The following is a 52077-nucleotide window of genomic DNA, read 5'->3' on the forward strand; positions in this document are numbered from 1 at the left end:
TCGCGCGCGGCATGGCGGTGCGCGAGCGTTCCGATCAGGATCGGCGTCAGACCAATGTGGTCATCACCGAGGCCGGGCGCGGCGCGCTGCAAGAGGCGCCGGACGCGCTTCAGCAGCGCTATGTGCGCGCTTTCGAAAAGCTGGCCGATTGGGAGCAGGCGCAAATTCTCGCTTCGCTCGAACGGATCGCGGCGATGCTCGACGCCGAGGGGTTCGACGCCTCGCCGGTGCTGACGACGGGCGAAATCAAGGCGGGCGACCGGCCGGGCTAGGCTCTTGGCGGGGGCTTTGTCTCTGACGCGATGTCAAGGCTTGCACCTAGCGTGTCGTGGGGTAGTGTCATGGCAGTTTTACTGATGGGTCAAAAACGACTCACGGTAGTTCGGGCTGCGCGATCCGGGAGAGGTCGAAAGCCGCAACCAATGACAGAGAGGAAACGTCTATGAACGCATTTTCCCGCGGCCTTCTCGCCGCCTCCGTCCTCGCACTGGGCGCTGCCGCCCCGGCGATGGCAAAGACCTTCGTCTATTGCTCCGAAGGCTCGCCCGAAGGGTTTGACCCGGTGCCCTATACCGCCGGCACCACCTTCGACGCCTCGGCGCACCCGATCTACAACCGCCTCGTCGAGTTCAAGAAAGGCACGACCGAGGTCGAGCCGGGCCTCGCCGAAAGCTGGGAAGTGTCGGAAGACGGGCTGGAATACACCTTCCATCTGCGCAAGGGCGTCAAGTTCCATTCGAATGAGAAGTTCACCCCGACCCGCGATTTCAATGCGGACGACGTGATCTTCAGCTATGACCGTCAGGGCAATGCCGAGAACCCGTGGCACCAGTATCTCGCCGGGATCAGCTATGAGTATTACTCGGCGATGGAGATGGCCTCGCTGATCTCCTCGATGGAGAAGATCGACGACTACACCGTCAAGTTCACGCTGAGCCGCCCCGAGGCGCCCTTCATGGCCAATATCGCCATGCCCTTCGCCTCGATCGTGTCCAAGGAATATGCCGATACGCTGGAAGCCGCTGGCACCCGCGAGGACCTGAACAACCTGCCGATCGGCACCGGCCCCTTCAAATTCGTGGCCTATCAGAAGGACGCGGTCATCCGGTATCAGAAGAACGCCGACTATTGGGGCACCGCGCCGATGATCGACGATCTGGTCTTTGCGATCACGCCCGATGCGGCGGTGCGTCTGCAAAAGCTGAAGGCGGGCGAGTGCCACCTGATGCCCTATCCGGCGCCCGCAGACCTTGAGGCGATCAAGGCCGATCCGAACCTCAAGCTCGACGAGCAGGCGGGTCTGAACGTCGGTTATCTCGCCTATAACACCACGGTCGCGCCCTTTGACAATCCGAAGGTCCGCAAGGCGCTCAACATGGCGATCAACAAGGGTGCCATCGTCGACGCGGTGTTCCAGGGCGCGGCGGTCGCCGCCAAGAACCCGATCCCGCCGACCATGTGGTCCTACAATGACGCGATCCAGGACGACCCCTACGATCCGGAAGCGGCCAAGGCGATGCTCGAAGCCGAAGGCGTGAGCGATCTGTCGATGAAGATCTGGGCGATGCCGGTGCAGCGTCCCTACATGCCGAACGCGCGGCGCACGGCCGAGCTGATGCAGGAAGACTTCGCCAAGGTCGGCGTCAATGTCGAGATCGTCAGCTACGAATGGGGCGAATACCTCAAGAAGTCGACCGAGGTGAACCGCGATGGCGCTGTGATCCTTGGCTGGACCGGCGACAATGGCGACCCGGACAACTTCCTTGCGGTGTTGCTGTCCTGTGCGGCGGCGGGCGAGGGCGGTTCGAACCGCGCGCAATGGTGCAACGAGGACTTCTCGGCACTGATTTCGCAGGCCAAGCAGACCTCCGACCCGGCAGAGCGCACCCGGCTCTATGAAGAGGCGCAAGTGATCTTCAAGGATCAAGCGCCTTGGGCTACCATTGCACACTCGACGCAATACGTGCCGATGGCCAAGAATGTCGAAGGCTTCATGATGAGCCCGCTGGGCGACTTCACCTTCGAAACGGTCGATCTGGTCGAATAAGCCGCGACCCGTTCAATCAGCGGACGCGCGGGGCTGTGTGCTCCGCGCGTCTGTCACAGGAAAGACGCCATGCTCAGATTCATCCTCAGCAAGCTGCTTTATCTGATCCCGACTTTTCTGGGGATCACGATGATCGCTTTCGGCTTTGTCCGCGTCCTGCCCGGCGATCCGGTGCTTCTCATGGCGGGGGAGCGGGGGATCACCCCCGAACGCCACGCCGAACTGTCGCATCAGCTCGGCTTCGACCGTCCGATCTGGGAGCAGTATCTCGATTTTCTCGGGCGCTTGCTGCAGGGCGATCTGGGCAATTCGCTGGTCACCAAAAAGCCCGTGCTGACCGAGTTCCTCGCGCTGTTCCCGGCGACGATCGAACTTGGCCTCGTGGCGATCGTGATTGCCACGATGGTCGGCATCCCGGTCGGGGTGATCGCGGCGATCAAGCGCGGCTCGTGGTTCGATCAGGTGTCGATGACTGCCGCGCTGGTCGGATTTTCGATGCCGATCTTCTGGTGGGGTCTTTTGCTGATCATCCTGTTCTCTGGGATCCTGCAATGGACGCCGGTTTCCGGACGGATCAGCCTTCTCTATTATTTCCCGCAGGTCACCGGCTTCATGCTGATCGACAGCCTGCTGTCTGGCCAGAAGGGTGCGTTCCTTTCGGCGCTGAGCCACCTGATCCTGCCCTCGGTCGTGCTTGCGACGATCCCCTTGGCGGTGATCGCGCGCCAGACCCGTTCAGCCATGCTTGAGGTGATGGGCGAGGATTACGTCCGCACCGCGCGGGCCAAGGGCCTGCCATCCTCGCGCGTCGTGGGGGTGCATGCGCTGCGCAATGCTATGATCCCGGTGGTGACCACGATCGGTCTTCAGATCGGGGTGCTGATGGCGGGCGCGATCCTGACCGAGACGATCTTTTCCTGGCCGGGGATCGGTAAGTGGATGATCGACTCGATCTCGCGCCGAGACTACCCGGTGGTGCAATCGGGGCTTTTGCTGATCGCGGGGGTGGTCATGCTTGTGAACTTGGCCGTGGACCTGACCTACGGGCTCATCAATCCGAGGATCCGCCACAAATGACCGATGCGACTGTCAAACTCAGCGATGCTCAGATCCGGCGGCGGATGCTTGCGGATTTCTGGTATGATTTCCGGCGTAACAAGGGGGCTGTGGCGGGGCTGATCGTGTTTGCGATCCTTGTGCTGGTCGCGATTTTCGCGCCGCTTGTCGCGCCCCATTCGCCAACCCTGCAATATCGCGACGCGCTTCTGGTGCCGCCGGTCTGGAGCGAGGGTGGTCAGAGCGCCTACCTGCTTGGCACCGATGCGGTCGGGCGCGATATCTTCTCGCGGCTGGTCTTTGGCGCGCGCTATTCGCTCTTTATCGGCGTGGTCGTGGTGATGATCGCTCTGACAGGCGGCATCATCCTCGGTCTTGTCGCGGGCTATTTCGGCGGCTGGGTCGATACGATCATCATGCGGGTGATGGATATCGTGCTCGCTTTTCCGTCACTCCTGCTCGCGCTGGTGCTGGTGGCCATTCTGGGGCCGGGGCTGACCAATGCGATGATCGCCATCGCCATCGTCTATCAGCCGCATTTCGCGCGGCTCACACGCGCCGCCGTCATGGGCGAGAAACAACGCGAATATGTCACTGCCGCGCGGCTGGCGGGGGCGGGGAACCTGCGGCTGATGGTTCGCACGATCCTGCCGAACTGTCTGGCGCCGCTGATCGTGCAGGCGACGCTGTCGTTTTCCTCTGCGGTGCTCGATGCGGCCGCGCTGGGCTTTCTGGGCATGGGCGCGCAGCCGCCCGCGCCGGAATGGGGCACGATGCTGGCCGAGGCGCGCGAGTTCATCCTGCGCGCGTGGTGGGTGGTGACCTTCCCCGGCCTTGCGATCCTGATCTCGGTGCTGGCGATCAACCTGATGGGCGACGGTCTGCGCGACGCGCTCGATCCGAAACTGAAGCGGAGCTGAGCCATGGCCCTGTTGAAAATCCGCAATCTGACCGTCAGCTTCGCGACCTCCACGGGGCCTTTCAAGGCGGTGGACGGGATCGACGTCGATATCGAACCAAGCGAGGTTCTGGCCATCGTCGGCGAGAGCGGCTCGGGTAAATCGGTGTCGATGCTGGCGGTGATGGGGCTCTTGCCCGACACCGCCACCGTGACCGCCGATGTGATGGAGTTCGACGGGCGGGACATGCTGAGCATGAGCGGGGCCGAGCGGCGCCGCATCATCGGGCGTGAGATCACCATGATCTTTCAGGAGCCGATCGCGTCGCTCAACCCGTCCTTCACCGTGGGCTTCCAGATCGAAGAGGTGCTGCGCATCAATGCGGGCATGTCCAAGGCGGCGGCCCGCGCGCGGGCCATTGAACTCTTTGATGCCGTCGGAATCCCCGAGCCTGCCGAGAAGATGCGCTCTTATCCGCATCAGCTTTCGGGCGGGCAGTGCCAGCGGGTGATGATCGCCATTGCGATTGCCACCAACCCGCGGCTCCTGATCGCGGACGAGCCGACCACGGCGCTCGACGTGACGATCCAGAAGCAGATCCTCGATCTGCTCCTCGATCTTCAGGAAACGCATGGGATGGGGTTGATCCTGATCACGCATGACATGGGCGTGGTGGCCGAGACCGCCGACCGGGTGGTCGTGCAGTTCAAGGGCCAGAAGATGGAAGAGGCCGATGTGCTGAGCCTTTTTGAGGCGCCGCAGCACCCCTATACCCGCGCGCTTCTTTCGGCGCTGCCAGAACTGGCCACGGGTGACCGTCTGCCCACGGTTTCGGACTATTTCGCGGAGGCTGGCCAATGAGCATCGTTGTCGAAGGCAAGGGCCTCACGCAGGATTACCACGTCGCGGGCGGGTTGTTTCGCCCGTCGAAAACCGTGCGCGCCGTGAAAGGCGTCGATTTCGCGGTGGAGCGCGGCAAGACGCTCGCCATCGTCGGCGAGAGCGGCTCGGGCAAATCCACGCTTGCCCGCATCGTCGCGCTGATCGACCGGCAATCGGGCGGCACGCTCAGGATCGAGGGCGAGGATGTCGATATCGGCACCGGCAAACCCACGCGCGCGTTGCGGTCTAAGGTGCAGATGGTGTTCCAGAACCCCTATGGCTCGCTCAATCCGCGCCAGAAGGTGGGCGAGGCGCTGACCGAGCCGCTGTTGCTCAACTCCGATCTCGACGGGCCGACGCGGCGCGAAAAGGCCGAGGCGATGCTCGAAAAGGTCGGGCTGCAACGGGCGCATTTCAACCGCTACCCGCATATGTTCTCGGGCGGCCAGCGCCAGCGGATCGCAATTGCGCGGGCGCTGATGCTGAACCCGGCGCTTCTGGTGCTCGATGAGGCGGTCTCGGCGCTCGACCTGTCTGTGCAGGCGCAGGTTCTGAACCTGCTCGCGGACCTTCAGGAAGAGTTCAACCTGACCTATGTCTTCATCAGCCATGATCTCTCGGTCGTGCGCTATATCGCCGATGAGGTGATGGTGATGAACAAGGGCGAGGCGGTCGAGCAGGGCAGCCGGGACGCGGTGTTCACCGACCCGCAGCACCCCTATACGCGCCAGCTTTTCGCCGCGACCCCGATCACCGATATCGAGGCGATCCGCGCCCGTGTCGCGCGCCGCAAGGCGGCGCGTGCGGCGGCGCTGGCCTGAACCACGACGCTGTTGCGGCATCAAAAAAGGGGGGCTCGCGCCCCCCTTTATTTTTGATCGCGTCCGGCTCAGCCGATGATCGCGTTCAGCGTCGCCGAGGGGCGCATGATCGCGTCGATCTTGGCCGGGTCCGAGTGGTAGTAACCGCCCATATCGGCGGGCTTGCCCTCATCGGCCTTGAGTTCAGCGAGGATGGTCGTCTCTTTCTCGGCCAGCGCCTTGGCGATCGGCGCGAAATGTGCGGCCAGATCGGCGTCGTCCCCTTGTGCGGCCAGCGCCTCGGCCCAGTAGCGGGCGAACCAGTAATGCGACGAGCGGTTGTCGTTCTGGCCGACCTTGCGCTCGGGCGAGTTGCCGTTCTCGAGGATCTTCTGGGTCGCGGCATCGACAGCGGCGCCGAGCACGGCGGCCTTGGTCTTGCCCTTGGCTTCGGCGAGGAAGTTGAAGCTTTCGCCGAGAGCGCAGAACTCGCCAAGGCTGTCCCAACGCAGGTGGTTTTCCTTGACCAGCTGCTCGACGTGCTTGGGGGCCGAGCCGCCCGCGCCGGTTTCGAACATGCCGCCGCCATTCATCAGCTTGACGATCGAGAGCATCTTGGCCGAGGTGCCCAGTTCGAGGATCGGGAACAGGTCGGTCAGGTAGTCGCGCAGAACGTTGCCGGTGATGGTGACGACATCGTTGCCCTTGACCATTTCTTCGAGCGTGAAGCGGGTGGCCTCACGCGGGGCGAGGATCGGGATTTCGATGCCGGCCTCTTTCAGCGCCGGTTCGACATATTTGATGATCTCGGCGTCATGGGCGCGGGTCGCGTCGAGCCAGAAGGCCGCCTTACCGGTTGCCTTGGTGCGCGCGATGCCCAGCTGAATCCAGTCGAGGATTGGGGCTTTCTTGGCGGTGGCCGAACGCCAGATGTCGCCGGTTTCGACCGCATGCTCATGCAGCACTTCGCCCGAGGCGAGGACGATGCGCACGGTGCCTTTCGAGGGGATCTCGAAGGTGGTTGGGTGCGAGCCGTATTCCTCGGCCTTCTGCGCCATCAGGCCCACGTTCGACACGGCCCCACAGGAGGTCACGTCGAGTTTGCCGTTCTCTTTGAAGTAGTTGATGGTCTCGTCATAGACCGTCGCGTAGCAGTTGTCCGGGATGCAGCACTTGGTGTCGGCCGGCTTGCCGTCCGGGCCCCAGCCGATGCCGCCCGCGCGGATCACGGCGGGCATCGAAGCGTCGATGATCACGTCCGAGGGCACATGCAGGTTGGTGATGCCCTTGTCGGAGTTCACCATATACATCGGCGGTTTCGCGGCGAGCGCGGCTGCCAGATCGGCTTCGAGGTCTGCGTTGCCTTTGATCTTGGCTTCCAGATCGCCGATGCCCGCGTTCGGGTTGAAGCCGAGCGCTTTGACCGTGTCGCCGTGCTTGGCGAGGAAGTCCTCCAGGTAGACCGAGACGAAATGGCCGAAGATGATCGGGTCGGAGACCTTCATCATCGTCGCCTTCAGGTGAACCGAGAACAGAACGCCCGGCTCCATCGAGGCGACTTCGGCCTTGATGAACGCACGCAGCGCCGAGGCCGACATGAAGGTTGCGTCGACGACTTCGCCTTCGAGATATTTCAGGCCGTCCTTGAGCACGGTCTCATTGCCGGCGGCGTCGGTGAAGGTGATCTTGGCGACACCGGCCTGCGCGGCGGTGATGGTCGCGGATTTTTCGTTCGCGAAGAAGTCGTTGCCCGGCATCGAGGCGACGCAGGTTTTCGACGCGGCGGTCCACTCGCCCATCGAATGCGGGTTCTTCTTGGCGTATTCCTTGACGGCCTTGGCCGAGCGGCGGTCCGAGTTGCCTTCGCGCAGGACCGGGTTCACGGCCGAGCCCTTGATCGCGTCATAGCGCGCGCGAACTTTCTTTTCCTCGTCGGTGGCGGGCTCTGCCGGGTAATCCGGAACCGCGTAGCCCTGGCCCTGAAGTTCCTTGATCGCGGCGACGAGCTGGGGCACCGAGGCCGAGATGTTCGGCAGCTTGATGACGTTGGCCTCGGGCGTTTTCACCAGTTCGCCAAGCGCGGCGAGGTCGTCCGAGATGCGCTGATCTTCCTGAAGGTAGTCGGGGAAGGTTGCGAGGATGCGCCCGGCGAGCGAGATGTCGCGGGTTTCGACGTCGATATCAGCGGCGCTGGCGAAGGCGCGGATGATCGGCAGGAGCGAGCCGCGCGCCAGTTCGGGCGCTTCGTCGACGATGGTGTAGATGATGTCGGGGGTCTGCGATTGGGCCATGATGTCATCCTCATTGCGATATCGGAGCCGCGGCGGAACGCTCCGCCTGCGGCCACGCGCGAGAGGGACAGCAGGGCATCCGCGGCCCCCGTTCCGCGCCATTGGCCAATCGCGTAATGGAGCGGGGGCCTCAAGTCAATGTGTGCCATTGTATACCGCGCGAAAAACTCTGCTTTTGGAGCCGCAGATGGGCACCGGAGCGCCCATGCCGGCGTTTGCGGCGCGCGGTGGGCGCGCTCGATTCGTGGCGGTCTCGGGGTGCGGGCTTACCAGCGCAGCAGGCGCGGCGCGATCAGGGCGCCGATCAGCGCGGTGATCAGCATGCCAAGGCTATACCAGCTCCCGTAAAAGAGCGGGCTGTCCTCGGTGCAATGGGTCGCGTAGATCAGTGTGCCGAGCCCGCCCGCGAAAAGCCCCGCCATCGCGCCTGTGAGTGCCGGGCGCAGGACCGCGCCGGAGCGCAGCGCCCAAAGCGTGGCCGCGAGGATCGCAAGCGAGAGCGTCGGGATCGAGACGAGGCAGGGCCAGAGCGTCTTGCCCGCCCAGGCCATCTGCCGACCGCCCTCGGGGGTGAGCACATAGCCCGCGACCAGCAGGAGCAGGACGAAGCCCGCAGGCAGTGCCAAGAGGCTGAAACGCGTGGCGGCGGCCGGGCGGCCGAGCCGCAGCACCAGCGGCAGCGCCGCCCCGGCCACCAGCGCGGGCAGGACGAACTTGCCCCAGATCATCGGGTCGCGCAGCGCCTCGCCCAGATCGGAGCGCAGGCCCAAGAGCGCAAGCATCAGCACCCCGGCAACCAGAAACGCCGGGCCGATCGCGCGGGCCAGCCGCCCCTCGGGGCGGGGGCGGGGCGCGGTATCTTGCGCGAGTGCGGCAATCAGGTCCTCGGTTTTCATATCTCGATCAGCCTCTCTCTGAGTTCAGCGAGCTTTTTCAAACCCCGGTGGAGCATGACGCGCACCGCGCCCTCGGTCATTTCCATCGCCTCTCCCGTCTCGCGGATCGAGCGTCCCTCGACCCCGATCGAACGGACCACGGCGGCGGCACGCGGCTCCAGCCGGTCGATCATCCGCTCGATATCGCGCGCCTCGGTCGGGTCGCGCTCGGGCGGGGCGGGCAGGGTCTCGGCGAAATCCTCGACCGGAACCGTCACCCGCCGACCGCGCTTGCGAAACGCATCCACCACCTTGTGACGCGCGATCGCATAGGCCCAGGGCGCGACCGGTTGATCCTCATGCCATGTCTGGCGGCGGGTATGGATCGCGAGGAGCACCTCTTGCAGGATGTCCTCGGTTTCCTCGCCGCCACCCCGGCGCGAGATCACGGCGCGCAGGACAGGGGTAACGGCTGCCAGAAACCGCGCATAGGCGCGCTGGTCCCCCGCATTCGCCGCCCGCAAGAGCGCGCTCCAATCCGCCGTGGTGTCGTGCATCATGACCTCTCTTCGTCAGGCGCGCGGGCATTGTTACAGGCGAACGCAAATTTTTCGCAAGCAAAGCCATTTCGTTCACGGATGCGTGAGCGGCGTAACGGATCGGTGGTGGGGCGCGAAGGGTATTCCGAGGGCACGGGACGGACCCGAGCGCCCCATTCCATCAGGGAGACCCAAGATGACCAAGACCGATCTGAGCCTGTCGCTCGCCGCTGCACTGACCTGTGCCTTCGCCGCTGCCTCGCCCGCGCTGGCTGCCGGTGAAATGGAGAAATGCTATGGCGTTTCGATGGCCGGGCAGAACGATTGCGCCGCAGGCCCCGGCACGACCTGCGCCGGCACCGCGACCAAGGACTATCAGGGCAATGCGTGGAAATATGTCCCCGCCGGCACCTGCACCGAGATCGAGACCCCGCATGGCATGGGCTCGCTCGAAGCCAAGGACATGATGTGATCCCTGCCGGTCCGGGGGCCTTCCCCGGACCGGACCCTTTTCCCGAACGGAGGTTCCGATGACCCTGCCAGCGCAAGCCGGGCTTGGCTTCAAGCCGCAGCATTTTGACGCGATCCGCGAGACGCGCCCGGATCTTGGGTTCTTCGAGATCCATGCCGAGAATTACATGGGGGCGGGGGGCGCACCGCATGCGATGCTTGCCTCCTTGCGCGCCGATTATGCGCTCTCGTTTCACGGGGTGGGGCTGTCGATCGGTGGCGCGGGGCCGCTCGATGCGGACCATCTGCGCCGCTTGCGGGTGCTCTGTGACCGCTACGAGCCCGACAGTTTTTCCGAGCATCTGGCATGGGCCAGCCATGGCGAGGCCTATCTGAACGACCTTCTGCCCTTGCCCTATACGCCCGAGACCCTGGACCTCGTCTGCGATCATATCGACCAGCTCCAAGACGCGCTGGGGCGGCGGATGCTGCTGGAAAACCCAGCGACCTATGTGACATTCTCCGAGTCCACGATCCCCGAAACCACGTTTCTGGCCGAGATCGTCAAGCGCACTGGCTGCGGGCTGTTGCTCGACGTGAACAATGTTTTTGTCAGTTGCTCGAACCACGGTGCCGATCCGCGCGCCTATCTCGCGGCGTTTCCGGTTGCGGCGGTGGGGGAGTTGCATCTGGGCGGGCATGAGGCCGAGGAGCTTCCCGAGGGCACGGTGCTGATCGACGCGCATGGCGCGCCGGTCGCCGACCCGGTCTGGGCGCTTTATGCCGAGCTGATCGGGCGGATCGGGCCGCAGCCCACACTGATCGAATGGGACAATGATGTCCCCGATTTTCTAACGCTTTGGGCCGATGCCCAACAGGCGCAGGCGATCCTCGACCGGGGGCTGACCCATGCCCGCGCATCCTGAGCGGCTGGACCACTGGCGCGCGGCGCTGGCGGGGGGCGCAATGCCGCCCGGCCTCACCACCTCCGAGGCGCGGTTCGCGATCTATCGCAACAATGTCCACCACTCTCTGCACGAGGCGTTGCGGGCGCGGTTCCCGGCGCTGGAGCGGCTCTTGGGGGCGGAGTGTTTCCGCGCGCTGAGTGCCGATTTCATCGCCGCCCATCCGCCGCGCAGCCCGGTGCTGCACGAATGGGGCGACGCGATGCCGGGCTTTGTGGCGACGCTCGCGCCGCTCGCCCATTTGCCCTATCTGGCCGATGTCGCGCGGATCGAACTGGCGCGCGGGCGGGCCTATCACGCGGCGGATGCGCGACCGATGCCGCCGGAGGCGCTCTTGGCGCTCGCTGGCGATATGGCGCGCTTGCAACTCGTGCTCGTGCCAGCGGCAGAGGTCCTGCGGCTCGACACCCCCGGTTATCAGGTCTGGCGCCGTCAGCAGCCCGAGCCACCGCCAAGCCCCGTTACGTGGCAGGGCGATGCGGTGTTTGTCTCGCGCCGGGGCGTGGATCAGGTGCTGACGCGAGCGCTCGATCCTGCGGAGGCCGTTTTCATCGAGGCGCTGCGCGCGGGCGAGACCTGTCTGGCCGCTTCGCGCCAAGCCGCGCGACTGGGCGCGGGCTTTGACCCGATCACCGTCTTTTCCAACCTCATCCGCGACGGCCAGATCGTCGCGGCCCGCCTGACAGGAGACACACCATGACCCCGACCGCCATCCTGCGCCCGCTGAATGCGGTTTTTGATCGTCTGCCCGAGGACATCGCCTTGACCGCCGCGCGGCTGTTTCCGGCGGCGGTGTTCTGGTTCTCGGGCCGGACCAAGGTTGACGGGCTGTCGATCAAACCCTCGACCTGGGCGCTGTTCGAGGACCTTTACGCGCTGCCGGTCATCCCGCCGAATGTCGCGGCTGTCATGGCGACGGTGGCCGAGCATGTCTTTCCGGTGCTGCTTGTGCTGGGGCTCGCCACGCGGCTCTCGGCGCTGGCGCTTTTGGGGATGACGGCGGTGATCCAGACCTTCGTCTTCCCCGAGGCCTGGGTCACGCATGGGCTTTGGGCGGCGTGTTTCCTGACGGTGATCCTGCGCGGGCCGGGGCGGCTCTCGCTCGATCACTGGCTGGGGTTTGACCGGCGCTAAGGCGTGAGGCGGCGCATCGCTAGCCAGCTTGCGCCCGCCATCGCCGCCGAGGTCACAAGACACAGAGGCAAGCCGCCGATCTGATAGCTCAGCCCCGAAAGGAGCGTGCCAAGCAGCCGCCCCGCCGCGTTGGCCATATAGTAGAACCCCACATCCATCGTGACCCGCTCATGCGCACTGAGTGCAAGGATCAGGTAGGAATGGAGCGCTGAGTTCAGCGCGAAAACGAAGCCAAAGGCAAGGAGGCCAAGGACCAGCGTCACGGTGAGCCATGTCTCCGCTCCGCCTGCAATCAGTGCGGCCAGCGCCAGAAGCGCCGGGATCGGCGCCAGGATCGCCGCCGCCCAGGTCGCCTGCCGGGCAGCGGGGGCGGGGTCATCGCTTCGGGCGCGCAGGAGGCGCGGGGCCGTGCCCTGCACCGCGCCGTAAAGCATGATCCAGACCGCCATGAAGCCGCCCACGAGGAAGAACGCCATACGATCCCCGGCGGCGGTTCCATCCGAGAGGATCGCCTTGAAATAGATCGGCAAGCCCACGACGAACCACACATCGCGCGCGCCGAACAAAAACATCCGGGCCAGAGACAGCTGATTGATGCGGGCGTCTTTGGACCAGACATGGGTGAGTTTCGCGGATTTGCGCCCGGTGGGCAGCCCCTTGGGCAAGAACAGCACGACGCCCAGCAGGATCGCGCCAAGGATCGCGGCCATGGCCCAGAGGCTCGCCTCGAACCCGGCCAGCGCGAGTAGGGCCGCGCCAAGGAAGAAGCCCAAGCCTTTGACCGCGTTCTTCGACCCGGTCAGCACGGCGACCCAGCGAAACAGCGCGCCATCGCCCTTGGGAGCCAGCAGTTTGACCGCCGATTTCGAGGACATCTTGGCCAGGTCCTTGGCCACCCCCGAGGCGCCTTGCACGGCCATCACATAGACGACGGAAAGCCCGACCGACCACGCCGGATCAAGTTGCGCCAGCGCGGTCAGCGCCACGATCTGGAGCCCCAGCCCCGCATAGAGTGTCGAGGCCAGTCCGAACCGCGCGGCCAGCCAGCCCGCCGTCAGGTTGGTCACGATCCCCGCGATCTCATAAAGCAGGAAAAGCCACGCCAGTTGCAGCGCCGAAAAGCCAAGCCCGTGGAAATGCAGCAGCACCAGCATCCGCAGCGCGCCATCGGACAGCATGAAGGCCCAATAGGCGGCGGTCACCGCCATATAGGCGCGCAGCGGATTGGCGGAGGGCGTGGTGGGCGTCATTCCGGGGTCCTTGGTCGTCTCAACTCTTCTGCCAGCCCGCGCGGGAGGCCGCCAGAGTGGAAATCTCTCTTGGCGCGGTCCTGTAACAGGCGGATGACTGTTTTGCCGCACAGGCTTATAGAGAGGCAAAGAGGAGGACAGGCGATGAAACTTTTGCGTCACGGGCCGAAAGGGGCCGAGAAGCCGGGGCTGATGCATGAGGATGGCACGATCCGCGACCTGAGCGGTCTGGTGCCCGATATCGGGGGCGAGGTGCTGTCCGATCCGGGGATGGGGATGCTGCGCGCGCTTGATCCCGCCACGCTGCCCGAGGTCGCGCCTGACACGCGGATCGGCGCTTGTGTCGCGGGTGTCGGCAAGCTGATCTGCATCGGGCTGAACTATGCCGACCACGCCGCCGAGGCGGGCATGGAGGTGCCGCCCGAACCGGTGATCTTCATGAAGGCCACCTCGGCGATCTGCGGGCCGAACGATCCGATCCTGATCCCGCGCGGCTCTGAGAAGACCGACTGGGAGGTTGAACTGGCCTTCGTCATCGGTAAGCGCGCGAAATATGTCTCCGAGGCGGAGGCGATTGATCACGTCGCGGGCTATTGCATCTGTAACGATGTCTCCGAGCGCGCCTTTCAGACGGAACATTCCGGGCAATGGACCAAGGGCAAGAGCCATGACCATTTCGGCCCGTTGGGTCCGTGGCTCGTGACCCGCGACGCGGTGGCCGATCCGCAGGCGCTTGACATGTGGCTGACCGTGAATGGCGAGGTTATGCAGAAGGGCTCGACCCGGACGATGGTCTACAACGTACCGTTCCTCGTCTCGTATCTGTCGCGCTTCATGACGCTGGAGCCGGGGGATGTGATTTCGACCGGCACGCCGCCCGGTGTGGGTATGGGGATGAAGCCGCCGCGCTATCTGCGTGCGGGCGACCGCGTGGAATTGGGCGTCGAGGGCTTGGGCGTGCAGCGTCAGGCGGTGCTGGCCGAATAGGCCGGGTCTGTCACCGTCATCTCCATCCGGTGACGGTAGATCTCGCCGGGGCGCAGGAGCGCGCTGGGAAAGCCCGAGTGGTTCGGCGCATCGGGCCAGTTCTGGGTTTCCAGCGCGATCCCCCCAAAGCGCCCGATCCGTCGCCCGAGGCCGGGCTGGGCCGGATCCAAATGCGCGCCCGTATAGACCTGAAGGCCGGGCGCATCGGTCCGGATCGAGAGCGTTCGCCCCGTTTCGGGCGCGCGCAGCGTCGCGGCCAGCCGAAGACCGTCTGGTCCGGGCGGCTCGCTCAGGCAGAAATTATGGTCGAACCCGTCCGGCCCCGGCATCGCAGCGCCAATCGCGCGCCCGTGGCGAAAATCTAACGCGCTGCCCGCGACCGGACGGATTTCGCCGGTCGGGATCTGATCGGCGCGGGTGGGGGTGTAGTGTTCGGCACCGATCTGCATCTCGTGATCGAGGATCGTCTCGGCGCCCGAGAGGTTGAAGTAGCTGTGATGGGCGAGGTTCATCACCGTGGCCTGCGTGGTCTCGGCCTCCATGGTGATCGTCAGCGCGTTCTCGGGCGTGAACGCGTAGGTGACGCTGATGCGGGCGGTGCCGGGAAAGCCCATGTCCTCATCCTTGGAGATCAGTTCGAGCCGCGCTGAGGCGCTATCCCACTGTGTGAAGCGCCAGACCCGGCTGTCAAACCCGCCCGCGCCACCGTGAAGCGTGTTCGCCCCATCGTTGCGGTCAAGGTGCCAGACCTTCCCGTCGATCGTCACCCGCCCGCCGTCGATCCGGTTGGCAAAGCGCCCGCAGGTAGCGCCCATGAAGGCCGTGCAGGCGCGGTAGCCCGCGAGGTCGGGCCGGGAGAGTGTCACCGGGCGTATTGCGCCGCGTGGATCGGGGCAGAGCCACTCCACGAGCCGCGCGCCGTAGCTGATGATCCGGGCCCGCGCACCGTTCGGAGCCGTGATTTCATGGAGATGCACTGGGCTGGCCTCAATCATGCCATAGATATCGGGTGACATAGGCTATCCTTTGCGGGGCGCGTGTCGCGGCGTTTCGCGTTTCGAAACAGATTTGTGGCGCAATGCTCCGGGCTTGCCAAGCGGGGATGGGTGCGGAAAAAATGGGCAATGGTTTTAGGAGATTGATCCGGTATGGCGCGTGACGAGGATGACATGATGGCGGCGGTGTCCCGCACGATCAACGAGGCGAACGGCCCCGAAGCCGTCGCATCGGAGGCGGCGCAACAGGCTGCCGCGCCCGTCGCCCCCCCGGCAAGCGTCGCCGATACACCCGCCGCGCTTATCTCGGAGCGCTTTGCCGCGATGACCGCCGGCGCGCAGGAGCGGCGCACCGGGTTCGACCTTGAGCGTCGGCGTCTCGCGCTGAAAACGCTCGCCAAGACCGTGCGCAGCCATGAGCGCGAGATCATCGCCGCGCTGGCCGCCGATCTTGGCAAACCCGAACCCGAAGTGCGCCTGACCGAAATCCTGCCCGTGCAGGCCGAGATCAGCCACACGCTCAAGCATCTCAAGGGTTGGATGAAGGTGCGCAAGGTCAAGGGGACGCTGGCCACCGTGGGCACCAAGGGGCTGATCCGGCCCGAACCCAAGGGGACGGTGCTGATTATCGCGCCATGGAACTATCCTCTGGGTCTTGCGCTGGGTCCGCTGGTCTCGGCGCTGGGCGCGGGCAATGCCGCGATCATAAAGCCGTCGGAATTCACGCCCGCGACCTCGGCGCTTCTGGCGAAGATGATGGAGACGGCCTTTGCCCCGGATCTGGTCTGGGTGGCCGAGGGGGGGGCGGGCGTTGCGCAGACGTTGCTCGACAAGCCCTTCGATCATGTCTTTTTCACCGGCTCGCCCGCCGTCGGCCGCAAGGTCATGGCGCAGGCGGCGCAGCACCTGACGCCGGTCACGCTCGAACTCGGGGGTAAATCGCCGGTGATCGTCGGCCCCGATGCCGATATTCCGGCGGCGGCCCGCGCGATCGTCTGGGGCAAGTTCGCCAATGCCGGCCAGACCTGTATCGCGCCCGATCACGTCTATGTCGCCACCTCGCGGATGGACAAGTTCCTCAAGGCGGTCCGGGCCGAGATCGCGCGGATGTATGGCAAAGACCCGGAGGCGCAGATGGCCTCGGGCGATCTGGCCAAGATCGTGAGTGCGCGTCACTATCAGCGGCTCGTGGACATGATCAATCAGGCCGAAAGCATCGGCGCGACCATCGCGCTTGGCGGCGCGGGCGATGCCGAAAGCCGCTTTGTTGCGCCGACCGTGCTGACCGGGGTGCGGCCCGACATGACGGTGATGCGCGAGGAAATCTTCGGCCCGATCCTGCCGCTGATCCCCTTCGAGGATATCGACGCGGTCATCGCCCGGATCAACAAGGGGCCAAAGCCGCTCGCGCTTTATGTGTTCGAGAAGGACAAGGCGTTCATCGACCGGGTGAGTACCGCCACCAGCTCTGGCGCGGTGGGGGTGAATGTGACGCTGGCGCATTACATGCATCTCAACCTGCCCTTCGGGGGGATCGGCAATTCCGGCATCGGGGCGGCACATGGCGAATGGGGGTTCCGGGCCTTCAGCCACGAAAAGCCGGTGCTCGTGAACCGCCGCGCGCCGCTGGCCAGTTTCATGCCGCCCTACAAAGGACTGAAGCGGCGAAAGATCCGCATGATGGCGCGGCTTCTGGGGCGCTAGGGGCGGGCAGGGATTTCTTCCTTGCATCGCGGGGCAATGCCGGTATAACGCGCCATCTTCCGCAATCGTATGAACCGGCGGAGCCTCTCGTGGTGGGACGCGGAAGTCTGAACCCCACCTATGAAGCCGCCCGAGACAAACAGGAGCCCGCATGCCCCTTTACGAGCATGTCCTCATTTCGCGTCAGGACCTGTCCAACGCGCAAGCCGAAGGCCTCATCGAACACTTCTCGACCGTCCTCGCGGATAACGGCGGCAAAGTCGTCGAAACCGAGTACTGGGGCGTGAAGACCATGGCCTACAAGATCAACAAGAACCGCAAAGGCCACTACGCCTTCCTGAAGACCGACGCGCCCTCGGCCGCCGTTCAGGAAATGGAACGCCTGTGCCGCCTGCATGACGACGTGATGCGCGTGCTGACCATCAAGGTCGACGCACATGAAGAAGGTCCGTCCGTGCAGATGCAAAAACGCGACGAGCGCTCCGAGCGCCGTGAGCGCCGTTGATCGAGAGGAGCTAAACCATGGCAGCTAAACCGTTTTTCCGTCGCCGCAAGGTTTGCCCGTTCTCGGGTGAGAATGCGCCGAAGATCGACTACAAAGACACCCGTCTTCTGCAGCGCTACATCTCTGAGCGCGGCAAGATTGTCCCCGCCCGTATCACCGCCGTTTCGGCGAAAAAGCAGCGTGAACTCGCGCGCGCCATCAAACGCGCCCGCTTCCTCGCCCTGCTGCCCTACGCTGTGAAGTAAGGAGCCAGGCACATGCAAGTCATCCTTCTCGAACGTGTGGCCAAGCTCGGCCAAATGGGCGATGTCGTGACCGTCAAGGACGGCTACGGCCGCAACTTCCTGCTGCCGCAAGGCAAGGCGCTGCGCGCCTCGGAAGCCAACATCAAGTCCTTCGAGGACCGCAAGGCGCAGCTCGAAGCGCGCAACCTCGAAACCAAGAAAGAGGCCGAAGATCTGGCCGCGAAACTCAACGGGCAACAGTTCGTTGTGATTCGCTCGGCATCGGATGCCGGCGCTCTCTACGGCTCGGTCACCACCCGTGACGCGGCTGACGCAGCGACCGCTTCGGGCTTCTCGCTCGACAAGAAGCAAGTCGCGCTGAAAGCCCCGATCAAGGATCTGGGCCTGCACGAAGTGCACGTGGTTCTGCACCCCGAAGTCGACGCGACCATCGTTCTGAACGTGGCCCGCTCGACCGAAGAGGCCGAACTGCAAGCCTCGGGCAAGTCGATCCAGGAACTCGCAGCCGAGGCGGAAGCCGAAGCTGAATTCGAGATCGCGGAACTCTTCGACGATATCGGCGGCGCGACCGGCGACGACGAAGGCGAAGAAGCCTGAGCCTCAAGACAAGGCGCCGCACTACGGTGATGGCCTGAAACCGCGTCCCGCAAGGGGCGCGGTTTTTTCATCGGCGCTTGTCGTTTGGCGGGCGCTGTCCTAGGACAAAGGCTCTAGGCCGGAGGATGCCATGCTGCAAAGCTATCTCGACAAGCTGCAACCCTGGATCGAGATCGCCCGCGACTGGGCGGTGACGCCTGCCGCATGGGGGCAGATCGTGGCGCTGGCGGTGGCGTGGCTGCTGGGGCGGCTGATCGGCGGCAAGCTCAAGGCGCTCTTCGTGCGCCTGCTGACGCCCGCTGAAGGGGCCCGAGGGCTCATGGTCTTTGCCCGCAACGAGGCGCGGCGCTTTGCCCCGATCATCGTGCCGCTCACCTGTGCGGCGATCGCCGCCGGGGCCGAAGAGGGCTTGCGCGCGGCCTTTGGCACGGCGGGGGTTGTCGGGCTGGGCAAGCGGATCTTCCTGTTCCTCGCACTGCGGGTCTTTGTGCGCGACGTGCTGCGCGACCCGTTCCTGCGCGCCTATGGACGGTTTGTCGTGCTGCCCATCGGCCCGGTCTATGTGCTGGGCCTGCTGCCCGTCGTGAGCGAGGCGCTCGCCGCGATGCGCGTGCCGCTTGGGAACCTGTCCTTCGACATGCTCTGGGTGGTCAAATTCGCGCTGTTCGGCGGGTTGATCTTCTGGCTCGGCCGGTTCTCGAACGACCGCTCGCATCTCTATCTCGAGGCGCAGGACGGGTTGCGCCCGGCGACGCGCCAACTGGCAATCAAGGCCGCGGAAGTCGTGATCTTCGGCGCGGCCTTCCTGATCCTGATGAACGTGATGGGCGTCAATCTGACCTCGCTCGCGGTGATCGGGGGGGCGATCGGTGTCGGGATCGGTTTTGGCCTGCAACAGATCGCTTCGAACTTCATCTCGGGGATCATCCTGCTGCTCGAAGGGCAGGCCACGGTCGGCGATTATGTCGAACTCGACGGTGGCGAGCAGGGCACGATCGTCAAGATGACGATGCGCTCGATCATCCTCGAGACCTTCGATGGCAAGTGGATCGTGGTGCCGAACGAGCATTTCATCACGACGCGTGTGGTGAACTACTCGGATCAGGGTTCGGCCAACCGGATCGAGGTGCCGTTCTCCGTGAGCTATGACACGGATATCAATCGGGTGCCCGAGATCATCGAGGCGGCGGTTTCGGCCTATCCCAAGGCGCTGACCGCCCCGGAGCCGCCCGATTGCGAGCTGCGCGGTTTCGGGGATAGCGGGATCGATTTCGCGGTCGAGTTCTGGGTGAACGGGATCGACGACGGCAAGAACAAATATGCCTCGGACGTGCTCTTCATCATTTGGAATGCGCTGAAGGAGAACGGGATCACGATCCCCTATCCGCATCGCGTCATCGAGATCAAAGGGCAGGGGGGCGCCGCCCCCGAGGCCTGACGGCCTCTCCCCCGGGATATTTCGGGCAGACTGACAGGGCTGTGTTTGAGCAGGGCCGTGTTGTTCTGCGCCCAGCAAAAAGGCCGCCCCGAGGGGCGGCCTTTCACATCCCGAATGGGTGGGATTACAGTTCGTCGAGCGCTTCGATGGCCTTTTGCAGGTCCTCTTTCGAGACCTCTTTCTCGGTCACTTCGGCCCCTTCGACGATGAAGTCGACGACTTTGTCCTCGAAGATCGGCGCGCGCAGTTGCTGTTGCATCTGCGGGTTTTGCTGCACGAATTCGAAGAAGGCGCGTTCCTGGCCCGGGTATTGGCGTGCCTGGTTCAGCACGGCCTGGGTCATTTCGGCGTCGGTCACTTCGATTTCCTGCTTGCGGCCGAGTTCGGCGAGCAGCAGGCCAAGGCGCACGCGGCGTTCGGCGAGGGTCTTGTGCTCGTCGGTCGCTTCGATTTCGCCGTGGTTATGGCCGTGCTCTTCCGGGTGCTCTTCGTGCCAGAGCTGGTGTGCGATCTGACCGGCTTCGGCTTCGACGAGCGAGGGCGGCAGTTCGAATTTCACCTTGGCGTCGAGCTGATCGAGCAGGCCGCGCTTGAGAACCGCGCGCGAGGCGCCTTTGTACTCGGCTTCCAGACGCTCTGCGATCTGCGACTTGAGCGCGGCGAGGTCTTCTGCGCCGAACTTCTTGGCCAGTTCGTCGTCGATCTGGGCTTCAGCCGCGCCGCGGACTTCCTTGACGGTGCACTTGAAGAGCGCGTCCTTGCCGGCGAGGTGGGCTGCGCCGTATTGCTCGGGGAACTTGACGTTGACCTCGACGGCCTCGCCTTCTTTCGAGCCCATCAGCTGGTCTTCAAAGCCCGGAATGAACGAGCCCGAGCCGAGCACGAGCGGGTAGTCCTCGCCCTTGCCGCCTTCGAATGCTTCACCATCGACGAAGCCTTCGAAGTCGATCACGACCTGATCGCCATCAGCGGCTTTGCTGCCTTTTTTCTTCTTCTCGAAGTTCTGCGCGGTCTTGGCGAGATTTTCCAGCGCCTCGGTCACGGCGGCGTCCTCGGCCTTCACGACCAGACGCTCGAGCTTGAGGCCCTTGAGGTCCACTTCCGGGATATCCGGCAGGTTTTCATAGGTCACGTTCACGACCACGTCGTCACCCGGCTTCCATGCGTCGCCGCCGTCCATTTCCATTTTCGGCTGCATCGCGGGGCGGTCGCCGGTTTTCTCGAAATGCTCGGACATCGCGCCATCGACAGCTTCCTGCATCGCATCGCCGAGCACGCGCTCGCCGAATTGCTTGCGCAGCATGGCCAGCGGAACCTTGCCCTTGCGGAAGCCTTTGATCTCGATTTCCGGCTGCGCTTCGAGCAGTTTCTCGGTGACTTTCTCGTCGAGCTCGGCGGCGGAGATGGTGATCTGGTAGCCGCGCTTGAGGCCTTCGTTGAGGGTCTCGGTGACCTGCATGGGATGTCCTTTATCCTTTGGGCCGCGCGTCAGGCGGCCAATCCGTCGAATTTCAGCCGCCCTTCTAGTGTTCACGCGCCTTGGAGGCAAGGTGAAAACGGGGGATTTCGGGGGCGCGCACGCGCGATTTCGCGCATCTTGCGCGAGGGGCTGCGGATGCCGCGGCGCGGCGTCGTGGGGGCAGGGCGGTTCAGGCCGAAACCGGCGCCAGCAAGAGGCAGCTTTCGCTGTTGAGAACACCGGGAACTTCGCGGATTTCACGCAGCACCCGGTCGAAATTCGCAAGGCTGTCGGTGCGTATTTCCACCACGAGATCCCACGCCCCATTGGTGGCGTAGACGGTGGCGACCTCGGGAATGCGGGTAAGGGTGCGAATGACCGCGCGCGACATCTTGCCTTGAAGCTCGACCAGCGTGATCGCCTTCACCTCGCCTTCGACATCGACATCGGTTTCGACCGTGAAGCGGCGGATACGTCCTTCGGCCACGAGCGCGTCGAGGCGGCTGCGCGCCGTGGTGCGCGAGATGCCCGTGGCTTGCGCGAGTTCCGTGATTGACATGCGCGCATTGGCGCGCAGTGCGGCGATGATGGCGCGGTCGGTCTCGGAAAGGCGGGGGTTGGTCATTGTGGCGATCCGATTATTCAATTTGCATAATACTGGATGCGAAATGCGCAAAATTAAAGTGCGATTTGCGATCTCTTTCAGCCATGATGGGGGTTAGCGAACAGGAGATCACATGGGAAAATCTTGCTTCATTCTGGGGGCGCCGATCGAAACGGGCGCCTCGCAACCGGGGTGCCTGATGGGGCCGGCGGCGCTGCGCACGGCGGGTCTGATCGCAAGCCTGCGCGGGCTTGGCTGGGACGTGCGCGATCTGGGAGATGTGACGATCCCCGAAGTCGCGCCGGTTGCGCATCCGAACCCGGTGCTGCGCAATCTTGCGCAGACGATTGCGTGGATCGAGGCACTGGAGCCGCGCGCCTATGAGGCCGCGAAGGGCTGTGATCTGCCGATCTTCATGGGCGGCGATCATTCGATCTCGGCGGGCACGGTGCCGGGGGTGGCGCGCGCCGCTGCCGAGGCTGGACGGCCGCTTTTCGTGCTCTGGCTCGACGCGCATCCCGATCTGCACACGCTCGACACCACCGAAAGCGGCAATCTGCACGGCACACCGGTCGCCTATTTCACGGGTCAGCCGGGCTGCGAGGCCTATCCGCCGCTGGCCGCGCCCGTGCCGCCCGAGAACCTGTGCCTGATGGGGATTCGTTCGGTCGATGGGGCGGAGCACACCCGCATCCATGATCTGGGCGTCGAGGTGCATGATATGCGCGTGATCGACGAGTTTGGCGTGCTCAAACCCCTGCGCGAGTTTCTTGAGCGGGTGGAGGCAGCGAACGGGCTTTTGCATGTGAGCCTCGATGTCGACTTCCTTGAGCCGGGCATCGCGCCTGCGGTCGGCACGACCGTGCCGGGCGGAGCGACCTTCCGCGAGGCGCATCTCATCATGGAGACGCTGTGCGATAGCGGGCTGGTGAGTTCCCTCGATCTGGTCGAGCTGAACCCATTCCTCGACGAGCGCGGGCGCACCGCCACGCTCATGTGCGATCTGGCCGCGTCTCTGATGGGGCGGCGGGTGCTGGATCGTCCGACGCGGAGGTTCTTCTGATGGGGGTTACACCTTCCGATCTGGCCTTTGTGCCCTTCGTTTCGGTCGAGAACATGATGCGGCTTGTCAATGCGACCGGGCCGGAACGCTTCATGGCCGAACTGGCCACCTATATCGAAGAGGATTTCCGCCGCTGGCCGGAATTCGACAAGACCCCGCGCGTGGCGTCCCATTCCCGCGAGGGGGTAATCGAGCTGATGCCCACGGCGGACAGTGCGCTCTACGGGTTCAAATATGTGAACGGCCATCCGAAGAACATGCGCGAGGGCTATCAAACGGTCACCGCCTTTGGTGTGCTGTCGTCGGTGGCGAACGGCTATCCGATCCTGATGAGCGAAATGACGGTGCTGACAGCGCTGCGCACGGCGTCGACCTCGGCGCTGGTCGGGCGCTATCTGGCACCCAAAGGCGCTCAGGTCATGGCGATGATCGGCAATGGCGCGCAATGCGAGTTTCAGGCGCTGGCCTTCCGGGCGCTCTGCGGGATCGAGCGTCTGCGGCTTTACGATATTGACGGGTCCGCGACCGAAAAGGCCGCGCGCAACCTGCGTGCGCAGGGGTTTGAGATCGTCGAGTGTCACTCTGCGCAAGAGGCGGTTGAGGGCGCGCAAGTCATCACCACCTGCACCGCCGACAAGCAATATGCGACGATCCTGACCGACAACATGGTCGGCGCGGGCGTGCATATCAACGCGATTGGCGGCGATTGCCCCGGCAAGACAGAGCTTCACCGCGACATCCTGCTGCGCTCTTCGATCTTTGTGGAATATCCCGAGCAGACCCGGATCGAGGGCGAAATCCAGCAACTTGCCGAGGACCATCCGGTCACCGAACTGTGGCAGGTGATGCGCGGCGAGGCGGAAGGGCGGCGGGACCCGCGCGAGATCACGCTTTTCGACAGCGTGGGTTTCGCGGTCGAGGATTTCTCGGCGCTGCGCTATGTGCATGACCGCGTGGCGGGCACGGATTTCGTGACGCCGCTCGACATGCTCGCGGACCCGGACGATCCGCGTGATCTCTTTGGGATGGTGATGCGTGCGCGCTGAACGCTGCGGCCCCCGAAGAGGGGGCCGCGCCATCGGTCAGGCGATACCGCCGAAGACCATGTTCTTGATCTCGAGGAAATCGTCGCAGCCGTATTTGGAGCCTTCGCGCCCCAGACCCGATTGCTTGATACCCCCGAACGGGCCCATCTCGCTTGAGATCAGGCCGGTATTGATGCCGACCATGCCGGTCTCCATTGCCTCACCGACGCGCCATGCACGGGCGAGGTCGCGGGTGTAGAAATAGCCCGCGAGACCGAACTCCGAGGCATTCGCATGGGCGATGGCTTCGTCCTCGGTGTCGAACTTCACCAAGGGGGCGAGTGGGCCGAAGGTTTCCTCGCTGGCGACCTTCATCGACTGGGTGACGCCGGTGAGGATCGTCGGTTCGAAGAAGGTGCGCCCGAGGTTCGAGCGCGTGCCCCCGGCGGCGATTTCGGCCCCCTTGGAGACCGCATCCGCAATGTGATCCTCGACCTTGGCGACGGCGGCGGTGTTGATCAGCGGGCCGGTGGTGACCCCTTCGCCAAACCCGTCCCCGAGCTTGAGATTGCCGAGCGCCACGGCCAGCTTCTCGGCGAAAGCGTCATAGATGCCCGCTTGCACATAGATCCGGTTCGCGCAGACGCAGGTCTGGCCGTTGTTGCGGAACTTGGCGATCATCGCGCCTTCGACCGCCGCATCCAGATCGGCGTCGTCAAACACGATGAAAGGCGCGTTGCCGCCCAGCTCGAGCGAGAGCTTCTTGATCGTGTCCGCGCCCTGTTTCATCAGCAGACGCCCCACGCGGGTCGAGCCGGTGAAGGTGATCTTGGCGACCTTGGGATTGGCGCAAAGCTCCGCCCCCATGCCCGCCGCATCCATCCCCGGCAGCACGTTGAGCACGCCCGGCGGCAGGCCCGCGCGTTCGGCCAGAACTGCGATGGCGAGCGCCGAAAGCGGCGTGAACTCGGAGGGGCGCGCGACCACCGTGCAGCCGACCGCGAGCGCAGGCGACATCTTGCGGGTCAGCATCGCGTTCGGGAAGTTCCACGGTGTGATCGCGCCGACGACGCCCACCGGCTGCTTGATCACCACGAACCGCTTGTCCGATTGCGGGGCGGGGATCACGTCGCCATAGACGCGCTTGGCCTCTTCGGCGAACCATTCGATGAAGGACGCGCCATAGAGGATCTCTCCGCGCGCCTCGGGCCAGGGTTTGCCCATCTCGGCGGTCAGGATCGTCGCCAGATCATCGGCATGCGCAACCATCAGATCGAAAAGGCGGCGCAGCACGATGGAGCGCTCCTTGCCGGGCAGCGCGGCCCAGGCGCGCTTGGCCTCATAGGCGGCGTCGATCGCGCGGGCCACGTCTTCCGGACCCAGATCGGTGACTTCGGCGATCACCTCTCCGGTCGCGGGGTTCTCGACGGCAAACTTGCGCGGGACGTCGATCCACTCCCCGTTCACATAGGCGCGAGTTTCCAGCAGGCTCGGGTCTTTCAGGGCGCGCATCAGGCCACCCGTGCGGCCGCGATGGCCTCTTTGAGGATGCCCATCGCCTCATCGAAAATCTCGTCCTCGATGGTGAGCGGCGCGAGGAAGCGGATCACGTTGCCGTAGACGCCGCAGGTCAGCAGGACGAGCCCGCGCTTGAGCGCCTCTTGGCGGATGCGATTGGTCAGATCGGGGTTCGGCGCGCCGTCCACGGTCATGAACTCGGCCGCGACCATCATGCCGGGGCCGCGGATCTCGGCCAGCTCGGGCGTGTTGCCGCGGATATCGGCAAGCACGGATTTGAGCTTCGCGCCCATGGTCTCGGCGCGTGCGCAAAGGTCATGCTCTTCGATCTCGTCGAGCACGGCATTGCCCGCCGCGATGCCAAGCGGGTTGCCGCCATAGGTGCCGCCCAGACCGCCCGGTGCGGGGGCGTCCATGATCTCCGCGCGACCGGTGAGGGCCGAAATCGGGAAGCCGCCGCCCAGCCCTTTGGCCATGGTGGTGATATCGGCCGAGACACCGTAATGCTCCATCGCAAAGAGCTTGCCGGTGCGGGCAAATCCGGTCTGGACCTCGTCCGCGATCATCACGATGCCATGCTGGTCGCACAGCGCACGCAGGCGGGTGACGAATTCGGCGGGGGCCGGGTAGAAGCCGCCTTCGCCCTGCACGGGCTCGAAGATGGCGGCAGCGACGCGGGCCGGGTCGAGATCGGCTTTGAACAGCTTGTCGAGCGCGGCAAACGTGTCATCGACCGACACGCCATGCAGCGCGCAGGGGTAGGGGACGTGGAACACGTCGGGCATCATCGCGCCGAAGCCCGCCTTGTAGGGGACGACCTTGCCGGTCAGCGTCATGCCCATGAAGGTGCGCCCGTGGAAGGCACCGCCAAAGGCGATGATCGCCGGGCGGCCGGTATGGGCACGGGCGATCTTGATCGCGTTCTCGACCGCCTCGGCGCCGGTCGTCACGAACACGGTTTTCTTGGCGAAATCGCCCGGCACGGCGGTGTTCAGGCGCTCGGCCAGACGCACATAGGGCGCGTAGGGCAGGACTTGGTGGCAGGTATGCGAGAAGGCGAACATCTGCTCGCTCACGGCCTTCATGATGCGTGGGTTGCAATGCCCGGTATTCACCACCGCGATCCCGGCGGCGAAGTCAATCAGACGGTTGCCGTCCTCGTCCCAGACTTCGGCGTTTTGGGCGCGGGTGACGAAATGGTCGGTCATGACACCGACACCGCGTGCCATGGCATCGACGCGGCGTTTGGCGAGTTCAGCATTCGACATCGGGAGAATCCTTTTGATCCGAGGTTTGACAGGATCCTAGGCGGGATTAGGATATCCAAATAGGCTGTTTCTTCGAGGCGGTAAGCTGTTGTATTGCTGTAATCAGTGAACAGGAGTTTGCAGATAATGAACGTCAACAACACCGGGGTGGAAGATCTTGCCCTTGGCCACCGGCTTCGGGTTCTGCGCGCGCGGGCCGGTCTGTCGCAGCGGGCGCTGGCGAAACGCGTGGGCGTGCCGAACTCGACGATCTCCTTGATCGAGTCGGGGAAGATGAATCCCTCGGTCGGCGCCTTGCGCAAGATCCTCGACGGAATCCCGGTTCGCATGTCCGAGTTTTTCGCCTTTGAACCCGAGCCCGAGCAGCAGATATTCTATGCCTCGGACGAGCTGTCCGAGATCGGCAAGGGCGGGCTGTCGCTGCGGCAGGTGGGGGGCAACCTGTTCGGGCGCGCGATGATGATCCTCAAGGAGACCTACCAGCCCGGCGCCGATACGGGTCGCGTGCTTTATGGCCATGAGGGCGAGGAGGGTGGCATCGTCGTCTCGGGCCGGGTCGAGGTCACCGTGGGCGAGGCGCGCAAGATCCTCGGGCCGGGTGACGCCTATTACTTCGACAGCCGCACGCCGCACCGGTTCCGCCAGGTCGGCGCGGAGCCTTGCACGGTGATCAGCGCCTGCACGCCGCCGACTTTCTGACCTGTCTGGAAAGTGGTGCGGGTGAAGGGACTCGAACCCCCACGCCAAAGGCGCCAGAACCTAAATCTGGTGCGTCTACCAGTTCCGCCACACCCGCAACGAGAGGCCTTCTAGCAACGCCTGAGGCGCAAGGAAAGGGGATCGCGCGGGCGCGCGCGGCAAAAACCGAAAAAAGGGTCGCGCGAACGGATTTTATCTCTTAGACTCAGGCTTATAACCAGAACTGGCCCGAAAGAGGCCGGTCAACAGGCAAGCAGAGCAGGATAACCCGATGGCAAATATGACCACGGGGCGCGATGTCGGGGGGACTCCCGGTGCGCGTCATAAGGATCATTCCAATCAGCCCAAGGCGGCACCCGTCCGTATTGCCGGGCTCGCGCAGGGCACGATTATTCGCACGATGGATGGAGAGTTGCCGGTCGAATTTCTCTCGGTGGGGGACCGGGTGATCACGCGCGGCGGCATGCGCCGGATCGTCGCGCTCCATGCGCAGGAATTTACCGGGGAGATCGTGCATATCCGCCCGGGTGTGCTGGGCCATGATCGGCCAGAGGCTGCGTTGGTCATCGGCGGCGATACGGATGTGCTGTTGCGCGACTGGCGCGCCTTGGCACTGTATGGCGCGGCGGAGGCGATGGTTCCGGCGGCGCGGCTGGTCGATGGGGAGTTCATCACGCGTCGTCCGGCACATGGGCTGCGGCTGTTCACGCTGTGCTTCGAGCGCGACGAGGTGATCTATGCCGATGGCGTCGAGATTGGCGCGGCGCGGGTGCCTGTAAACGTTTGACCAAATGAAGGTTTCCGTCGGGGGCGGGGGGCTTCGGCCCCCTGCTTTCGTTTTAAACGCCGAGCTTGCGGAAGATTTTCGGCAATTCTTCGGGTAGATCCTCTGCGATGAGACCCGGACCGAAGCTGCGGGCCGCCTCGGCGTGGAGCCAGGCGCCAGAGCAGGCTGCTTCGAACGGGGCGGCGCCGCGCGCCAGCAGCCCGGTGATGATCCCGGCCAGCACGTCGCCCGAGCCGGCGGTCGCGAGCCACGGGGCCGCGTGCGCACCGGTCGCATCGTGATGGGCGATTTGGCCAATCTGATCGGCGACGGTCGTGACTGACCCCTTGAGGAGCACCGTGCAGCCGGCCCGGGCGGCGGCGGCGCGTGTGGCTTCGGCCCGATCTTCAAGCGCGGCCAGGTCGGGGAAGAGGCGGCGGAACTCTCCCATGTGGGGGGTAAGCACGCAACGTGGATGGAGCGCATTGATGAGCCGCTCGGGGTCGTCGGCAAAGGCGCTGAGCGCATCGGCGTCAAGCACCGTCGCGCGCTGCCCCCAAAGCGCCGCCGGGACCATTTCCTGCGCGCGCGGAAGGCCCAGACCCGGCCCGAGGCAGAGCGCGTTCAGGCGTGCGTCCTTGAGCATGCCGCGCAGCGCATAGGCGTCAGGCAGGCAATCGAGCATGATCGCGGTGAGCTGCGCCGCGTGTTCGGCCATGGCGGGTTTGGGAGCGAGCACGGTCACCAGCCCCGCGCCGACCCGAAGCGCCGCGCGCGCCGCCAGCCGGGCGGCCCCGCCTTTGCCCGGCCCCCCCGAGAGCACCAGCGCATGACCGTAGTCGTACTTATGCGCCTCGGGTGATTTGGCGAGGAACGCGCGCATCGCGTCGGTCAGCTCGATCTGGCGGGTCATGGAAGCCTCCGGCGGGGATATTTGGGGCAGCGTGAAGGGTGAAGCCTAGCGCCTGATGGTGAGGATTTGGTGAAGCTCAAAGCCCGATATCCTTGACGATCACCGTGCCGCAATAGCGCGGGCCGTCGCCTGTCAGGTGACCGGGCTTGGCGGTGTGGAAGGTCACGGTCAGGTCGGCCTTGCAGGCGAGACCTTCCGCCGCGGGCCAGCGCCCGGCGGGATCGGCCGCAGGCCGCAGGACCGTGCCGGTATCGGCGCAGAGGCCCGAGGGGATGTCGATGGCCACGCAGCTCCGGGCAAGTTCACCAGAGGAAAGGTGGGTAAAGACAGTGCGGAATTCTTGGGGGAGGGGGCGGGTCAGGCCGATCCCGAAGGCGGCATCGACCAGAAGATCGAAGGGCAAGGGGGCGAGCGGTTCACAGAAGGCCGGGAAGGAGGCGAGGGGATGGACCGGCCCCAGAACCGACCAGAGATCATGGTTGACCTTTGCATCCGGCGGCAGCGTGTCCGGGTCTCCGTAGAGAAACACATCCACCTGCCAGCCACGGATATGCAGCAGGCGCGCGACGACAAAACCATCGCCGCCATTATTGCCCGGACCGCAGATCACGAGCGCTCGCGCGGTCGGGTTGGTGTCGTTGGACGTCCCCAGCCGGCGCTCTGTGATCACGTCGGCCACCGCGCGGCCGGCGCGCTCCATGAGTTCTAGCCCGGTCACGCGGCCGCTCGCAATGGCGGCCTGTTCAACGGCGCGCATTTGGGCGCTTGTCAGGGTTTGCTGCATTTCCGTGCCGAATTTGTTTTCAAACTGCCCGCGATACGTGCTAACTGCACAAAAAATAGGCGCAATGCTTGGAATCCAAGGCCCGTGCCACGATGCGTCAGCCTAGCCGATTGCGGGGCTTTTAGGAAAGTGGTCTGAGGGGGTCGGAAAACCTGATGGGGGAGTCGGCTGCATGAAAAAAGTTGAAGCGATCATCAAGCCCTTCAAGCTCGATGAAGTGAAAGAGGCGCTGCAGGAAGCCGGTATTCAGGGGCTTTCGGTGATCGAGGTCAAAGGGTTCGGGCGTCAGAAAGGCCATACCGAGCTCTATCGCGGTGCCGAATATGTCGTCGATTTCCTGCCCAAGGTGAAAATCGAGATGGTGCTGGCCGATGACATGGTCGAGGCGGCGATCGAGGCGATCACCTCGGCGGCGCGCACCGAGAAGATTGGCGACGGCAAGATCTTTGTGTCCCCCATCGAGCAGGCGATCCGCATCCGCACCGGCGAGACCGGCGACGACGCGGTCTGAGTTTGAACCGAATTCCGGCCTTTGGCCTGAACACCCACGCTCCAAGGAAAGGGTAACTGAATATGAGCGACGTTAAAAATGCTCTCAAGCTGATGAAGGACGAGGAAGTCGAATACGTTGACGTTCGCTTCACCGACCCGCGCGGCAAGCTCCAGCACGTGACGCTGATCAATACCGAAGTGAACGAAGATTTCTTCGAAGAAGGCTTCATGTTCGACGGTTCGTCCATCGCCGGCTGGAAGTCCATCGACCAGTCCGACATGAAACTGATCCCGGACGCGTCGTCGGTCTATATCGACCCCTTCTACGCTGAAAAAACCATGTGCGTGCACTGCTCGGTCGTCGAACCCGACACCGGCGAAGCCTATGACCGCGACCCCCGCGGCACCGCACAGAAAGCCGAAGCCTACCTGAAGGCCTCGGGCATCGGCGATACCGCCTTCTTCGGCCCGGAAGCTGAATTCTTCCTGTTCGACGACGTGCGCTTCTCGGTCTCGATGAACAAGGTCTCCTACGAGGTTGACGCGATCGACGGCGCCTGGAACTCGGACACCAAGTACGAGATGGGCAACATGGGCCACCGCCCGGGCATCAAGGGCGGCTACTTCCCGGTCAACCCGATCGACGACGCTCAGGACCTGCGCGGCGAGATGCTCTCCACCATGAAGCGCATGGGTATGCGCGTCGACAAGCACCACCACGAAGTGGCATCGTGCCAGCACGAGCTGGGCATGATCTTCGGTGGTCTGACCGAGCAAGCCGACAACATCCAGAAGTACAAATACGTGATCCACAACGTGGCGCACGCCTACGGCAAATCGGCGACCTTCATGCCGAAGCCGATCGCGGGCGACAACGGCACCGGCATGCACGTCAACATGTCGATCTGGAAAGACGGCAAGCCGCTCTTCGCGGGCGACAAATATGCTGACCTGTCGCAAGAGGCGCTGTATTTCATCGGCGGCATCCTCAAGCACGCCAAGGCGCTGAACGCGATCACCAACCCGGCGACCAACTCCTACAAGCGTCTGATCCCGGGCTTCGAAGCTCCGGTTCTGCGCGCCTACTCGGCCCGCAACCGCTCGGGCTGCGTGCGTATTCCGTGGGCCGAGTCGCCCAAGGCGAAACGCGTCGAAGCGCGCTTCCCCGATCCGGCGGCAAACCCCTACCTCGCTTTCGCGGCCCTGCTGATGGCTGGTCTCGACGGTATCAAGAACAAGATCGATCCGGGCCCGGCTTCGGACAAAGACCTCTACGATCTGCCGCCGGAAGAACTGGCGTCGATCCCGACGGTCTGCGGCTCGCTGCGTGAAGCGCTCGAGGCACTGGAAGCCGATCACGACTTCCTGCTGCAAGGCGACGTGTTCACCAAAGGCCAGCTCGAGGGTTACATGGCGCTCAAATGGGAAGAGGTCTATGCCTATGAGCACACCCCGCACCCGGTCGAGTACAAGATGTACTACTCCTGCTAATCCCTTGGGATTTCTGGAAAAGGGCGCCTTCGGGCGCCCTTTTTGTTTTGGTTCTCCTGTCCGGTCTCTTGGCCCGGCTCTCGGGGCTGGAGGCTGCGGGACTCGACAGCGCGCCCGTGGAGCGGGCAGGATCGGATGTCCGTCAGGTTTCGGGATATCGCAGAGGGGGGTAAGCGTGCGTAAGAGTATGGTGGCGGTGCTTGTCGTCGTGCTGGGTCTGGGCGTCGGCGCCTATTGGGGGCTGCACCTTCTGTCCGGCCTGATCCCCGGACATACCGCATCGCGTTCAGAGGGCGCTGCGGACGACTTCGCCAGGCGCACCTCCGGGATGGTTCGGGCCATTATCGACGCAGATATGAGCCAGACCGAAATACCGATAGTCACCGCTGAGGACGGGGTGCCGACTCATGTGTTTTGGGGGGCCACCGCTGCAACCGAGGCGGGTGCCTGTGTCGTGAATATGCGTGATGCGTATTTTAGCGCGAGCGTTGCGTTGAAGGATCGCTCGGGCGTGCGCTATCAACTCCCTTCGGACATGTATGGTTGTGACGATTTCGCCGTTGTCTATCCGCCTGCGGTGCCAGAGAGGTTCGTGGCTTGGGGGATGCTGGGGCGCGATGTCCGGCATCCGTGTCGCCCGACGATCAGCGCGGGGGCGGTGACGCAGGACGACGCCGGTCGGTTCTCACGCGATCTGAGCGTTGCGACCGTCTATCGCTTGGCCACGGCTGAGGCCCTGGCCGAGAGGATTTCGCTTGGTGTCGGTCCGGAACATATTGCGTTCGAGCCGTTGCAAACGCTTCAATGCGATGGGTTCAACCTGCTTCAGCTAAAGGCGACGGCGAGTTCCTGGCCGCCGGAGGGGCGGGATTAGCGCGGCGGTGTCATGTCGGTTGTTCTGCGCGCGGGCGCGCAGAACCTGTTGGATCATGTGGAATTGAGCCAAGATGCGGATCGACTAGCTTTGGAGGGTATTTGCAATCCTCCAAAGGAGCTTTCCATGAAATCCCTGCTGCTCGCTTCCGGTCTGGCCTTCGGTCTCGCCGGTGCCGCCATCGCCGCCCCCGAGACCTACACGCTCGACCCGAGCCACAGCCAGATCGTGTTCACCTATAACCACCTTGGTTTCTCGACCACGACCGGCATGTATTCGGGCTTCGAGGGCACGATCTCGTTCGATGCCGAAGACCCGGCGGCCTCTTCGGTGACCGTGGCGTTCCCGACCGCCTCGCTGATCACCGGCTGGGACGAGCGCACCGCGCATTTCCTGACCGAAGATTTCTTCGGTGCTGAAGCCGCCCCGGAAATCTCGTTCACCTCGACCGCGATTGAAGTCACCGGCGAGAAAACCGGCAAGATCACCGGCGATCTGACCATCAATGGTGTGACCAAGCCGATCACGCTGGATGCCGAGATGACCCAGATGGCTGAGCACCCGATGGCCAAGAAGCCGTGGGTCGGTTTCAACGCGACCACCACCGTGATCCGGTCGGAGTTCGACATGGGCCAGTTCGCGCCCTACGTTTCGGATGAGGTCGAGATCTCGATCTCGATCGAGGCGATGAAGGCCGAGTAAGCGCCTGAACCGCTGAAACAGAAAGGCCGCCGGAGTGATCCGGCGGCCTTTTTGCTATGCTGAAAGAGGGGTCAGTCGGCGCGGGTGGCCGTCAGATCGACCGCGACGATGACCGTGAAGCCGACAGTGGCCTCATCCGTGTAGCCTGCACCCATCCCGAAGTCGCGGCGGTCGAGCGCGGTCTCTCCGCGCATCCGGGCGGTATCTCCGTCGATTTCGAGCGTGAAGGGCAGTGTCACGGGCTGGACCGCACCGCGCAGCGATAGCGTGCCTTGGGCGAGGTGCGCGGCGTCTGTGTCGCGGGTGAGGGTGGCCTCGAAAACCGCGGTCGGGTGCGTGAACGTGTCGAAAAACTCCGGGCCCTTGGCCTGATCGGTGACAGAGCCGAGCCGCAGGGCCGTGGTGTCGATCTCGACGCGGACATCGCCCGTGCCGCTGATCTCATCGTAGCGGATCGTCGCGGTCCAGTTGGGCAGGCTGCCTTCGACGGCTGCGCCCATCTGGATCACGCTGAAGGCGAGATTGCCTTCGCTCACCTGCCAATTGCCTTCGGACACGGTGGCTTCGCTGAGGGCCGGGGCGGGCGCGGCGGGGGTATCTTGGGGTAGGGTAAGCCCGACACCGATCACGCCCGCCCAGAGCGCAAGGGCTACCAGCGGTGACGCGACACCATGGGGGAGGGGCGGGCCGCCCGCAGCGACCCCGCGCGTCATCCGCGCGAGGGTCGCGTCGCGGTCGATCAGCGCATGTTTAAGCGCGCCCGCGACATGCAGGCCGACGGACCCGTAAAGCACCAGTGCCGAAAGCTTGTGGACCGCTTTCGCGCTATGGGCGAGGGCTTCGGCTTTCGGCACTAAGGGCAGATCTTGGCCAAAGGGCCACAGGATCGGCGCAAAACCGCTTTCGGCGGCGTGCATGATCCAGCCCGACAGCGGCATGATCAGCATAGCGCCGTAGAGCGCCCAATGGACGACCTCCGCGGCGGTCGTTTCGGCCTTGCGCTCGGGATGGAGTGGCGCCGGCTTGGGCTGGGTGAGGGCCCAGAGAATGCGCAGGAGTGCCGTGAAGAAGGCGGCGACGCCGATGGTTTTATGCAGCGAGTAAAGGGATTTGAGGGTTTCAGCCTGCGCGCTGGTCTCGCGGGGGAGGTCCTCGGCATAAAGGCCGAGCGCGATGGCCGAGAGGATCAGCAACGCGGTCAGCCAGTGCAGCGCACGCGCGGGCAAACCATAGCTTTGGGAGGTGTTGGAGAACATGGGGGCCTCTGATTTGTTTCGCGCAGTCTAAGCTGCGGTGTGTGTGTCGACCATGCCGTGGGGCGCACAGGATTTGTGCACAAGATGTTGTCTGTGCCCTCGCGTCAGGCTAGACCGGGACAATTCGATGATTGTGGAGGTTGGCATGAGCCGAGCATTCGTATTCCCCGGACAGGGCGCACAGGCGATTGGCATGGGCAAGGCCCTGGCCGAGGCCTATCCGGCGGCGCGGGCCGTGTTCGACGAGGTCGATGCCGCGCTGGGGCAGGATCTGTCGGGGCTGATATGGGAGGGCGATATTGCCGAGCTGACGCTGACGGCGAATGCGCAGCCCGCGCTGATGGCCACTTCGATCGCGGCGCTGCGCGCGCTTGAGGCCGAGGGCTTTGGCGTCGCGGATGCGGCCTTTGTGGCGGGGCACAGCCTTGGGGAATATTCGGCGCTTTGTGCGGCGGGCGCGCTGAGCGTCGGCGATACGGCCAAGCTGTTGCGGGTGCGGGGCGACGCGATGCAATCGGCGGTGCCGGTGGGCGTTGGCGCGATGGCTGCGCTTCTTGGGCTTGATTTCGAGGGGGCCGCCGCAGTGGCCGCCGAGGCCGCACAGGGCGAGGTTTGTCAGGCGGCCAACGATAACGATCCGGCGCAGGTCGTCGTTTCGGGCCATAAGGCTGCGGTTGAGCGGGCGGTCGAGATTGCCAAGGAGAAGGGGGCCAAGCGCGCCGTCATGCTGCCGGTGAGCGCACCCTTCCATTGCGCGCTGATGCAGCCTGCGGCGGATCGTATGGCCGAGGCGTTGGCGGGCGTTGAGATCAAGGCGCCGGTCGTGCCGGTCGTTGCCAACGTGCGCGCTGAGGCCGTGAGCGACCCGGCGCTGATCCGGGAGTTGCTGATCGAGCAAGTGACGGGCTCGGTGCGTTGGCGCGAGAGCGTGGCGTGGATGGCCGGGCAGGGTGTGAACGAATTCTGGGAAATCGGCGCGGGCAAGGCGCTTTCGGGCATGATCCGGCGCATCGCCAAAGAGGCGACCTGCGTCGCCATCGGCACGCCGGAGGATATCGCGAAACTCAAGGGCTAAGCGGGTGCGCGCCTGCGGGGACTTTGAAGAACAGGACAGCATAGCAGTTGAGAGACTGCTTGAAGAAAGGCTTACAAATGTTTGATCTTGCAGGAAAACGTGCGCTTGTGACTGGCGCTTCCGGCGGCATTGGTGGCGAGATCGCCAAAGCGCTGCACGCGGCGGGCGCAGAGGTTGCACTCTCGGGGACGCGCGAGGCACCGCTGCGCGCGCTGGCCGACGAGCTGGGCGCGCGGGCGCATGTCTGCACCGCCAACCTGTCGGACCCGGATTCGGTCGAGGCGCTGCCCAAGGCGGCGGCCGAGGCGATGGGCGGCGTCGATATTCTGGTGAACAATGCGGGCATCACGCGCGACAACCTGTTCATGCGGATGTCGGATGATGAGTGGCAATCGGTGCTCGACGTGAACCTGACCGCCAGCTTCCGCCTGATGCGCGGCGTTCTGCGTGGGATGATGAAGGCGCGCTGGGGCCGGATCGTCAACATCACCTCGGTGGTGGGCGCGGTCGGCAATCCGGGGCAGGGCAATTACGCGGCCTCGAAGGCCGGGGTTGTGGGCATGTCCAAGTCGCTCGCCTATGAGGTCGCCACGCGCGGCATCACCGTGAACTGTGTGGCGCCGGGCTTCATTGCAACCGCCATGACCGAGAAGCTGACGGACGATCAAAAAACGGGAATCCTGACGCAGATTCCGGCAAACCGGATGGGCTCGCCCGAGGAAATCGCGGCGGCGGTTCTCTATCTGTCGAGCCCCGAGGCGGGCTACGTGACCGGCGCGGTTCTGCATGTGAACGGCGGAATGGCAATGGTTTGAGGGGGTTGGCGCGGGGTCGGTCCCGAGAGGGGCGCTTGACCCTGCGTCCAGACGCCGCCGAGGGGAGGCGCAAAACGGCTTGCCTTGGGGCCGGAATGTGCTATCAGGCGGCAGACGGCCGGGGGGCGACCCGCCTGCCGGCTGCCTTGCGATAAGCAGGGCGCGCTAGCCGCTCGGAACGAGCAAGGGTTGAATTGGGGCACTATGGGCCCCCGAGATTGAGGAATGGACATGAGCGAGATCGCAGATCGCGTGAAGAAGATCGTCGTCGAGCATCTGGGCGTGGAAGAAGACAAGGTCACCGAGACCGCGTCGTTCATCGACGACCTGGGCGCAGACAGCCTGGACACCGTGGAACTCGTGATGGCCTTCGAAGAAGAGTTCGGCATCGAGATCCCGGATGACGCGGCTGAAACGATCCAGACCTTTGGCGACGCGGTGAAGTTCATCACCGAAGCCTCCTGATCCCTGACGGATCACTGGTTTGAACGGCGTCCTTCGGGGCGCCGTTTTCATTTCGGGGCAGGCCCATGCGCAGTTTCATCGCGATAGATTTCCCGACCGAGACCGTCGAACGCATCGCACGCGTGCAGGCGGGGCTTTCGGTGGGACGCAAGGTGCCGCCCGAGAACCTGCATCTGACGCTGGCTTTTCTCGGCGATCAGGATGTGGACGCGCTTGAGACGCTGGATGCGGAGCTTTCGCATCTGCGTGCGGCGCCATTCCGTCTGGATTTGGCGGGTCTGGATCTGCTCGATAGCGAGACGCCCGATCTGCTGTATCTCGGTGTGCGTCCGGTGCCGGAACTGACCGCGTTGCAGGCCGGGGTTGCCGCAGCGGTTCGGCGGGCGGGGATGACATTGCCGCGCAGACGCTTTCGTCCGCATGTGACGCTGGCACGGTTTGGCCATCGCTTCGACTCGAAGCTCTCGGTCCCTCTCGCGGCCTATCTGGCGCAGATGGCGGGGCTGGCTCTGCCCGCCGTTGAGATCACGAGCTTTGCGCTCTTTGCCTCGGAGTTGCGCGCCGATGGGGCCCGCTATGCCGAATTGGCGCGCTATCAGCTTGGGTTTTAGAGCACCACACAGCGCGCGAACTTCCGCCACTATCCACTATGGCTATTCCTTCGGTTATTTCGCGTTCGTCGTCAATCGTCCTAGGGTTGCTGACTCTCAGGTCAACATGGACTGTGCGACAGGGCGATGAAAGTAATGGTCCAAGGCTACGGAAGACCGTGCTACAGGCGCGCTTACGTTGTATCTCGCGCCATTGCTGCGATTGGCGCTCTGCTGGCGGTATTGGTGTTGCTCCGGCACATACTGCGTGCCGAAACAGCCAGTATTTCCGATCTTTCAGGAGGGGACGCAGCGCATGCCGTTCTGCTGATGCTTGCCGGGCTGTTAGGCGGGCTTTTGGCGCTGCGGGCGCGGGATGAGCGGTTGGTCTATCATGGAAGCTGGGCGGTTGTGGCGCTGGTTGTGGGGCTAACTGCCGTGTCGCTCTGGCAGAGGGGCGCGGGATTGGATGCCTTTGCGCCGCCTGACACGCCGATTGTTGCGAGCCTTACGCTTATCGGGTTTTGCGTGCTGATGCGTCGGCGCGGGTGGTTCGTGCGCAGTCAGATGACGGCTTTTGTGGCGGTGATGTTCTCGGTCGGTCTGCTGTTGGCGCAGGTGGATGGCGTGATGCCCTTCGGTGCGCCCCAAGATCCTGCGCTTCTTTGGGCGTTAGTCCTGATATCGGCAGCCGGTCTGTTGCGCTATCCGCATCGCGGGGTGCTGCGCGCAGTGCTGAGCCCCTATGCGGCGGGGCCTCAGGCGCGCCTTATGATCGTGATCGGTGTCGCCGTGCCTGTCGCCATCCATCATGTCTTCCATATGGCCTTCCCGCCACCGATGTCGCACGGGGCAAGCGTGTTGATGATTGCCACGATCGCTGGGGTCTATCTGATCCTGCTGGCGCTGACGGCGTTTCAGGCTGAACGACGCGATGCGGAACGGCGGGCATCGGAGCGCAACCTTAAATATCTGGCGCTGCGCGATCCGCTGACGGGGGTGTTCAACCGGGCGATGTTCGAGCGCCATTTGAGCCGCGCTCAGGTGGCTGACGATCAGGAGCCTTTCGCGCTCTTGCTGATTGATCTCGACGATTTCAAGAGGGTCAACGACCTGTGGGGGCACGCGTTTGGAGATCTGGTGCTCAAGCGCGTGGTGCGGCGCGTGCGAGCGGGGCTTCGGTGGGGCGATACGCTGGCCCGTATCGGTGGCGACGAGTTCGCCGTTCTGTTGCGCGGAACCGAGGCGCGTGCGGCGGCAGAGGTTGCGGAGCGTTTGCGCGGCTCGGTCGCGCAGATGCGCCTCCAGGCACCTGACGGCACGCCGTTTCGGGTCACGATCTCGGCGGGCTTGGCCCAGTGGGACGGTGGCGAGAGCATCGAAGGCCTGTTCGGGCGTTCGGATTTGCTGCTCTATACCGCGAAGCGTAAGGGCCGCGACCGGGTTGTCGCGGCCAGTCCGGCACAGGGTTAGCGGCATTGGCAGGTCACGACGGCGCAGAAAGGTGACGCTGCGCCTCTGCGTGTCGGCATGATCCGGCTGATCGCCGCGCCCCAAGGCGTTGCGCGCTCTGGCCCATGCGTGTATCAGAATTCCAATGGAAATCAGCCTATGAGGGATCGCATGCGTCGGGTTGTTGTCACGGGTCTTGGGATGGTCACGCCGCTGGCTTGCGGTGTCGAAGAGACCTGGTCGCGGCTGCTGGCCGGTCAATCGGGCGCGGGTCCGATCACGCGCTTCGATGCCTCGAATGTAGTAACGAAATACGCCTGCGAGATCCCGCGTGGCGATGGCAGCGACGGCACGTTCAACCCGGACGACTGGATGGAGCCGAAAGAGGCGCGCAAGGTCGACGAGTTCATTCTTTACGGGATGGCGGCGGCCGATCAGGCGGTGCGCGATGCGGGCTGGATGCCCGAGGATGAGGAAAGCCGCCTGCGCACCGGCGTGATGATCGGTTCGGGCATTGGCGGGTTGCAGACGATTGCCGAAACGGCGGTGCTGATCAAGGAGCGCGGGCCAAAGCGCGTGTCGCCCTTCTTCATTCCGGGGGCGCTGATCAACCTCGTCTCGGGGCAGGTCTCGATCCGCTACGGCTTCAAGGGGCCGAACCATGCGGTTGTGACGGCGTGCTCGACGGGGGCGCATGCGATTGGCGATGCGGCCCGGCTGATCATGCTGGGCGATGCGGATGTGATGCTGGCGGGTGGCGCCGAGAGCCCGATCTCGGAGATCGGGATCGCGGGCTTCAACGCCTGCAAGGCGCTTTCCACCAAGCGCGCGGATGAGCCGACCAAGGCGAGCCGCCCCTATGACGCGGATCGCGACGGGTTCGTGATGGGTGAGGGCGCGGGTGTCGTCGTCCTGGAGGAATACGAGCACGCCAAGGCGCGCGGCGCGAAGATTTACGCCGAGGTGTTGGGCTACGGGCTGTCGGGCGATGCCTATCACATCACGGCGCCTGCCGAGGATGGCGATGGTGGCTATCGCTCGATGAAAGCGGCAATCGAGCGCGCGGGGCTGACGCCGGGCGATATCGACTATATCAACGCGCATGGCACCTCGACCATGGCCGATACGATCGAGCTTGGCGCGGTGGAGCGGCTTATGGGCGAGGCGGCGGCGAAGGCCACGATGTCCTCCACCAAGTCGTCGATCGGTCACCTTCTGGGCGCGGCCGGTGCGGTTGAGGCAATCTTCTGCGTGCTGGCGATCCGCGATCAGGTCGCGCCGCCGACGCTCAATCTCGACAACCCGGCGGTAACGCCGAAGCTTGATCTTGCGCCCAACGCGGCGCGCAAGCGTGAGATCAAGGTGGCTCTGTCCAACAGCTTTGGCTTTGGCGGCACGAATGCTTCGCTGGTCATGGGGCGGGTTGACGACTGATGTGGCGTCATATCGTGTCCAATTTCCTCAGCATCCTGATCGTGGTGCTGATCGCAGCCTTCGGCATGGTGTCCTGGGCGAAGCGTGAATATGTGTCGGAAGGGCCGCTGGCCAATGCGATCTGCTACCGGGTGGAGCGTGGGGCGAACCTGCGCGGAGTCTCGGCGGATCTGTCCAAGGCGGGCGCGATTTCCTCGGCCTATCTGTTCCGGGCGGGCGCGGATTATACCGGCAAGGCGAGCCAGCTCAAATTTGGCTCTTACCTGATCGAGCCCGGCGCTTCGATGGAACAGATCATCGGAAAGCTGACCGATGGCGGGCCGTCCACCTGTGGGGCGGAACTGAACCTGCGGATCGGGGTGCGGGCGAATGATGCGGTGCTGCGCGAGCTGGACCCGCAGACTGCGAGTTTTGTGGAGGTCGCCAAGTGGCGCCCGGCCGAGGAGGACACTCCGTCCGTGGTGGCCGAAGCCGAGCAGAAGGGCGATCTGCGCCTTCGGGTGACTATTGCCGAAGGCGTCACGAGCTGGCAGGTGGTCGAGGGGCTGAAGGCTATCGATTATCTCGATGGTTCTGTGGCGGCGGTGCCGCCCGAAGGGAGCCTTGCGCCCGATAGCTATCAGATCAGCCGCGGCATGGCCCGTCAGGCGGTGCTCGACGAGATGGGCAAGCGTCAGGCGGCGATCCTTGAAGAGTTGTGGGCAGGGCGCGAGGATGGGTTGCCCTATGCGAGCCCTGAAGAGGCGCTGATCATGGCCTCGATCATCGAGAAGGAAACCGGCGTGCCGACCGAGCGCAAGCAGGTCGCCAGTGTGTTCATCAACCGGCTGCGGCAGGGGATGAAACTGCAAACGGACCCGACGGTGATCTATGGCGTGACCAATGGCGAGGGTGTGCTGGACCGCGGCTTGCGTCAGTCGGAGCTGCGCCGCGAAACGCCCTATAACACCTATGTCATCGACGGGCTGCCGCCGACGCCGATTGCGAATCCGGGGCGGGCCTCTATCGAGGCGGCGCTGCACCCGGATGAGACTCAGTATATCTTCTTCGTGGCGGATGGCTCGGGCGGACATGCCTTTGCGACCACGCTCGAGGAGCATAATCGCAACGTGGCCAAGTGGCGCGAGATCGAAGCGCAACAAAACTCGCAGTAGCGTACGGTCCTTGTTTCATTAGAGAAAACCGGGTTTTCGCCCGGTTTTTTCTTGGGCGTTCGATGCAACCCAAGATTTAGTGCTTGACTTTGCGAACGCTCTAAGGTAGAGATATGACATGCTAGGAGAAGTGGGCAAGCGCCACGGGGTGACCCGATGGCGCTTTTCTATTTCGCTCGTGCGGTGCAACGGCATGAGAGGCGGGTTCACGACAGATGGATGTTTTCTCGGATGAGAACACCCCTTCAGAGGGAATGCTGAAGGCAACCGAAACGCTGTATCGCGGGATCGTAGACGATCTCGAACAGGCGATGAGCAACATACGTCAGGGCGACCTGACCGAAGCAAAGGCCGCCAGACAAGCGGTCAGGGACCTTCGGGCGGCGCTCCAGGCGGCATTAGAGGAAAGGAATCGCGTTGAGAAACTCCGCAGAGAAGCTGCAGGGGTCGTTGACGGCTACGCCCTCGACTTCGACGCAGCACGCACTGAGATCGGGCGCCGCCTGGCTCGCCTCCGCGACGCAGGAGGATGTTGATGCCTTTCTGGATGGGCTGGATGACAACGCGCTTCTGGCCCTTCCGTGGATGTTCGAGTTCTGGGCGCTGCCGCATCAGCTGCCGCCGAGTGGCGCCTGGAAAAGCTGGGTGATCATGGGCGGGCGCGGTGCGGGCAAGACGCGGGCCGGGGCCGAGTGGGTGCGTTCCATGGTGGAAGGCGCAAGACCGCTCGACCCCGGCAAGGCGCGGCGTCTGGCGCTGGTGGGCGAAACCTTCGATCAGGTCAGGGAGGTGATGATCTTTGGCGATAGCGGCATCTTGGCCTGCTCGCCGCCCGACCGACGGCCTGTCTGGGAGGCGGGTCGCAAGCGGCTGGTCTGGCCGAACGGCGCCATCGCGCAGGCCTTCTCGGCACATGAGCCGGAGGCGCTGCGGGGGCCGCAATTCGATGCGGCCTGGGTCGATGAACTCGCCAAATGGAAGAAGGCCGAGGAGAGCTGGGACATGCTGCAATTCGCGCTGCGGCTGGGCGATCATCCGCAACAGGTGATCACCACGACGCCGCGCAATATAGGCGTGCTCAAGGCGATCCTGAACAACCCATCGACGGTGGTGACCCATGCACCCACCGAGGCCAACCGCGCCTATCTGGCCGAGAGTTTCCTCGAGGAAGTGCGGGCGCGCTATGCGGGGACGCGGCTGGGTCGACAGGAGCTCGATGGCGTGCTGCTCGACGATATCGAGGGCGCGCTTTGGTCTTCGGCGGCGATCGAAGCGGGGCGGGTTGAGAGGCTGCCCAAATTCGACCGGATCGTGGTGGCGCTCGATCCGTCGGTGACGGCAAATGCGGGCTCCGACGAGTGTGGGATTGTTGTCGTCGGCGCGGTGACCGAAGGCCCGGTGCAGGATTGGCGCGCCGTTGTCCTTGAGGATTGCTCGGTCAAGGGCAAGCCGACCGATTGGGCCCGTGCCGCGATCCGCGCGATGGAGAAATATGGGGCTGAGCGCTTGGTGGCGGAGGTCAACCAGGGCGGTGACCTGATCGAGGGGGTGATCCGCCAGATCGACCCGTTGGTGCCGTTCAAGGCGCTTCGGGCCGGACGGGGTAAGGCCGCGCGGGCCGAGCCCGTGGCGGCGCTCTATGAGCAGGGGCGCGTCCATCACCTGAAATCGGCGCGTCTTGGCGCGCTGGAGGATCAGATGTGCCAGATGACCGTGAAGGGCTATCAGGGGCAAGGATCACCAGACCGGCTGGATGCTCTGGTCTGGGCGCTCCATGAGCTGATGATCGAACCGGGGGCGCATTGGCGGCGTCCACAGGTCCGAAGCCTCTGATGGCTTTCATCAAACCGGAAATACGCCACGGGGGTTCGGGGGTGTGATCCCCGGCTTCCGGGGTGACGCACATTTCAAGGGTCGGGGATTTCCCCGGCCTTTTTTCTTGGCTGGCCCCCGCGCGGGGCGGGGCCGTGACGAGGAGATAGCAATGGTGATGAACTTCTTTCGCAAATCCGCATCCGAGGCGGTGCCGGAGGTGAAGGCCTCCAAGACCGGGCGGATCGTTGCGATGGCGAGCGGGTCGGGCCGCGTCGTCTGGAGCCCGCGCGACACTGGAAGCCTGACGCGGACTGGCTTCACCGGCAACCCGGTGGGCTTTCGCTGTGTGAAGCTAATTGCAGAGGCGGCAGCAGCGGTGCCTCTGGTCTGTCAGGATCGTGAACGCCGCTACGAGATGCACCCGCTGATCGAGCTGATCCGGCGGCCCAATCCGGGTCAGGGGCGCGCGGAGCTGTTCGAGGCACTTTATGGGCAGCTTCTGCTGTCGGGCGACGGCTATCTGGAGGCGGTTGCACCGGAGGCGGGTCTGCCGAAAGAACTGCACGTCCTGCGTTCGGATCGGATGAGCATCGTGCCCGGCGCGGATGGCTGGCCGGTTGCTTATGACTACACGGTGGGCGGACGCAAGCATCGGTTCGACATGACCGGACATCCCGACCCGATCTGCCACATCAAGAGTTTCCACCCGCAGGACGACCATTACGGGCTGTCGCCGATGCAGGCGGCGGCGACGGCGATCGATGTGCATAATTCGGCCAGCGCATGGTCGAAGGCGCTTCTGGACAACGCGGCGCGTCCCTCCGGGGCAATCGTCTATAAGGGCGCGGACGGTCAGGGTTCGCTGAGCCCGGATCAGTATGACCGGCTCGTGTTCGAAATGGAGACCCACCATCAGGGCGCGCGCAATGCCGGGCGTCCGATGTTGCTGGAGGGTGGTCTCGACTGGAAGCCAATGGGGTTCAGCCCCTCGGATATGGAGTTTCACCAGACCAAGGCGGCGGCGGCCCGCGAGATCGCGGTGGCCTTCGGCGTGCCGCCGATGCTCTTGGGTATTCCGGGCGACGCCACCTACGCCAACTACGCAGAGGCCCACCGCGCATTCTATCGCCTGACGGTGCTGCCGCTGGCGACGCGTGTGTCGGCGGCAGTGGCGTGGTGGCTGTCCACGCATCTGGGTGAGGCAATCGAGTTGCGGCCCGATCTGGACCAGATCCCGGCGCTTGCTGCGGAACGTGACCAGCAGTGGAAGCGCGTGGGCGAGGCAAGCTTCCTGAGCGACGCGGAGAAACGGGTGCTGCTGGGGCTGCCGCCGATCTCGGAGGGCTGAGATGAGCACGGGCGGGTCGCGCTTTCTCAAGGAACCGTTCGAGGTTCACGAACAGCGTTTCGAGCAGACGGAGAAGATCATGGAGCTGCAATTCGGGCAGGTCGAGAAGCGGCTGGGCCGGATCGAGACGATGATGGAGGGGCTTGAGCGGCGCCTCTGGATGACGGTTTACGGCGTGGTTGCCGTGATCCTGACTCAGGCGGTGCAAGGCGTTCTTGAATACGCGCCTAGATAAGGAATTTCACATGATTACAAATGACTACGGCCTTGAGTTGAAGTTCTGCGCGCAGGAGGCGCAGGTTAAGCTAACCGAGGGACGCGTGATCGAGGGCTATGCGAGCTTGTTCGGCCTGCCCGATCAGGGCGGCGATGTGGTGCTGCCGGGCGCCTATGCCAAGAGCCTTGAGCGGATCAAGGCGCGGGGCGGCTCTGTCAAGCTGCTTTGGCAGCACGATCCGGCCCAGCCGATCGGCATCTGGGACGAGATTCACGAGGATAAGCGCGGGCTCTACGTCAAAGGGCGATTGCTGCCTGACGTGGCACGTGCACGCGAAGCGGCGGCGCTGATCGAGGCGGGGGCGATTGACGGTTTGTCGATCGGCTATCGCACCGTAGCCGCCGAGAAGAACGCAAAAGGCCAGCGGCTTCTTGCGGAACTGGAGCTTTGGGAAGTGTCGCTGGTGACCTTTCCGATGCTTCGAGAGGCGCGGGTCGCAGCCAAGGGGGAAAGCCTTGAGGCGGCGAACTGGCGCAAGCTGGCGGAGGTGCTGCGAGGTGCCACCGCGGAACTGGCCGCCCGCTGAGTGGCGCGGCCCAGACTGACCCATGGAGATGGAGTGACGATGCAGACCGAGACCAAGGCTCGGGCCGGGACGGGTATGTCCGAAGGCCCGGACCCGGCGGCTGAGGTGAAAACCGCGCTGGCCGGGTTCCTGAAGGAAATCAAAGACTTTCAGGGTGAAGTTAAATCCAAGTTCGAACAACAGGAAGAACGTTTGACCATGATGCAGACCAAGACCATGACCGCCGGGCGTCCCGCCCTTTCCGCTGCTGCCACCGAAGAGGCGCCGCATCAGAAAGCCTTTGCCGCTTACCTGCGCTCGGGCGATGACGACGCGCTGCGTGGCCTCTCGCTTGAGGGCAAGGCGCTCAACACCGCCGTGTCCGCCGAGGGCGGCTACCTGGTTGATCCGCAAACCTCGGAGACCATCCGAGGCGTGCTGAAATCGACCGCTTCGATCCGTTCGATCGCCAATGTGGTGAATGTCGAAGCCACCTCGTTCGATGTGCTGGTGGACCACTCGGAGCTGGGTTCCGGCTGGGCGACCGAAACCGCCTCGCTGACCGAGACCGCGACGCCCCAGATCGACCGTATCTCGATTCCGCTTTACGAGCTGGCTGCGATGCCGAAAGCCTCGCAGCGTCTGCTCGACGACAGCGCGTTCGATGTCGAGACCTGGCTTGCGACCCGTATCGCCGAGAAATTCGCGCGTGCCGAGGCTGCTGCCTTCGTCAATGGCGATGGCATCGACAAGCCGACCGGCTTCCTGACCCATTCGAACGTGGCGAATGACGCGTGGGCCTGGGGCTCGCTTGGCTATGTCGCAACCGGCGCGGATGGCGATTTTTCGGCCTCGAACCCGGCTGACGCGATTGTCGATCTGGTCTATGCGCTGGAGGCGGAATACCGCGCGAACGCGGCTTTCGTGATGAATTCGAAGACCGCAGGCGCTGTGCGCAAGATGAAGGATGCCGATGGCCGCTTCCTGTGGACCGACGGTCTGCAAGCGGGCGAGCCCGCGCGTCTGATGGGCTATCCGGTACTGATCGCCGAGGACATGCCGGATATCGCTTCGGGCGCAACCGCGATTGCCTTCGGTGACTTCGCCTCGGGCTACACCATCGCCGAGCGTCCGGATCTGCGCGTTCTCCGCGATCCCTTCTCGGCCAAGCCGCACGTCCTCTTCTATGCGTCCAAGCGCGTGGGCGGCGATGTGAGTGACTTTGCCGCGATCAAGCTGCTGAAATTCGCCGCCTCGTAAGGGGGGTGAAGCGGGCCGGGGGTGACCCCGGCCTCTGACGAGGGGGGTTCCCTTGATCAGGCGGACGCGGGTTTGGCTGTCGTCGCCTAGCTGCTCCCTCCGTCCGAGCGGCGGCGGGCGGGCCTGCGTCCGAACTGCCCGAGACTGCGCCAGGAGCGCGCCGGGTAAACTGCGAATTTCGGAGTAATTCCATGATGCTGAAAGAAATAACGGCGATTGCCTCCGAGGCACTGCCGCTGGCCGAGTTTCGGGACCATCTGCGGCTTGGCACCGGTTTTGCCGATGTCGGGGCGGAGGATGTGGCGCTGGAAGCCTATCTGAGGGCTGCGATTGCCGCAATCGAAGGGCGCACGAGCAAGGTTTTGCTATCGCGCGATTTTCTGCTGGCGCTGGACGACTGGCGTGGTGATGCGGCGCAACCGTTGCCGGTTTCGCCGGTGAGCATTGTCGGCGGTGTGACGATGATCGCACGCGACGAGACGCGCGATGTGGTCGATCCGTCGCGCTATCAGCTGGTGCGCGACATGGCACGGCCCCGGCTGGCCTCGGCCACGGGGCTGCTGCCGGGCATTCCGGTCGGAGGGCGTGTTGAGATCGCGTTCACTGCGGGGTTTGGGGCGAGCTGGTCTGAGGTCCCGGTGGATCTGGCGCAGGCGGTTTTCCTGTTGGCCGCGCAATATTTCGAGCAGCGCCATGACAACGTCGGCGATGCAGGCGCGATGCCCTTCGGCGTGATGGCGCTGATCGAACGTTGGCGCACGGTGCGCGTGATCGGGGGCCGGTCATGACAGCGCCCGTTCTCAATCGCCGTCTGGTCCTGGAAGAGGCGCAGCGGATGCCGGATGGGGCGGGCGGCTATTCGCTCGATTGGCAGGCGCTTGGCGAGGTGTGGGCTCAGGTGACGCCCGGGACCGGGGTGGAGCGCGCTGGCGAGTTCGTGACGCTGGCGTCGGTGCCGTTCCGGATCGTGCTGAGGGCTGCTCCGGAGGGGTCCCCACGCCGCCCGCGCCCTGAGCAGAGGTTTCGGGACGGGACGCGGATCTTTCGCATTCTCGCGGTGGCGGAACACGACATGCGTGGCCACTACCTGACCTGTTTCACCCGCGAGGAGGTCGTGGCATGAGCTATGCGATCGGTGCGGCGCTTCAGGCCGCGATTTATCAATGTTTGCAAGATGATCCGGTGCTCGACGGGCTTGTCGGCGACGCAATTTATGACGCGGTTCCGCCTGGCACGACGACCGGAACTTACGTGAGTCTTGGCCCGGAGGACGCGCGCGACGCGTCCGACAAAACCGGGGATGGGGCTATCCACGATTTTGTCGTGTCGGTCATCACCGATGAGGCCGGGTTCCAGACCGCGAAGGCGGTCGCCTCGGCGATTTCGGATGCGCTGAGCGGTGCGGCGCTGGTTCTCGCGCGTGGGCAACTCGTGGGGCTTTGGTTTCTGCGGGCGAAAGCTCGGCGCGTGGAGACGGGCGAGGCGCGGCGGATCGATCTGACCTTCCGCGCACGGGTCGAAGCCTGAGCGATTTCATCTTGGCCGGAGCGCGGACTTTGGCCGGGCATCATCAATTCACATACGGAGAAAAGCCATGGCGGCGCAGAACGGCAAAGACCTTCTGATCAAGCTCGATCTCAACGGGGGCGGGCAATTCGAAACCATCGCGGGGCTGCGGGCTTCGCGGATCAGCTTCAACGCGGAGACGGTTGATGTGACTTCGCTCGAGAGTCAGGGCGGATGGCGCGAGCTTCTGGGCGGCGCGGGCGTCAAATCGGCAGCAATTTCCGGCTCGGGCGTGTTCAAGGATCAGGCGACCGACGAGCGGGCACGCCAGATCTTTTTCGACGGGGAGGTACCGCAGTTTCAGGTGATCATCCCTGATTTCGGCATCATCGAGGGGCCGTTCATGATTACGGCGATCGAATATGCCGGCAGCCATAACGGCGAGGCGACCTACGAGATGTCGATGGCATCGGCGGGTGCGCTGAGCTTCACAGCGGTCTGAGGCTGACATGGTGAACCCCTTGGCAGGAGAGGTTGAGGTGAAGCTTGATGGCGCGCGCCATGTCGCAAAGCTGACACTTGGGGCGCTTGCCGAACTGGAGGCTGATCTCGGCGAGGAGAGCCTGCTGGCGCTCGTTGAACGGTTCGAGCAGGGGCAATTCTCGACGCGTGACGTCTTGGCTTTGCTGGTTGCCGGGCTGCGCGGAGGCGGTTGGACGGGCACGAGTGCCGATCTGCGAACGGTAGAGATCGGTGGCGGGCCCGTCGAAGCGGCGCGCATCGCGGCGATGCTTCTGGCGCGCGCTTTCACGGTACCGGGGGGCGCATGAGTGCGGCGGGCCTTGATTGGCCAGGCCTGATGCGGGTCGGGCTGCGGGGGCTTGGCCTGCGTCCCACAGAGTTCTGGGCGCTGACGCCGGCGGAACTGGCTTTGATGCTGGGCACGACGGCGGGTGAGCCACCGCTGACACGGGCGCGGTTAGACGCATTGGCCGCGCAATGGCCCGATAGGCCGCGCATGGCGGGTAATGACGGTTCTGAAAGGACGGACGGATGATTGAAGTGGACGGGTTTGACGATCTGAGCCAGCAGGCTGCCGAGCTGGAAAAGAGCCTTGGTGGGGCCGAAGCGATGGCGGGGGCCTTCAATGACGAGCTTTCGCGGATGCGGGAAAGCATGGTGTTCACAGGGCGCGAGGTCGGCACGCTGACCAACTCGATGGGGCGCGGTCTTCGGCGCGCTTTTGATGGGTTGGTGTTTGACGGCATGAAACTTTCGGATGCGTTGCGCGACGTGGCCAAGAGTATGGCTGACAGCGTTTACAACGTAGCCATGCGGCCGGTGCAGACCGCGGTGGGTGGGGCGGTTGCTTCGGGGATCAACGGGTTACTGAGCGGGCTTTTGCCGTTTGCGAATGGCGGGAGCTTTGCTCAGGGGCGGGTCATGCCCTTCGCGCGTGGCGGTGTGATTTCGTCGCCCACAACATTTCCGATGCGCGGAGCGACCGGGTTGATGGGGGAGGCCGGCCCGGAGGCGATCATGCCGCTTACACGTGGTGCGGATGGTCGGTTGGGCGTGCAGGCGCAGGGCGGTGGGCGGCCCGTCAATGTCGTGATGAATATCACCACGCCGGACGTATCCGGCTTTGCCCGCAGCCAGAGCCAGATCGCGGCGCAGATGAGCCGGGCGCTGGCGCGTGGCGAGCGTAATCGCTGAGGAGCAAGAGCAATGGCATTTCATGAGATTCGTTTTCCCGCCAATCTGAGCTTTGGCTCGGTCGGGGGGCCGGAACGTCGCACGGAGATCGTGACGCTGGCCAACGGCTTTGAAGAACGCAACACGCCCTGGGCGCATTCGCGTCGGCATTACGATGCGGGCGTCGGGTTGCGGTCGCTTGACGACGTAGAGCGGCTTCTGGCGTTTTTCGAGGCAAGGCAGGGCCAGTTGCACGGGTTTCGCTGGAAGGACTGGGCCGACTACAAATCCTGCCCGGCTTCGAAAGAAATCCACTACGAGGATCAGATCATCGGCACCGGTGATGGTGAAACGCGCAGCTTTCAGCTGAGCAAGAGCTATGTGTCCGGCGGTGTGTCCTACACCCGTCCGATCACCAAACCGGTTCTGGGCACGGTAAAGGTCGGCGTGCAGGGTGATCATCAGGCAGAGGCAGTCCATTGGGATGTCGATCTGGGCTCTGGGATCGTGACTTTCTATGACGCGCCTGCCGAGGGCACGCGGATCTCGGCTGGGTTCGAGTTCGACGTGCCTGTGCGTTTCGACACCGATCGTATTCAGGTTTCGGTCGCATCCTTTCAGGCTGGTGATCTGCCGCAGGTGCCTGTCGTGGAGGTGCGCATCTGATGGTTTATTCTGAAGAACTGAAAGCACATCTGGCCGAGGGGAGTTCGACGGTTGCGCGGGCGTGGGCGATTACACGGCGTGATGGTCTGGTCCTCGGTTTCACCGATCACGATTGTGCGCTCGAATTCGAAGGTATCCGCTTTGCGCCGGAAAGCGGGATGACGGCGAAAGCGCTGAGCCAAAGCACGGGGCTTGCGGTGGACAACACCGAGAGTTTTGGGGCGCTGAGTTCGGAGGCGATCAGTGAGGCTGATATCCTGGCAGGTCGATATGACGGGGCCGAGGTCCGCGCATGGATCGTCAACTGGTCGGATGTCGGACAACGCGCGCTTCGGTTTCGCGGGCATTTCGGCGAAATAACCCGTGGCGCGGGTGCATTCACGGCTGAGTTGCGGGGTTTGACCGAGGCGCTCTCTGCGGAGAATGGGCGTATCTATCATCCCAGGTGCTCGGCGGTTCTGGGCGACGCGTCGTGTCGTTTCGATCCTCTAACTGCGGGCTATTTCTATGAAGGGCCCGCCGCTGCGGTCGAAGATGGCGTGCGCTTCGTCTTCGACGATATAGCGGCGTTCGATGCGCGATGGTTCGTCAAGGGACGCCTGCGCATCCTGAGTGGCGAAGCCAGTGGATTGGTTGGTGTGATCAAGAATGATCGCATTGGCAAGGCCGGAACGCGGGAGATTGAGCTTTGGCAACGGATTGGTGCGGAGGTGTCTCCGGGCGATCTGGTACGACTTGAAGCCGGGTGCGACCGGCGCGCGGAGACTTGTCGTTTGAAGTTCAGTAATTTCCTGAACTTTCGGGGTTTCCCGCATATCCCCGGCGAGGACTGGCTGATGTCCTATCCGGTGGCGAGCGGCAGCAACGATGGTGGGAGCCTGTTCCGATGAGCGCCGCCGACGCGGATAGGGCGGCTCGGATCGTTCGGCTTGCACGTGACTGGTTGGGCACGCCCTATCTTCATCAAGCGTCGGTGCGAGGTGCTGGCTGTGATTGTCTGGGCCTGATACGTGGCGTCTGGCGGGCGCTTTACGGATGTGAGCCGGAACAGATAGCGCCCTATACTGCCGATTGGTCGGAGCCCTCCCGTCAGGAAGAGCTTTGGGCAGGGGCTCAGCGGCATCTGATCAAGGCTGCTCATCCGGATCGACCGGGGCAGGTGTTGCTTTTTCGGATGCGCGACGGATCCGTTGCAAAGCATCTCGGAATTCAGGCGGAGACGGGCCTCAGCGCCAGTTTTATCCATGCCTATACAGGTCACGGAGTGGTCGAGAGCCCTCTCTCTCTTCCGTGGCAGCGTCGCATCGTGGCGCGTTTCGATTTTCCTGAAGGAGCCTGAAGAATGGCGACGATTTTGCTTTCGGCGGCGGGAGGGTAGCGTCCACGGACGTGGTGTAAATTCAGCGCCGTCTTCGGTGTAATCTCAGGTGGCCATCGAGGTGTATGG

The 52077-nt window shown here is 64.2% G+C and carries 58 protein-coding genes and 1 tRNA gene (1 of these 59 only partly in view); 46 read left to right on the forward strand and 13 right to left on the reverse strand.

What is annotated here, in order from left to right; genetic code table 11:
* From P0X85_RS11975 to P0X85_RS12000, 6 genes are all read left to right on the forward strand, one after another.
* Positions 1–272, forward strand: partial view of a MarR family winged helix-turn-helix transcriptional regulator gene (locus P0X85_RS11975; RefSeq protein ID WP_275813502.1) — the 3' portion only. Its footprint begins 232 nt before the window's first position; the window shows 272 of its 504 coding nt (coding positions 233–504); its start codon lies beyond the left edge, outside the window; the stop codon is at positions 270–272.
* Between the two features lie 170 nt (positions 273–442).
* Positions 443–2047, forward strand: a complete 1605-nt coding sequence (locus P0X85_RS11980; protein ID WP_275813505.1) for an ABC transporter substrate-binding protein — start codon at positions 443–445, stop codon at positions 2045–2047.
* A 69-nt stretch (positions 2048–2116) separates the two neighbouring features.
* Positions 2117–3124 (forward strand): ABC transporter permease subunit, encoded by a 1008-nt coding sequence (locus P0X85_RS11985; RefSeq protein WP_275813509.1) that lies wholly within the window; start codon positions 2117–2119, stop codon positions 3122–3124.
* Positions 3121–4023, forward strand: coding sequence for an ABC transporter permease subunit (locus P0X85_RS11990; RefSeq protein ID WP_275813512.1), 903 nt, complete (start codon positions 3121–3123; stop codon positions 4021–4023). The genes P0X85_RS11985 and P0X85_RS11990 overlap by 4 nt, the downstream gene beginning before the upstream one ends.
* A gap of 3 nt (positions 4024–4026) precedes the next feature.
* Positions 4027–4863 carry an ABC transporter ATP-binding protein gene (locus P0X85_RS11995; RefSeq protein WP_275813515.1) on the forward strand — a complete coding sequence of 279 codons (837 nt, stop codon included), beginning with the start codon at positions 4027–4029 and terminating at the stop codon, positions 4861–4863.
* The gene (locus P0X85_RS12000) at positions 4860–5705 is read left to right on the forward strand and encodes an ATP-binding cassette domain-containing protein (RefSeq protein ID WP_275813518.1); all 846 of its coding nucleotides are present in this window, start codon (positions 4860–4862) and stop codon (positions 5703–5705) included. The genes P0X85_RS11995 and P0X85_RS12000 overlap by 4 nt, the downstream gene beginning before the upstream one ends.
* A 68-nt stretch (positions 5706–5773) precedes the next feature.
* On the opposite strand, the gene P0X85_RS12005 is transcribed toward P0X85_RS12000, so the two are convergent.
* The 3 genes from P0X85_RS12005 to P0X85_RS12015 all read right to left on the reverse strand — a co-directional run bounded on the left by P0X85_RS12005 (position 5774) and on the right by P0X85_RS12015 (position 9410).
* Complete coding sequence (locus P0X85_RS12005) at positions 5774–7975, reverse strand: NADP-dependent isocitrate dehydrogenase (protein ID WP_275813521.1); 2202 nt, start codon at positions 7973–7975, stop codon at positions 5774–5776.
* 266 nt (positions 7976–8241) lie between these two features.
* A complete protein-coding gene (locus P0X85_RS12010; protein WP_275813524.1) occupies positions 8242–8871 on the reverse strand; it encodes a DUF1109 domain-containing protein in 630 nt (209 codons plus the stop codon).
* Positions 8868–9410 carry a sigma-70 family RNA polymerase sigma factor gene (locus tag P0X85_RS12015; RefSeq protein WP_275813527.1) on the reverse strand — a complete coding sequence of 181 codons (543 nt, stop codon included), beginning with the start codon at positions 9408–9410 and terminating at the stop codon, positions 8868–8870. Before P0X85_RS12015 ends, P0X85_RS12010 begins: the two co-directional genes overlap by 4 nt.
* 175 nt (positions 9411–9585) lie before the next feature.
* On the opposite strand from P0X85_RS12015, the gene P0X85_RS12020 reads away from it, so the two are divergent.
* The 4 genes from P0X85_RS12020 to P0X85_RS12035 are packed head-to-tail and all read left to right on the forward strand — an operon-like array spanning position 9586 to position 11938.
* Complete coding sequence (locus P0X85_RS12020; RefSeq protein WP_275813529.1) at positions 9586–9861, forward strand: BufA1 family periplasmic bufferin-type metallophore; 276 nt, start codon at positions 9586–9588, stop codon at positions 9859–9861.
* Between the two features lie 58 nt (positions 9862–9919).
* The gene (bufB, locus tag P0X85_RS12025) at positions 9920–10765 is read left to right on the forward strand and encodes an MNIO family bufferin maturase (RefSeq protein ID WP_275813532.1); all 846 of its coding nucleotides are present in this window, start codon (positions 9920–9922) and stop codon (positions 10763–10765) included.
* A complete protein-coding gene (locus P0X85_RS12030; RefSeq protein WP_275813535.1) occupies positions 10749–11504 on the forward strand; it encodes an HvfC/BufC N-terminal domain-containing protein in 756 nt (251 codons plus the stop codon). Before bufB ends, P0X85_RS12030 begins: the two co-directional genes overlap by 17 nt.
* A complete protein-coding gene (locus P0X85_RS12035; RefSeq protein WP_275813538.1) occupies positions 11501–11938 on the forward strand; it encodes a DoxX family protein in 438 nt (145 codons plus the stop codon). The genes P0X85_RS12030 and P0X85_RS12035 overlap by 4 nt, the downstream gene beginning before the upstream one ends.
* On the opposite strand, the gene arsJ is transcribed toward P0X85_RS12035, so the two are convergent.
* Positions 11935–13188, reverse strand: a complete 1254-nt coding sequence (gene arsJ / locus P0X85_RS12040) for an organoarsenical effux MFS transporter ArsJ (RefSeq protein ID WP_275813541.1) — start codon at positions 13186–13188, stop codon at positions 11935–11937. The two genes, P0X85_RS12035 and arsJ, sit on opposite strands and share 4 nt — an antisense overlap.
* Positions 13189–13332: 144 nt before the next feature.
* On the opposite strand from arsJ, the gene P0X85_RS12045 reads away from it, so the two are divergent.
* On the forward strand, positions 13333–14175 hold the full coding sequence (locus P0X85_RS12045) for a fumarylacetoacetate hydrolase family protein (RefSeq protein ID WP_275813544.1): 843 nt from the start codon (positions 13333–13335) through the stop codon (positions 14173–14175).
* Here P0X85_RS12045 and P0X85_RS12050 read toward each other — a convergent pair.
* A complete protein-coding gene (locus tag P0X85_RS12050) occupies positions 14154–15191 on the reverse strand; it encodes an aldose epimerase family protein (protein WP_275813548.1) in 1038 nt (345 codons plus the stop codon). The two genes, P0X85_RS12045 and P0X85_RS12050, sit on opposite strands and share 22 nt — an antisense overlap.
* A gap of 132 nt (positions 15192–15323) precedes the next feature.
* On the opposite strand from P0X85_RS12050, the gene P0X85_RS12055 reads away from it, so the two are divergent.
* The 5 genes from P0X85_RS12055 (at position 15324) to P0X85_RS12075 (ending at position 19659) form a co-directional block, all read left to right on the forward strand.
* Entirely contained in the window at positions 15324–16874 is a 1551-nt protein-coding gene (locus P0X85_RS12055; protein WP_275813551.1) for an aldehyde dehydrogenase family protein, read from the forward strand.
* 151 nt (positions 16875–17025) lie between these two features.
* The gene (rpsF, locus tag P0X85_RS12060; protein ID WP_275813554.1) at positions 17026–17379 is read left to right on the forward strand and encodes a 30S ribosomal protein S6; all 354 of its coding nucleotides are present in this window, start codon (positions 17026–17028) and stop codon (positions 17377–17379) included.
* Between the two features lie 17 nt (positions 17380–17396).
* Positions 17397–17624, forward strand: a complete 228-nt coding sequence (gene rpsR / locus P0X85_RS12065; protein ID WP_095596572.1) for a 30S ribosomal protein S18 — start codon at positions 17397–17399, stop codon at positions 17622–17624.
* 12 nt (positions 17625–17636) lie between these two features.
* Positions 17637–18221, forward strand: a complete 585-nt coding sequence (rplI, locus tag P0X85_RS12070) for a 50S ribosomal protein L9 (protein ID WP_275813560.1) — start codon at positions 17637–17639, stop codon at positions 18219–18221.
* 130 nt (positions 18222–18351) lie between these two features.
* The gene (locus P0X85_RS12075) at positions 18352–19659 is read left to right on the forward strand and encodes a mechanosensitive ion channel family protein (protein ID WP_275813563.1); all 1308 of its coding nucleotides are present in this window, start codon (positions 18352–18354) and stop codon (positions 19657–19659) included.
* Between the two features lie 124 nt (positions 19660–19783).
* Here P0X85_RS12075 and tig read toward each other — a convergent pair whose 3' ends face one another.
* Entirely contained in the window at positions 19784–21118 is a 1335-nt protein-coding gene (tig, locus tag P0X85_RS12080) for a trigger factor (protein WP_275813566.1), read from the reverse strand.
* Between the two features lie 190 nt (positions 21119–21308).
* A complete protein-coding gene (locus tag P0X85_RS12085; RefSeq protein WP_275813569.1) occupies positions 21309–21743 on the reverse strand; it encodes an Lrp/AsnC family transcriptional regulator in 435 nt (144 codons plus the stop codon).
* 112 nt (positions 21744–21855) lie between these two features.
* On the opposite strand from P0X85_RS12085, the gene rocF reads away from it, so the two are divergent.
* The gene (gene rocF / locus P0X85_RS12090; protein ID WP_275813572.1) at positions 21856–22785 is read left to right on the forward strand and encodes an arginase; all 930 of its coding nucleotides are present in this window, start codon (positions 21856–21858) and stop codon (positions 22783–22785) included.
* Positions 22785–23831, forward strand: a complete 1047-nt coding sequence (locus P0X85_RS12095) for an ornithine cyclodeaminase (RefSeq protein ID WP_275813575.1) — start codon at positions 22785–22787, stop codon at positions 23829–23831. Before rocF ends, P0X85_RS12095 begins: the two co-directional genes overlap by 1 nt.
* A 36-nt stretch (positions 23832–23867) precedes the next feature.
* Here the strand turns inward: P0X85_RS12095 and P0X85_RS12100 are convergent, their stop codons facing one another.
* Both P0X85_RS12100 and P0X85_RS12105 read right to left on the reverse strand, forming a co-directional pair.
* On the reverse strand, positions 23868–25322 hold the full coding sequence (locus tag P0X85_RS12100) for an NAD-dependent succinate-semialdehyde dehydrogenase (RefSeq protein ID WP_275813579.1): 1455 nt from the start codon (positions 25320–25322) through the stop codon (positions 23868–23870).
* The gene (locus P0X85_RS12105; RefSeq protein ID WP_275813582.1) at positions 25322–26596 is read right to left on the reverse strand and encodes a 4-aminobutyrate--2-oxoglutarate transaminase; all 1275 of its coding nucleotides are present in this window, start codon (positions 26594–26596) and stop codon (positions 25322–25324) included. The genes P0X85_RS12100 and P0X85_RS12105 overlap by 1 nt, the downstream gene beginning before the upstream one ends.
* Positions 26597–26722: 126 nt before the next feature.
* Here P0X85_RS12105 and P0X85_RS12110 point away from each other — a divergent pair, with 126 nt between their 5' ends.
* Entirely contained in the window at positions 26723–27295 is a 573-nt protein-coding gene (locus tag P0X85_RS12110; RefSeq protein WP_275813585.1) for a cupin domain-containing protein, read from the forward strand.
* A 13-nt stretch (positions 27296–27308) separates the two neighbouring features.
* On the opposite strand, the gene P0X85_RS12115 is transcribed toward P0X85_RS12110, so the two are convergent.
* Positions 27309–27392, reverse strand: a tRNA-Leu gene (locus P0X85_RS12115).
* Between the two features lie 174 nt (positions 27393–27566).
* Here P0X85_RS12115 and P0X85_RS12120 point away from each other — a divergent pair.
* A complete protein-coding gene (locus P0X85_RS12120) occupies positions 27567–28082 on the forward strand; it encodes a Hint domain-containing protein (RefSeq protein ID WP_275813588.1) in 516 nt (171 codons plus the stop codon).
* A 52-nt stretch (positions 28083–28134) separates the two neighbouring features.
* On the opposite strand, the gene P0X85_RS15165 is transcribed toward P0X85_RS12120, so the two are convergent.
* The gene (locus P0X85_RS15165) at positions 28135–28974 is read right to left on the reverse strand and encodes an NAD(P)H-hydrate dehydratase (RefSeq protein WP_420851835.1); all 840 of its coding nucleotides are present in this window, start codon (positions 28972–28974) and stop codon (positions 28135–28137) included.
* Positions 28975–29050: 76 nt separating this feature from the next.
* Positions 29051–29731: an NAD(P)H-hydrate epimerase gene (locus P0X85_RS15170; protein WP_275813591.1), complete on the reverse strand. Its 681-nt coding sequence runs from the start codon at positions 29729–29731 to the stop codon at positions 29051–29053.
* A 199-nt stretch (positions 29732–29930) separates the two neighbouring features.
* Here P0X85_RS15170 and P0X85_RS12135 point away from each other — a divergent pair, with 199 nt between their 5' ends.
* The 4 genes from P0X85_RS12135 to P0X85_RS12150 all read left to right on the forward strand — a co-directional run bounded on the left by P0X85_RS12135 (position 29931) and on the right by P0X85_RS12150 (position 33317).
* The gene (locus P0X85_RS12135) at positions 29931–30269 is read left to right on the forward strand and encodes a P-II family nitrogen regulator (RefSeq protein WP_275813594.1); all 339 of its coding nucleotides are present in this window, start codon (positions 29931–29933) and stop codon (positions 30267–30269) included.
* A 62-nt stretch (positions 30270–30331) separates the two neighbouring features.
* Positions 30332–31741 (forward strand): type I glutamate--ammonia ligase, encoded by a 1410-nt coding sequence (glnA, locus tag P0X85_RS12140; RefSeq protein ID WP_275813597.1) that lies wholly within the window; start codon positions 30332–30334, stop codon positions 31739–31741.
* A 175-nt stretch (positions 31742–31916) separates the two neighbouring features.
* Positions 31917–32615, forward strand: coding sequence for a hypothetical protein (locus P0X85_RS12145; RefSeq protein ID WP_275813600.1), 699 nt, complete (start codon positions 31917–31919; stop codon positions 32613–32615).
* A 126-nt stretch (positions 32616–32741) separates the two neighbouring features.
* Complete coding sequence (locus P0X85_RS12150) at positions 32742–33317, forward strand: YceI family protein (protein ID WP_275813603.1); 576 nt, start codon at positions 32742–32744, stop codon at positions 33315–33317.
* Between the two features lie 71 nt (positions 33318–33388).
* Here the strand turns inward: P0X85_RS12150 and P0X85_RS12155 are convergent, their stop codons facing one another.
* Entirely contained in the window at positions 33389–34573 is a 1185-nt protein-coding gene (locus P0X85_RS12155; protein ID WP_275813606.1) for a cytochrome b/b6 domain-containing protein, read from the reverse strand.
* Between the two features lie 145 nt (positions 34574–34718).
* Between P0X85_RS12155 and fabD the strand changes: the two genes are divergently transcribed.
* From fabD to P0X85_RS12265, 22 genes are all read left to right on the forward strand, one after another.
* Positions 34719–35648: an ACP S-malonyltransferase gene (gene fabD / locus P0X85_RS12160; protein WP_275813609.1), complete on the forward strand. Its 930-nt coding sequence runs from the start codon at positions 34719–34721 to the stop codon at positions 35646–35648.
* A 77-nt stretch (positions 35649–35725) separates the two neighbouring features.
* Positions 35726–36463, forward strand: a complete 738-nt coding sequence (fabG, locus tag P0X85_RS12165) for a 3-oxoacyl-[acyl-carrier-protein] reductase (RefSeq protein ID WP_275813613.1) — start codon at positions 35726–35728, stop codon at positions 36461–36463.
* A gap of 231 nt (positions 36464–36694) precedes the next feature.
* Complete coding sequence (locus tag P0X85_RS12170) at positions 36695–36928, forward strand: acyl carrier protein (protein ID WP_275813616.1); 234 nt, start codon at positions 36695–36697, stop codon at positions 36926–36928.
* Between the two features lie 65 nt (positions 36929–36993).
* Positions 36994–37539 (forward strand): RNA 2',3'-cyclic phosphodiesterase, encoded by a 546-nt coding sequence (gene thpR, locus P0X85_RS12175; protein WP_275813619.1) that lies wholly within the window; start codon positions 36994–36996, stop codon positions 37537–37539.
* Positions 37540–37764: 225 nt separating this feature from the next.
* Complete coding sequence (locus P0X85_RS12180) at positions 37765–38991, forward strand: GGDEF domain-containing protein (RefSeq protein ID WP_275813622.1); 1227 nt, start codon at positions 37765–37767, stop codon at positions 38989–38991.
* A 150-nt stretch (positions 38992–39141) separates the two neighbouring features.
* Complete coding sequence (fabF, locus tag P0X85_RS12185; protein ID WP_275813626.1) at positions 39142–40404, forward strand: beta-ketoacyl-ACP synthase II; 1263 nt, start codon at positions 39142–39144, stop codon at positions 40402–40404.
* Positions 40404–41558 carry an endolytic transglycosylase MltG gene (gene mltG, locus P0X85_RS12190; protein ID WP_275813628.1) on the forward strand — a complete coding sequence of 385 codons (1155 nt, stop codon included), beginning with the start codon at positions 40404–40406 and terminating at the stop codon, positions 41556–41558. Before fabF ends, mltG begins: the two co-directional genes overlap by 1 nt.
* Before the next feature lie 486 nt (positions 41559–42044).
* Positions 42045–43391, forward strand: coding sequence for a DNA-packaging protein (locus P0X85_RS12195; RefSeq protein WP_275813661.1), 1347 nt, complete (start codon positions 42045–42047; stop codon positions 43389–43391).
* Between the two features lie 151 nt (positions 43392–43542).
* Positions 43543–44721 (forward strand): phage portal protein, encoded by a 1179-nt coding sequence (locus P0X85_RS12200; RefSeq protein WP_275813631.1) that lies wholly within the window; start codon positions 43543–43545, stop codon positions 44719–44721.
* 1 nt (position 44722) lies between these two features.
* Positions 44723–44956, forward strand: a complete 234-nt coding sequence (locus P0X85_RS12205; protein ID WP_275813634.1) for a GTA head formation protein, RCAP_rcc01685 family — start codon at positions 44723–44725, stop codon at positions 44954–44956.
* 10 nt (positions 44957–44966) lie between these two features.
* Positions 44967–45524: an HK97 family phage prohead protease gene (locus P0X85_RS12210; protein WP_275813636.1), complete on the forward strand. Its 558-nt coding sequence runs from the start codon at positions 44967–44969 to the stop codon at positions 45522–45524.
* Positions 45525–45563: 39 nt separating this feature from the next.
* Positions 45564–46763, forward strand: coding sequence for a phage major capsid protein (locus P0X85_RS12215; RefSeq protein WP_275813663.1), 1200 nt, complete (start codon positions 45564–45566; stop codon positions 46761–46763).
* Between the two features lie 191 nt (positions 46764–46954).
* Positions 46955–47551 (forward strand): head-tail connector protein, encoded by a 597-nt coding sequence (locus P0X85_RS12220; protein ID WP_275813638.1) that lies wholly within the window; start codon positions 46955–46957, stop codon positions 47549–47551.
* The gene (locus tag P0X85_RS12225; RefSeq protein ID WP_275813640.1) at positions 47548–47886 is read left to right on the forward strand and encodes a head-tail adaptor protein; all 339 of its coding nucleotides are present in this window, start codon (positions 47548–47550) and stop codon (positions 47884–47886) included. The genes P0X85_RS12220 and P0X85_RS12225 overlap by 4 nt, the downstream gene beginning before the upstream one ends.
* A complete protein-coding gene (locus tag P0X85_RS12230) occupies positions 47883–48290 on the forward strand; it encodes a DUF3168 domain-containing protein (RefSeq protein WP_275813642.1) in 408 nt (135 codons plus the stop codon). The genes P0X85_RS12225 and P0X85_RS12230 overlap by 4 nt, the downstream gene beginning before the upstream one ends.
* Before the next feature lie 67 nt (positions 48291–48357).
* Positions 48358–48771 (forward strand): phage major tail protein, TP901-1 family, encoded by a 414-nt coding sequence (locus P0X85_RS12235; RefSeq protein WP_275813644.1) that lies wholly within the window; start codon positions 48358–48360, stop codon positions 48769–48771.
* Positions 48772–48778: 7 nt separating this feature from the next.
* The gene (locus P0X85_RS12240; RefSeq protein WP_275813647.1) at positions 48779–49099 is read left to right on the forward strand and encodes a gene transfer agent family protein; all 321 of its coding nucleotides are present in this window, start codon (positions 48779–48781) and stop codon (positions 49097–49099) included.
* Positions 49096–49326: a rcc01693 family protein gene (locus tag P0X85_RS12245; RefSeq protein WP_275813649.1), complete on the forward strand. Its 231-nt coding sequence runs from the start codon at positions 49096–49098 to the stop codon at positions 49324–49326. Before P0X85_RS12240 ends, P0X85_RS12245 begins: the two co-directional genes overlap by 4 nt.
* The gene (locus P0X85_RS12250; protein ID WP_275813651.1) at positions 49323–49985 is read left to right on the forward strand and encodes a phage tail tape measure protein; all 663 of its coding nucleotides are present in this window, start codon (positions 49323–49325) and stop codon (positions 49983–49985) included. Before P0X85_RS12245 ends, P0X85_RS12250 begins: the two co-directional genes overlap by 4 nt.
* Before the next feature lie 12 nt (positions 49986–49997).
* Positions 49998–50630 (forward strand): DUF2460 domain-containing protein, encoded by a 633-nt coding sequence (locus P0X85_RS12255; protein ID WP_275813652.1) that lies wholly within the window; start codon positions 49998–50000, stop codon positions 50628–50630.
* Positions 50630–51520 carry a DUF2163 domain-containing protein gene (locus P0X85_RS12260; RefSeq protein ID WP_275813654.1) on the forward strand — a complete coding sequence of 297 codons (891 nt, stop codon included), beginning with the start codon at positions 50630–50632 and terminating at the stop codon, positions 51518–51520. Before P0X85_RS12255 ends, P0X85_RS12260 begins: the two co-directional genes overlap by 1 nt.
* A complete protein-coding gene (locus tag P0X85_RS12265; RefSeq protein ID WP_275813656.1) occupies positions 51517–51969 on the forward strand; it encodes a C40 family peptidase in 453 nt (150 codons plus the stop codon). The genes P0X85_RS12260 and P0X85_RS12265 overlap by 4 nt, the downstream gene beginning before the upstream one ends.
* The last annotated feature ends 108 nt before the right edge of the window (positions 51970–52077 follow it).

The organism is Pseudothioclava nitratireducens (assembly GCF_029210495.1).
In the GTDB taxonomy this organism is placed as follows: Bacteria; Pseudomonadota; Alphaproteobacteria; order Rhodobacterales; family Rhodobacteraceae; genus Pseudothioclava; species Pseudothioclava nitratireducens.

Bases quoted from the DNA above. Each gene is read 5' to 3' on its own strand.
- rpsF (WP_275813554.1), top strand. From the start codon at position 17,026: ATGCCCCTTTACGAGCATGTCCTCATTTCGCGTCAGGACCTGTCCAAC.
- P0X85_RS12000 (WP_275813518.1), top strand. From the start codon at position 4,860: ATGAGCATCGTTGTCGAAGGCAAGGGCCTCACGCAGGATTACCACGTC.
- rplI (WP_275813560.1), top strand. From the start codon at position 17,637: ATGCAAGTCATCCTTCTCGAACGTGTGGCCAAGCTCGGCCAAATGGGC.
- P0X85_RS12150 (WP_275813603.1), top strand. From the start codon at position 32,742: ATGAAATCCCTGCTGCTCGCTTCCGGTCTGGCCTTCGGTCTCGCCGGT.
- P0X85_RS12085 (WP_275813569.1), bottom strand. From the start codon at position 21,743: ATGACCAACCCCCGCCTTTCCGAGACCGACCGCGCCATCATCGCCGCA.
- P0X85_RS12220 (WP_275813638.1), top strand. From the start codon at position 46,955: ATGATGCTGAAAGAAATAACGGCGATTGCCTCCGAGGCACTGCCGCTG.
- P0X85_RS11980 (WP_275813505.1), top strand. From the start codon at position 443: ATGAACGCATTTTCCCGCGGCCTTCTCGCCGCCTCCGTCCTCGCACTG.
- P0X85_RS12205 (WP_275813634.1), top strand. From the start codon at position 44,723: ATGAGCACGGGCGGGTCGCGCTTTCTCAAGGAACCGTTCGAGGTTCAC.
- P0X85_RS12030 (WP_275813535.1), top strand. From the start codon at position 10,749: ATGCCCGCGCATCCTGAGCGGCTGGACCACTGGCGCGCGGCGCTGGCG.
- P0X85_RS12170 (WP_275813616.1), top strand. From the start codon at position 36,695: ATGAGCGAGATCGCAGATCGCGTGAAGAAGATCGTCGTCGAGCATCTG.
- P0X85_RS12095 (WP_275813575.1), top strand. From the start codon at position 22,785: ATGGGGGTTACACCTTCCGATCTGGCCTTTGTGCCCTTCGTTTCGGTC.
- P0X85_RS12020 (WP_275813529.1), top strand. From the start codon at position 9,586: ATGACCAAGACCGATCTGAGCCTGTCGCTCGCCGCTGCACTGACCTGT.
- P0X85_RS12250 (WP_275813651.1), top strand. From the start codon at position 49,323: ATGATTGAAGTGGACGGGTTTGACGATCTGAGCCAGCAGGCTGCCGAG.
- P0X85_RS11985 (WP_275813509.1), top strand. From the start codon at position 2,117: ATGCTCAGATTCATCCTCAGCAAGCTGCTTTATCTGATCCCGACTTTT.
- P0X85_RS11990 (WP_275813512.1), top strand. From the start codon at position 3,121: ATGACCGATGCGACTGTCAAACTCAGCGATGCTCAGATCCGGCGGCGG.
- P0X85_RS11995 (WP_275813515.1), top strand. From the start codon at position 4,027: ATGGCCCTGTTGAAAATCCGCAATCTGACCGTCAGCTTCGCGACCTCC.
- rocF (WP_275813572.1), top strand. From the start codon at position 21,856: ATGGGAAAATCTTGCTTCATTCTGGGGGCGCCGATCGAAACGGGCGCC.
- P0X85_RS12075 (WP_275813563.1), top strand. From the start codon at position 18,352: ATGCTGCAAAGCTATCTCGACAAGCTGCAACCCTGGATCGAGATCGCC.
- P0X85_RS12230 (WP_275813642.1), top strand. From the start codon at position 47,883: ATGAGCTATGCGATCGGTGCGGCGCTTCAGGCCGCGATTTATCAATGT.
- P0X85_RS15165 (WP_420851835.1), bottom strand. From the start codon at position 28,974: ATGACCCGCCAGATCGAGCTGACCGACGCGATGCGCGCGTTCCTCGCC.
- P0X85_RS12215 (WP_275813663.1), top strand. From the start codon at position 45,564: ATGCAGACCGAGACCAAGGCTCGGGCCGGGACGGGTATGTCCGAAGGC.
- P0X85_RS12045 (WP_275813544.1), top strand. From the start codon at position 13,333: ATGAAACTTTTGCGTCACGGGCCGAAAGGGGCCGAGAAGCCGGGGCTG.
- P0X85_RS12155 (WP_275813606.1), bottom strand. From the start codon at position 34,573: ATGTTCTCCAACACCTCCCAAAGCTATGGTTTGCCCGCGCGTGCGCTG.
- rpsR (WP_095596572.1), top strand. From the start codon at position 17,397: ATGGCAGCTAAACCGTTTTTCCGTCGCCGCAAGGTTTGCCCGTTCTCG.
- P0X85_RS12010 (WP_275813524.1), bottom strand. From the start codon at position 8,871: ATGAAAACCGAGGACCTGATTGCCGCACTCGCGCAAGATACCGCGCCC.
- P0X85_RS12015 (WP_275813527.1), bottom strand. From the start codon at position 9,410: ATGATGCACGACACCACGGCGGATTGGAGCGCGCTCTTGCGGGCGGCG.
- P0X85_RS12135 (WP_275813594.1), top strand. From the start codon at position 29,931: ATGAAAAAAGTTGAAGCGATCATCAAGCCCTTCAAGCTCGATGAAGTG.
- P0X85_RS12200 (WP_275813631.1), top strand. From the start codon at position 43,543: ATGGTGATGAACTTCTTTCGCAAATCCGCATCCGAGGCGGTGCCGGAG.
- arsJ (WP_275813541.1), bottom strand. From the start codon at position 13,188: ATGACGCCCACCACGCCCTCCGCCAATCCGCTGCGCGCCTATATGGCG.
- P0X85_RS12245 (WP_275813649.1), top strand. From the start codon at position 49,096: ATGAGTGCGGCGGGCCTTGATTGGCCAGGCCTGATGCGGGTCGGGCTG.
- P0X85_RS12110 (WP_275813585.1), top strand. From the start codon at position 26,723: ATGAACGTCAACAACACCGGGGTGGAAGATCTTGCCCTTGGCCACCGG.
- fabD (WP_275813609.1), top strand. From the start codon at position 34,719: ATGAGCCGAGCATTCGTATTCCCCGGACAGGGCGCACAGGCGATTGGC.
- P0X85_RS12050 (WP_275813548.1), bottom strand. From the start codon at position 15,191: ATGTCACCCGATATCTATGGCATGATTGAGGCCAGCCCAGTGCATCTC.
- fabG (WP_275813613.1), top strand. From the start codon at position 35,726: ATGTTTGATCTTGCAGGAAAACGTGCGCTTGTGACTGGCGCTTCCGGC.
- P0X85_RS15170 (WP_275813591.1), bottom strand. From the start codon at position 29,731: ATGCGCGCCGTTGAACAGGCCGCCATTGCGAGCGGCCGCGTGACCGGG.
- P0X85_RS12105 (WP_275813582.1), bottom strand. From the start codon at position 26,596: ATGTCGAATGCTGAACTCGCCAAACGCCGCGTCGATGCCATGGCACGC.
- P0X85_RS12055 (WP_275813551.1), top strand. From the start codon at position 15,324: ATGGCGCGTGACGAGGATGACATGATGGCGGCGGTGTCCCGCACGATC.
- P0X85_RS12265 (WP_275813656.1), top strand. From the start codon at position 51,517: ATGAGCGCCGCCGACGCGGATAGGGCGGCTCGGATCGTTCGGCTTGCA.
- mltG (WP_275813628.1), top strand. From the start codon at position 40,404: ATGTGGCGTCATATCGTGTCCAATTTCCTCAGCATCCTGATCGTGGTG.
- P0X85_RS12235 (WP_275813644.1), top strand. From the start codon at position 48,358: ATGGCGGCGCAGAACGGCAAAGACCTTCTGATCAAGCTCGATCTCAAC.
- P0X85_RS12260 (WP_275813654.1), top strand. From the start codon at position 50,630: ATGGTTTATTCTGAAGAACTGAAAGCACATCTGGCCGAGGGGAGTTCG.
- P0X85_RS12255 (WP_275813652.1), top strand. From the start codon at position 49,998: ATGGCATTTCATGAGATTCGTTTTCCCGCCAATCTGAGCTTTGGCTCG.
- thpR (WP_275813619.1), top strand. From the start codon at position 36,994: ATGCGCAGTTTCATCGCGATAGATTTCCCGACCGAGACCGTCGAACGC.
- P0X85_RS12035 (WP_275813538.1), top strand. From the start codon at position 11,501: ATGACCCCGACCGCCATCCTGCGCCCGCTGAATGCGGTTTTTGATCGT.
- P0X85_RS12100 (WP_275813579.1), bottom strand. From the start codon at position 25,322: ATGCGCGCCCTGAAAGACCCGAGCCTGCTGGAAACTCGCGCCTATGTG.
- P0X85_RS12210 (WP_275813636.1), top strand. From the start codon at position 44,967: ATGATTACAAATGACTACGGCCTTGAGTTGAAGTTCTGCGCGCAGGAG.
- bufB (WP_275813532.1), top strand. From the start codon at position 9,920: ATGACCCTGCCAGCGCAAGCCGGGCTTGGCTTCAAGCCGCAGCATTTT.
- P0X85_RS12225 (WP_275813640.1), top strand. From the start codon at position 47,548: ATGACAGCGCCCGTTCTCAATCGCCGTCTGGTCCTGGAAGAGGCGCAG.
- P0X85_RS12120 (WP_275813588.1), top strand. From the start codon at position 27,567: ATGGCAAATATGACCACGGGGCGCGATGTCGGGGGGACTCCCGGTGCG.
- fabF (WP_275813626.1), top strand. From the start codon at position 39,142: ATGCGTCGGGTTGTTGTCACGGGTCTTGGGATGGTCACGCCGCTGGCT.
- glnA (WP_275813597.1), top strand. From the start codon at position 30,332: ATGAGCGACGTTAAAAATGCTCTCAAGCTGATGAAGGACGAGGAAGTC.
- tig (WP_275813566.1), bottom strand. From the start codon at position 21,118: ATGCAGGTCACCGAGACCCTCAACGAAGGCCTCAAGCGCGGCTACCAG.
- P0X85_RS12005 (WP_275813521.1), bottom strand. From the start codon at position 7,975: ATGGCCCAATCGCAGACCCCCGACATCATCTACACCATCGTCGACGAA.
- P0X85_RS12240 (WP_275813647.1), top strand. From the start codon at position 48,779: ATGGTGAACCCCTTGGCAGGAGAGGTTGAGGTGAAGCTTGATGGCGCG.